At 40.6% G+C, this 57671-nt stretch carries 41 protein-coding genes (1 of these 41 cut by a window edge); 32 read left to right on the top strand and 9 right to left on the bottom strand.

Going from position 1 to position 57671, the window contains the following annotated elements:
• The first annotated feature begins 247 nt into the window (after positions 1-247).
• The 3 genes from ABMY35_RS11345 to ABMY35_RS11335 all read left to right on the top strand — a co-directional run bounded on the left by ABMY35_RS11345 (position 248) and on the right by ABMY35_RS11335 (position 5308).
• Positions 248-796, top strand: a complete 549-nt coding sequence (locus ABMY35_RS11345; RefSeq protein ID WP_349286301.1) for a hypothetical protein — start codon at positions 248-250, stop codon at positions 794-796.
• 389 nt (positions 797-1185) lie between these two features.
• Positions 1186-3630, top strand: coding sequence for a TonB-dependent receptor (locus ABMY35_RS11340; protein ID WP_349286300.1), 2445 nt, complete (start codon positions 1186-1188; stop codon positions 3628-3630).
• 403 nt (positions 3631-4033) lie between these two features.
• Positions 4034-5308: a carbohydrate porin gene (locus ABMY35_RS11335; protein ID WP_349286299.1), complete on the top strand. Its 1275-nt coding sequence runs from the start codon at positions 4034-4036 to the stop codon at positions 5306-5308.
• Between the two features lie 89 nt (positions 5309-5397).
• Here the strand turns inward: ABMY35_RS11335 and ABMY35_RS11330 are convergent, their stop codons facing one another.
• On the bottom strand, positions 5398-6063 hold the full coding sequence (locus ABMY35_RS11330) for a DUF1826 domain-containing protein (RefSeq protein ID WP_349286298.1): 666 nt from the start codon (positions 6061-6063) through the stop codon (positions 5398-5400).
• Between the two features lie 118 nt (positions 6064-6181).
• Positions 6182-6529 carry a helix-turn-helix domain-containing protein gene (locus ABMY35_RS11325; RefSeq protein ID WP_349286297.1) on the bottom strand — a complete coding sequence of 116 codons (348 nt, stop codon included), beginning with the start codon at positions 6527-6529 and terminating at the stop codon, positions 6182-6184.
• 104 nt (positions 6530-6633) lie between these two features.
• Between ABMY35_RS11325 and ABMY35_RS11320 the strand changes: the two genes are divergently transcribed.
• Both ABMY35_RS11320 and ABMY35_RS11315 read left to right on the top strand, forming a co-directional pair.
• Positions 6634-7401 (top strand): SDR family oxidoreductase, encoded by a 768-nt coding sequence (locus ABMY35_RS11320; protein ID WP_349286296.1) that lies wholly within the window; start codon positions 6634-6636, stop codon positions 7399-7401.
• A gap of 296 nt (positions 7402-7697) precedes the next feature.
• Positions 7698-9257, top strand: a complete 1560-nt coding sequence (locus tag ABMY35_RS11315) for a leukocidin family pore-forming toxin (protein ID WP_349286295.1) — start codon at positions 7698-7700, stop codon at positions 9255-9257.
• A gap of 83 nt (positions 9258-9340) precedes the next feature.
• On the opposite strand, the gene ABMY35_RS11310 is transcribed toward ABMY35_RS11315, so the two are convergent.
• Positions 9341-10288: a LysR family transcriptional regulator gene (locus ABMY35_RS11310; RefSeq protein ID WP_349286294.1), complete on the bottom strand. Its 948-nt coding sequence runs from the start codon at positions 10286-10288 to the stop codon at positions 9341-9343.
• 253 nt (positions 10289-10541) lie between these two features.
• On the opposite strand from ABMY35_RS11310, the gene ABMY35_RS11305 reads away from it, so the two are divergent.
• A complete protein-coding gene (locus ABMY35_RS11305; protein WP_349286293.1) occupies positions 10542-11543 on the top strand; it encodes a zinc-binding dehydrogenase in 1002 nt (333 codons plus the stop codon).
• Positions 11544-11819: 276 nt separating this feature from the next.
• Here the strand turns inward: ABMY35_RS11305 and ABMY35_RS11300 are convergent, their stop codons facing one another.
• On the bottom strand, positions 11820-12368 hold the full coding sequence (locus ABMY35_RS11300; RefSeq protein WP_349286292.1) for an acyloxyacyl hydrolase: 549 nt from the start codon (positions 12366-12368) through the stop codon (positions 11820-11822).
• Positions 12369-12602: 234 nt separating this feature from the next.
• Between ABMY35_RS11300 and ABMY35_RS11295 the strand changes: the two genes are divergently transcribed.
• The 10 genes from ABMY35_RS11295 (at position 12603) to ABMY35_RS11250 (ending at position 25370) form a co-directional block, all read left to right on the top strand.
• On the top strand, positions 12603-13223 hold the full coding sequence (locus ABMY35_RS11295) for an ABC transporter substrate-binding protein (RefSeq protein ID WP_349286291.1): 621 nt from the start codon (positions 12603-12605) through the stop codon (positions 13221-13223).
• A 318-nt stretch (positions 13224-13541) separates the two neighbouring features.
• A complete protein-coding gene (locus tag ABMY35_RS11290; RefSeq protein ID WP_349286290.1) occupies positions 13542-14354 on the top strand; it encodes a PhzF family phenazine biosynthesis protein in 813 nt (270 codons plus the stop codon).
• Positions 14355-14475: 121 nt separating this feature from the next.
• Positions 14476-16110: a methyl-accepting chemotaxis protein gene (locus tag ABMY35_RS11285; RefSeq protein WP_349286289.1), complete on the top strand. Its 1635-nt coding sequence runs from the start codon at positions 14476-14478 to the stop codon at positions 16108-16110.
• A gap of 130 nt (positions 16111-16240) precedes the next feature.
• Complete coding sequence (locus tag ABMY35_RS11280; RefSeq protein ID WP_349286288.1) at positions 16241-17587, top strand: MFS transporter; 1347 nt, start codon at positions 16241-16243, stop codon at positions 17585-17587.
• A gap of 74 nt (positions 17588-17661) precedes the next feature.
• Positions 17662-18192, top strand: coding sequence for a TIGR00645 family protein (locus ABMY35_RS11275; protein ID WP_349286287.1), 531 nt, complete (start codon positions 17662-17664; stop codon positions 18190-18192).
• A 252-nt stretch (positions 18193-18444) separates the two neighbouring features.
• Positions 18445-20445 (top strand): methyl-accepting chemotaxis protein, encoded by a 2001-nt coding sequence (locus ABMY35_RS11270; RefSeq protein WP_349286286.1) that lies wholly within the window; start codon positions 18445-18447, stop codon positions 20443-20445.
• Between the two features lie 126 nt (positions 20446-20571).
• Positions 20572-22593 (top strand): S9 family peptidase, encoded by a 2022-nt coding sequence (locus tag ABMY35_RS11265; protein WP_349286285.1) that lies wholly within the window; start codon positions 20572-20574, stop codon positions 22591-22593.
• Between the two features lie 839 nt (positions 22594-23432).
• Positions 23433-23720 carry a hypothetical protein gene (locus ABMY35_RS11260; protein ID WP_349286284.1) on the top strand — a complete coding sequence of 96 codons (288 nt, stop codon included), beginning with the start codon at positions 23433-23435 and terminating at the stop codon, positions 23718-23720.
• 385 nt (positions 23721-24105) lie between these two features.
• Positions 24106-24558, top strand: coding sequence for an Hsp20 family protein (locus ABMY35_RS11255; protein ID WP_349286283.1), 453 nt, complete (start codon positions 24106-24108; stop codon positions 24556-24558).
• A gap of 467 nt (positions 24559-25025) precedes the next feature.
• Positions 25026-25370: an HIT domain-containing protein gene (locus ABMY35_RS11250; RefSeq protein ID WP_349286282.1), complete on the top strand. Its 345-nt coding sequence runs from the start codon at positions 25026-25028 to the stop codon at positions 25368-25370.
• Here the strand turns inward: ABMY35_RS11250 and barA are convergent.
• Positions 25363-28125, bottom strand: coding sequence for a two-component sensor histidine kinase BarA (gene barA, locus ABMY35_RS11245; protein WP_349286281.1), 2763 nt, complete (start codon positions 28123-28125; stop codon positions 25363-25365). The two genes, ABMY35_RS11250 and barA, sit on opposite strands and share 8 nt — an antisense overlap.
• Before the next feature lie 81 nt (positions 28126-28206).
• Between barA and rlmD the strand changes: the two genes are divergently transcribed.
• From rlmD to ABMY35_RS11185, 12 genes are all read left to right on the top strand, one after another.
• The gene (gene rlmD / locus ABMY35_RS11240; RefSeq protein ID WP_349286280.1) at positions 28207-29520 is read left to right on the top strand and encodes a 23S rRNA (uracil(1939)-C(5))-methyltransferase RlmD; all 1314 of its coding nucleotides are present in this window, start codon (positions 28207-28209) and stop codon (positions 29518-29520) included.
• 5 nt (positions 29521-29525) lie between these two features.
• Positions 29526-31682 (top strand): GTP diphosphokinase, encoded by a 2157-nt coding sequence (gene relA, locus ABMY35_RS11235; protein WP_349286279.1) that lies wholly within the window; start codon positions 29526-29528, stop codon positions 31680-31682.
• Positions 31683-31768: 86 nt separating this feature from the next.
• Positions 31769-32569 carry a nucleoside triphosphate pyrophosphohydrolase gene (gene mazG / locus ABMY35_RS11230; RefSeq protein WP_349286278.1) on the top strand — a complete coding sequence of 267 codons (801 nt, stop codon included), beginning with the start codon at positions 31769-31771 and terminating at the stop codon, positions 32567-32569.
• 165 nt (positions 32570-32734) lie between these two features.
• Positions 32735-34369 (top strand): CTP synthase, encoded by a 1635-nt coding sequence (locus ABMY35_RS11225; protein ID WP_058030295.1) that lies wholly within the window; start codon positions 32735-32737, stop codon positions 34367-34369.
• Between the two features lie 229 nt (positions 34370-34598).
• Positions 34599-35891 carry a phosphopyruvate hydratase gene (eno, locus tag ABMY35_RS11220; RefSeq protein WP_349286277.1) on the top strand — a complete coding sequence of 431 codons (1293 nt, stop codon included), beginning with the start codon at positions 34599-34601 and terminating at the stop codon, positions 35889-35891.
• Positions 35892-36026: 135 nt separating this feature from the next.
• Complete coding sequence (locus tag ABMY35_RS11215) at positions 36027-37157, top strand: histidine kinase (RefSeq protein ID WP_349286276.1); 1131 nt, start codon at positions 36027-36029, stop codon at positions 37155-37157.
• Positions 37150-37983, top strand: a complete 834-nt coding sequence (locus ABMY35_RS11210) for a LytTR family DNA-binding domain-containing protein (RefSeq protein ID WP_349286275.1) — start codon at positions 37150-37152, stop codon at positions 37981-37983. Before ABMY35_RS11215 ends, ABMY35_RS11210 begins: the two co-directional genes overlap by 8 nt.
• A 392-nt stretch (positions 37984-38375) precedes the next feature.
• The gene (locus tag ABMY35_RS11205; protein ID WP_349286274.1) at positions 38376-41042 is read left to right on the top strand and encodes a family 16 glycosylhydrolase; all 2667 of its coding nucleotides are present in this window, start codon (positions 38376-38378) and stop codon (positions 41040-41042) included.
• Between the two features lie 67 nt (positions 41043-41109).
• Positions 41110-44067 carry a TonB-dependent receptor gene (locus ABMY35_RS11200; protein ID WP_349286273.1) on the top strand — a complete coding sequence of 986 codons (2958 nt, stop codon included), beginning with the start codon at positions 41110-41112 and terminating at the stop codon, positions 44065-44067.
• Between the two features lie 126 nt (positions 44068-44193).
• Entirely contained in the window at positions 44194-45441 is a 1248-nt protein-coding gene (locus ABMY35_RS11195) for a sugar MFS transporter (RefSeq protein ID WP_349286272.1), read from the top strand.
• 4 nt (positions 45442-45445) lie between these two features.
• On the top strand, positions 45446-47992 hold the full coding sequence (locus ABMY35_RS11190; RefSeq protein ID WP_349286271.1) for an exo 1,3/1,4-beta-D-glucan glucohydrolase: 2547 nt from the start codon (positions 45446-45448) through the stop codon (positions 47990-47992).
• 2 nt (positions 47993-47994) lie between these two features.
• The gene (locus ABMY35_RS11185) at positions 47995-49002 is read left to right on the top strand and encodes a glucokinase (protein ID WP_349286270.1); all 1008 of its coding nucleotides are present in this window, start codon (positions 47995-47997) and stop codon (positions 49000-49002) included.
• Positions 49003-49008: 6 nt separating this feature from the next.
• On the opposite strand, the gene mutH is transcribed toward ABMY35_RS11185, so the two are convergent.
• The 4 genes from mutH to ABMY35_RS11165 all read right to left on the bottom strand — a co-directional run bounded on the left by mutH (position 49009) and on the right by ABMY35_RS11165 (position 53258).
• On the bottom strand, positions 49009-49683 hold the full coding sequence (mutH, locus tag ABMY35_RS11180) for a DNA mismatch repair endonuclease MutH (protein WP_349286269.1): 675 nt from the start codon (positions 49681-49683) through the stop codon (positions 49009-49011).
• 217 nt (positions 49684-49900) lie between these two features.
• The gene (locus tag ABMY35_RS11175) at positions 49901-50260 is read right to left on the bottom strand and encodes a hypothetical protein (protein ID WP_349286268.1); all 360 of its coding nucleotides are present in this window, start codon (positions 50258-50260) and stop codon (positions 49901-49903) included.
• Between the two features lie 9 nt (positions 50261-50269).
• On the bottom strand, positions 50270-52273 hold the full coding sequence (locus tag ABMY35_RS11170) for a methyl-accepting chemotaxis protein (protein WP_349286267.1): 2004 nt from the start codon (positions 52271-52273) through the stop codon (positions 50270-50272).
• A gap of 178 nt (positions 52274-52451) precedes the next feature.
• Positions 52452-53258 (bottom strand): sulfite exporter TauE/SafE family protein, encoded by an 807-nt coding sequence (locus ABMY35_RS11165; protein WP_349286266.1) that lies wholly within the window; start codon positions 53256-53258, stop codon positions 52452-52454.
• 639 nt (positions 53259-53897) lie between these two features.
• On the opposite strand from ABMY35_RS11165, the gene ABMY35_RS11160 reads away from it, so the two are divergent.
• The 4 genes from ABMY35_RS11160 to rppH all read left to right on the top strand — a co-directional run.
• The gene (locus tag ABMY35_RS11160) at positions 53898-54872 is read left to right on the top strand and encodes a DUF1852 domain-containing protein (RefSeq protein WP_349286265.1); all 975 of its coding nucleotides are present in this window, start codon (positions 53898-53900) and stop codon (positions 54870-54872) included.
• 79 nt (positions 54873-54951) lie between these two features.
• Positions 54952-55980, top strand: coding sequence for a methionine synthase (locus ABMY35_RS11155; RefSeq protein ID WP_349286264.1), 1029 nt, complete (start codon positions 54952-54954; stop codon positions 55978-55980).
• Positions 55981-56161: 181 nt separating this feature from the next.
• Positions 56162-56599 (top strand): hypothetical protein, encoded by a 438-nt coding sequence (locus ABMY35_RS11150; RefSeq protein WP_349286263.1) that lies wholly within the window; start codon positions 56162-56164, stop codon positions 56597-56599.
• Between the two features lie 624 nt (positions 56600-57223).
• On the top strand, positions 57224-57671 hold the 5' portion of the coding sequence (gene rppH / locus ABMY35_RS11145) for an RNA pyrophosphohydrolase (protein ID WP_349286262.1). Its footprint extends 80 nt past the window's final position; only the first 448 of its 528 coding nucleotides appear in the window; it begins with the start codon at positions 57224-57226; its stop codon lies beyond the right edge, outside the window.

Genomic DNA, 57671 nt, shown 5'->3' with positions numbered 1-57671 from the left:
AAGTGATGACTTAATTATCGAGTATCATCATTTAACGATACTGGCATCTTTATTACTGCACGAACACCAATCGTCTGAGCCTGCTTTTGCATTTCTTTTTAGTCATGTAGATGAAAAAGCTTTCCAAGAAAGGCGTTTCAATATTTTTTATAACCTCGGGGTGTGGTTGAGACGAGGTGGTTTTTATTCCCAATCTGAAGGAGCGCTACTTTGTGCTTTGAGGAGTGCGAATAATGCTTCTGACAAAATGAAAACACTCAATAGCTTAGGAGGTATAGCTCGCAATTATGCGAAAAACAGCCAAGCACAAGATTATTTTCAACGTACGCTCGAATTAGCGGAACAGGTCAATAATAGAAAGGCTATTGCGATCTTAAATAATAATTTGGGTGTGATGGCACTTGAGTTTAATGAAGTTACAAAGGCGAATCGTTTTTTTAAAGCGGCGTATCGTAGTTTTCAGATCAGCCAATATGAAAGTGGAGAGTTAAATTCGGGTATAAATTTAATATTTACTTTTGCTCTTTTAGAAGATCATGACATGCATAAGCGCGCATTGCCTAGAGTGAAAGAATTAGTCGACAAATACAATAGTGATGCTAAAAATGCCTATTTTGCATGGGTAAATGCTTTCAGCGAAGTTCAACTCAGTGGGTATAAGCATACTAAAGTGCAAAAAGGTGTCTTAAAGCAAAAATTTGGCAGTATTGATGAGGCAGGACTGCAAAAGCTATTACAAAAGTATATTGTTAAGCCGCTCGAGATAGAAGTCGCGCTATCACCTGAAAAAGCTTAAGGAACACAATCATTGTCCATCGAAGCGCGACCTTGGCTAAAAAAAGCCATTGAATGTAATTTTTAGTCGTAAATTGAATTCAGCGAATTTATTCTGAAATGTAATTAACTCCCAAAATCAAGAGTAAGTGTTTGAAACTTGAAAGACAGTTGTTGAATCTTGATTTAATTTTCCCACTTAAATAACTCATATATTTATAAGTCTTATGGTTGTACCTTAAAGGTGTAAAAAAGTTAATTTATTCCTTCTAAAAATCACATCTATATACCTGAATCTTACAATGTCGGTTAAATTTTACTCGAATAAAAATATTCTATAAATGATCATTGCAATGATAATTGTTTTTATTTAGCCTGTGCGCGATTTGAAACTAGAGCACATATTCCAACATGAAAAAATTTAGCTTATCTCTCATCGCAGCCGCTTGTGCGGTCTCACCTTTCACTTCTGCGCAAGCAAAAGCAGATGCAAATAATAGCTCGGCAACCGATAACTCTGACATTGAAGTGATCAGTGTTTATGGACGCCAAAACCAAGTTGTCATGAACTCGGGTCTAGCCACTAAGTCAGACATGTCTCTGATGGAAACTCCTGCGGCAGTTGTGATTGTCGACAGCGAACTCATCAACGCACAAGGCGTTTCAAATCTGCAAGATCTTGTGCGCAATATCAGTGGTGTGACGCAAGCGGGTAACAACTATGGCATCGGTGATAACCTTGTGGTGCGAGGTTTAGGCGCCAACTATACCTATGATGGCATGTATGGTGGTGCAGGTTTAGGCAATACTTTTAACCCTACGCGCTCTTTGACCAACGTTGAGTCAATCGAAGTATTAAAAGGCCCAGCAACAGGTTTGTATGGTATGGGCAGTGCCGGCGGTGTGATCAACTTGATTGAGAAAAAGCCAGAATTTGAAGAGCAGCACGCCTTAACCGCAGAGCTTGGTCAGTGGAACACATACTCTGTAGAAATGGACTCAACTGCTGGTATTACTGACGATCTAGCTTACCGTGTGCTTGTTAAAACGGAGCGCAGTGATGGCTATCGTGATTTAAGCAATGACAGAGATGAAGCGTATGTCAGTTTCAAGTATGTGCTTAGTGATGCGCAAGACATCATGCTTTCAACGGCTTATATCAAAGATGCCATTGCGGTTGACTCAATTGGTCACCCAATTCGAATTTATAATGCTGAATCTGTTGATGGCAAAACCGCAGGTGAAGCTAGCTGGCAAGATTTAATTAATGATCCTGAAGGCAATGGTGTGCAATTATCGGATGCTCAGCGTCAACAACTTGCAAACTCATTGGCAGCCAATGATGGCTTAACGCCTTATACATTTGGTCATAACGGTATTATTTCGCCAATGGCAAAAGACAATGAAGGCGAAGAGTTACGTGTAAAACTGACGCATAACATTGCTTTCACTAATGACTTAACGTTAAACCACCAACTGCAATTCCGAAACTATGATTCTGGCTTTGCCCGACAAACTGGTGCGTATAACTATGTATACTGGAACCGTCGTGGCACCATCAATGCTGATCCGCGAGCGCCTTTAGTGGTTGATGATGTACTTTACCCTTATGCTGCGCGTCGTCAGGAATATCGTAAAGTAGAAGCCGAAGAGCAATCTTGGCAGTACTTTGCCGATATTCGCTATGACTTTACTTTAGGCAATGTTGATAATGAGTTTTTAGTCAACGCAAACTACGAAGATCGCGATATCCGCTTTAAGCAATACTCAATTTACGATGCTGATAAAGTCATTAAAAACAAAGAGGGTGACGTGATTTACCAAGGTAAATTACCTTACATTTTTGATATTCGAAACCCGAATTGGGCAACGGGCAGCTTTGAAGATCACGATCCGTTAAAAACCAGTGATTACAATAAAACAGTGAATGCGTGGGGCTTAGGCGCACAGCATGTTGCTTATTTTGAAAATGGCATTACAACGCGAGTAGGTGTGGCGTATAACCGTATTAAGCAAAGTTATGAGCACTTTGGTGTAGATGCAAGATACCGTGCAAGTGCTGCAGAGCCAACGCCAGAGCAAGATACCTCAGATAGCGGCTTAACGTTTAACTTAGGTGCGAGTTATAAGTTTACTGATGATGTATCTATGTTTGTTAACCATGCCAAAGGCCGCACGGCATATAGCGTACTGGGAACCATTTACGGTAATGAGAATGACCGTGAAGATTCAGAGTCAATCTCAAACGATATCGGCTTACGTGTTAAAGCATTTGATGATCAACTTGTCGCTTCATTCATCGTTTTTGATAGCAGCCGTACTAATTTAGAGTATGCAAACCCTGATTATGAAGAGGGAGTGTCGGCCGCGAGCGTACCAAAGAGCTACTTTGATGGAAAAGAGCAAACTAAGGGTGTAGAGCTAGACTTAAATGCAGTATTAACTGATGAGTGGAAGCTTAACTTTAATGCGGTTTATCAAGATGCACGTGATAAGAAAGATCCAAACCGCGATTCATTCGATACACGTCAAAAAGGTGTGCCTTATGTGACGGTAGGTAGTTGGGTTACTTATTCAAAAGAACTGTTTGATCTCGCTGAGCCAATTAACTTCAGTTTAGGTCACAAGTATGTTGATAACCGCAGCACACACTCGACTTCATTCGGCATTCCTGACGGATATGTACCAAGCTATAGCGTATTTGATGCCGGTGTTAGTTACAGCAACGACAACTGGAAAGTCCAAGCGAATATCTACAATTTATTCGATAAAGTGTATTACAACAAGGCTATGTTCTTAGGCGGTATGCCAGGGGACGAGCGCAATGTGAAATTAAAAGTAACGTATGCTTTCTAATTCATAAAACTGAGTACACTTAAGAGCGCTGCGGCGCTCTTTTTTGTTTTTGATTAAACCTTGAGCAAACAGTCAATTTGGATTTAAGTGGTTGAAAATCAAGCATTCAGAGCGGTGAAAGTTACAGAGAATTTACGGTTTATGATCGATTACGTAAAAGAAGATATCAAGCCCATGATTTTTAGTGTTTTTAATTGTATAACCTCGGTTTCTTACCTTCTTGTGTAGCGGTGCTAAATAACACTAATTTTCTTATCATTTACATTGTTTACGAGTTTAAACAGCCTTTAAATTCTTCGCTTACATCACTAGCAGTTTTGCAATTTTCCCTAATTTGAATACACAAAAAGAGTAGGCTAGGCTTGCGCGAATTTTATTACTCTCACCTCGGAAATTCGCTTTTATGTCTCTTTTTTCACCTCGTTTTTCGGCCTGTACGATGGCACTTTTTAGCACCACTATGGTGTCGTCATTTTTTGTATCAACTTATGTTGAGGCTGCAGGCAGTACAGCTAATACTGAGCTTGAAAAGTTAGAGCAACAAATCGCTGTGCTAGACCAGCAAGTAAAACAGATCAAAGCGAATAACAGCAAAGAGGTGTTGGTAAATGCTGCCCCAGATATTCATGTCGGTGGTGCTATTCGATTTAACTACAACATGGTGTCGTATGACGATGATAACGAAAAGCGTGGCGGCGACATCGACTTTGATTTAGTGCGCTTGAATTTCTCAGGTGACATTGCCGATATTGGTGTAAATGCAGAGATCCGCTTTTTAGATTATATGCGTGTGGTTAAATTTGCGTATCTAGATTACGACCTCAGTGATGACTGGCATGGCCAACTGGGTTTGGCACCTGTGCCATTTGGCAATGCACCACATAGTGGCTTTCATAGTTACTTTATGAGCCCTAATTACTTCATTGGCTTGCAAGAAGATTACGATTTAGGACTGGTACTCAAACACAAGGCAACCGAAAACAGCGTATTAGACATCGCATTTTTCAAAAACGACGAACATGGTGGCGTTGATGGCGGTGCTGAAGAGCGCAAAGATCGCTATTCAGTCGATGCGTTAGGGATTAGGTTAAATGGTGAAAACATCCATGATGCACCAACAACGACTTTAGCTGAATATAACACACTGGTGGGTCGTTATACTTATCAACTTAAACATAAGTTTGGCACAAGCTATCTGGGTTTTTCAGCGCTTGATGGCGGTTTGCATGATGGCGTGAGTCGTATAGGCGACCATACTGCTTGGGCGCTTCATGCTTCGACACATATTGGTCAATGGCGCGTGCATTTACAGCATACTCAGTATCAATATCATATAGATAATGTGGCACAAATCGTTGTAGGTGCTAACTCTATGTATGACACCATCGCCAGTGAGGCGACCAGCACTAACCTTGCAGTTTCTTATGATTTATCGGTAGATATTGGGCCTATTTCCCAACTGAGTTTCTACAACGATTTTGGCACCGTTTATAACAAGTCAGATGATACTGCCAATACGTGGATGAATATTACGGGTATGTCGATATCAGCTGGGGCGTTGTTTACGTATGTTGACTTGGTGCATGCGAAAAACCAGCCCTTTGTCGGTGGCTCGATTGCTGGCAACAGTGACGATTTTGAAAGAAGGCTGAATATTAACGTGGGTTATTACTTCTAAAAACGTCTAATCTAAGAGATTTATCGCTCTTAATTGTTTTATAAGAGCGATAAGTACCACGCCAAATTTGAGAAAATTAAGCAAAAAGCCTAATCAATCAAATCAAGCGTCAGCAATAAACGTTTTTTACCTTCGGCTAAACCTGGGGAGCGGTGAACTAAGCCTTTACCTTCATTACCTGCCCAACCTTCACCTTTTAGCAAGGCAACATCGCCGGCTTCAAGTGTTTGAATGGCGTTTTGCACAGTCATAATACCTGACTGTTCGTCACCAAGGCCTTGGCTGCCCGCACCGAGCTTTGAACGTTCAACATGTTCGTTAAGGAGCCATTCTGTGGCCACTCCTTCAAAAGTGGTGACTAAACGACAAGGAATTTTGTCGACATGAAATTTAGGGCACATTGCCTTGTCTAAAACCGACAAACGCACACCAGCACGCTTGGCTTCAAACAAAGTACAGAACATATCGACTAGAACTGCGATGTGATCACATAAAGCCGGGCTTGCTTTCAATGCACGATGGCTGCTGCTTAATTGCTCAAATGCATGTTCAGGTTCAGCGGCAATCACTTCTTGAAGGCTTGGCGCGTTCTCAATGATGTTTTGCGACTCTTTTAAAATGTCAGAAGATAAAGTGTGTTGCCAAATCGCAATATTGACGTGTTCGTTATAGATGTCAGTGAGTATTTGAAACTCGTCAGACACAGAGACGCTTGATGCTACTTCAAGCTGCTCGGCGGTATTTGAGTAAGCCATGTTTATTTACAATTTAAGTGACGGTAATTTTGATTGTAATGTTATAGAGTATCAATTTCTAGTTGCGATTTGTTAAACCCATTACATAAATGCTTTTATGCATCTAAAAAGTTTTACTCTACTCGTTTTTTAGTAAATCTATCTCAGATTGTAAGTTTTCTAACTGCTCAAGAATGGCTAAAAACTTTTCGCCAAACGGGGTCACTTGATATTCAACGCGAGGAGGGAGTTCGTTGAATATTTGCTTTTCTAAAATGCCAAATTCGACATTACGTTTAAGACATTGATTAAGCACTTTGGTGGTTAGCCCCTCAACTTGACGTACCATTTCACCGGGGCGATTTATGCCTTCATCTAATAATTGATACACAGTTAAAGACCATTTACAGCCATAAATGGTTTCGACCATACGTGCGCTAGATTGAGGCGCTAATTTTCTTGGAAATATTTTTTCGTTTGCTGTCATAAAGATGTACCAAAAAGTACCTACCTAACCAAATTGTGCTTACTATTCAGAGGCTTTTCGTAAAATTAATATTATCACGACTTTTACAAACAAGAGATGTGATTATGAAATTTTCAAATGCAGGCACAGTGATGATTATTGGCGGTTCAAGTGGCATGGGCTTCGCGACGGCAAAGACACTATTAGAACTTGGACTTAATGTTGAAATATTAGCGAATAATGCAGAAAAACTCGATAAAGCCGTTAGTGAGCTGAGCCGTTTAGGTCAGGTCACCGGCACACAAATCGATTTATATGACATGGATGCTGTACAGGCACTTGCAAGCAAAATTACAGCATCGTCTACACACTATGGTTACTTAGTGAATGCGGCTGGCTATTTTTCACCATTGGCTTTTGTTGAGCACACTTTAGCTGATTACAATCAATACCATGATTTAAATAAAGCAACATTTCTACTGACTCAAGCTGTTGTCAAGAATATGCAAAAAGCGGGTAGCGGTAGCATAGTGAACATAGGGTCTATGTGGGCAAAGCAAGCCATCAAAGCCACGCCTTCGTCGGCGTATTCAATGGCAAAAGCTGGCTTGCATGCTTTTACTCAGCATTTGGCCATGGAACTCGCTGACGATAAAATCCGCGTTAATGCGGTGTCTCCGGCTGTGGTTAAAACCCCGATTTATGGCTCTTTTATTGCGCCTGAAGACATAGACTCTACCCTAAACAGTTTTAATGCATTTCACCCAATAGGACGAGTGGGTGAGCCAAATGATATTGCTAACAGTATCGTCTTTTTGTTATCAGATGATGCAAGTTGGATCACAGGCAGCACTTTAGATGTGGACGGCGGTGTGATGGCGGGTAGGAATTAGCGCAATATTTTAAAGTTGAGCCTCAAAATGCTGCGTTTAGGCTCAATGTTGAATTTTTAAAATAGCTCGTATTTTGTTTGTCGGTTTGTTGAATTAAAAGGCAAGGTTAACAAGCATTTAAGAGTGAACTCAACCTGAGCTTAAACTTTACCGTTACTTTTCTATTAACATTTAATTAAATTTTTATTGATCTTTAGTATGGCTTTGGGTAATTTTTCCCAGCCTAAACTCATTCATTTGGATTGGTTTGGCGCTAATTTTTAAATAATTTAAATTTGAAGGATACGGGATTTAAAATGAAAAAATTAAATTTAATTATGATGGGTCTACTGTCTGTAGGTATGCATTATGCACCTCATTCGAAGGCAAATACTGATACGGTTATTTCTATTGGAGGTTCTGAAACTCCCCTAAGTGCAAACTTGATGGTGGGAGTAAAAAACGACATGCATTTTAGTGCAGAGGGTTTTGAAACTCACTCAAATATCGAAAAGCATGTAGCTTCGGCATCTATCATTCATGCTAATTTGGCTGACTTTTATGGTGAAGCTAAAAAGCTTAATGGCTACATTGCAGAGGCGATGAAGCAAAATAAATTGATTATTCTCGAAAACACTCAGTTTGCTAAAAATGTCTTTCTTGACGAGATGCCTTTTACTGCTGATGCTGAGGTGATGATCTATAAACCCGACTATAACCAAAACGGCGGTATGATCCACTTGTTTGGCAGTACAGTTAGCCATGTAAGAGCAGAGAAACAACGAATTGCTTCTGGAGGAGACAATAGAGGCTTTCAAGATATTTACGATGGCCAAGTTAATACGCTTGAAGAGTCTTCTATAGCTTCGCATGGCTTTTCGTTCCCTGAAGCATTCGATCGCGAACTAAAAAATAGTTTAGTGAAAATGGAGGGGGCTAAACTAGAAGAAGCATTGAGTTCAATTAAGCAGTCTATTTCTCTATTAGAGTCTGGAAAGCCTTTTAAATCTGGTAATCATGAGCTTTTTGGTCAGCAAACTAATAATTCTTTTATATCGACTTCTAGTACACCATCTGGAGGTGCTCTAGGCTATTCATGTCCAAAAGCAGCAAAAGATGAGAGATTATGCTGGGCTTCTATTGTCGTAAATCGTCCTTATCAACATAGTAATGGTCAAGCAGACATAAATATTTTAAATCATTACTCTTTTGGAGCATTCAGAACGGATCAATATACGGCGATTGCGGTGAGCCCTAATGGCAGTGTGAATCCTAACATGAAGGTAAATTCAGAGTATGAAAAAGCCTATTTTCTAAAAAACCATTCGGTGAAGATTAATATTAATGACGCTGACGGTCTTCAATTATATCGACGTATGCCTCAAAATGCGGTTAATAGTAGCAGTGTTGCTTCTACTTCAGGCTTCGATTTTAGTATTTCAGGCGGTGTAGACAAAGATGGTCCTTCATTGGGCGCAAGTATTGGGTATTCTGAATCAAAAACCATCACTGAGAATTTAATTGATTGGGAAACAAGCACCACATCCAATGGCAGTAATGCTGTTTGGAACATGAGCTTGAATAAATATAAAAGTATCAACGACTGGGTGTACCAGGATATTTTTCGTTGGGCTAGATTAAGAGGCACACCGAGCATTTCTAAAAATGGCTTACAGTATACAACTGAAGCTATTTGGTTAGGTGATAAGTACCGTGATGGTCAATTTAGAGTGACCATGAACACTACAACTGAGAATAGTAAGCTTTGGTTCACTGACAATAGCATTTGGGGGTGGAGCGCTAAGCAAACTGGGTGGATACATAGTCTATATGTAGGATCTCAATCGTTTAATAACGCTTGGTTGAAAAAGCTATAATTTTCTGGATAGATTACTTGTTGGTAAGCGCATTTTTGGATGCGCTTTTTTGTATAGTAGGCAATAAAAATTTTATAAACTTTTCATTTCGCTTGATATAGTTTATTTATATTTGGAATGTTTCTTTCCCAAATAGGTGTTTTGTCACCAATATAGTGTCTAGCTGCGTCTAAAAATAATCGCGTTCTTACTGGCAAATCACGATGCGGGTACACGGCATACATGGCGCTGTAATCAGGTAAATTCACGTCGGTCAAAATGGGTACTAAGTCACTTTCTTCCATGGGTTTTGCAAAAAAGAAAGCGGGAGCAGTCATAAAAGCATTATGTGAAAGCACTTTTTCAACTAATGCCTCACCGTCGTTTGATTTAAATACTGGATTTATGGGTTGCTCTTGAGGTTCGCCTTTTTCATCTATGTAACTGATAGATTCAAAGCGGATATGTGAACTCGAATAGGCCGCAGCAGGTAGTTCTTCTAGGTCAGCCATGGTTTTTGGCTCACCATAAATTTCTAAAAACTGCTTAGTGGCTAAGATAAGCATACGATTACGAGCAATTTTCCGTGCTATAAGCGAAGAGTCGCGAGGCTCACCAATTCGAAACGCTAAATCAAAGCCTTCAGACACCATATCTACGACTCTATCGTCGTGTCTCAAATCTATGGTGACTTGCGGAAAGCGCTTTTGAAAGTCATTGATCACAGGCATGAGATAAAACTTACCAATGTAACTCGACGCCGTAATGCGTAGCAAACCGCGAGGCTCTTGGTGGTAGTTTTCAGCCAGAAGAACTGTATCTTGAAGCAACAATCTAAGTTCTGCGGCTTTTTTTACCATTTCAGCACCGGCAGCAGTCAAAGAAAAAGAGCGAGTTGTTCGGTTGAGCAGACGGACCCCCAAATCTTCTTCTAATTTACTCACTTGCTTTGAAATAACAGAGCGATCAATATTTCTAAGCTCGGCAGCTTTTGAAAATGAACCTTGCTCAACAACTTCAAGTAACATGATCAAACGACTGGTTGTATCCACGGTGCGATCCCAAAAATCAATATTGATGATAGTTTGGCACCAATGAAGTTGTAAAACTAGATAAATAATCTACAAATAAAGCATAAATTATAAATTTAATGGTTTCATTACCTTATGTTGACAATTGTCGCAGTGAGGTTGTTGAACTTGAATTGACGTGTTTTAATAGCAAAAAGCGACAAATTAGCAATTATTTTGCAATAATTAGCGTGTTTTGATATCACAAACTGACTCTTTTAATGACAGGAAATGTATGTCTGCAGTTAACAAATCAATGAAAGTCATAGAACTTGTTCAGGCCGGAGAGGCTTTCGACTTGCAATGTGCTATACGTCAAGCACCTAAATTGGGTCCAAATGAATTGCTGGTGGCTATCGATTATGTTGCTTTGAACCATGTTGATGCGCGATTAGCTCAGACTGGCTTTTCACAATGGCAATACCCGCATGTGTTGGGACTCGATGCCGTGGGTACTGTGGTTGATGCGCCAAAGGGCGTTTTTCCAAATAAAGGCTCACGTGTGTTATTTAACGCCTGTCTATCGCAACAGGGCATGTTAAAAGAATATGCAGTGGTGCCTAGCCACAGTGTCTCTGTGATCCCTGATGAAGTACCTAGTGACGTTGCCGTATCTTTACCTAATGCTGGTATGGCGGCACTTATCGCCTTAAACAAACTGCAGTTGCAATCAGGTGAATCTTTACTAATCAATAGTGCACAGGGTGCGGTTGCCCACTTCGCGATTCAATATGCGAAACAGCAAGGCGCGCAAGTGTATGCATTTGCACAAAAACCTCATCAGAAACGGCTTGAAAAACTCGGTGCTGATTTAGCGTTTGATTGCGAGCAAGAAGGTGTTTGCGAGCAAATTAAAAGAGAAATTGGCAATGCGGGATTTGACTGCATTATTAACACCCAAGGCGGTGAAACTTTCTTAGAAGATTTACAACATCTGCGTTTTTGTGGTCGTATTGCGTGTCTAAATGGTTTTAGCACTATCCCTGAACAGTTACTTTTTGAGAAAGCGCCGAATATTGGGGTGGTCTCAGTATCAGGCGCTTGGCTTTCAAATAGTTTATGTGCACAACAACATTTGCGTTTTATGGGCGAGCAGCTGTTACAAGACGTGGCACAAAAACGCATTCAGGCGCCAGAATTAAACATAATCGATTTCGAGGTGGCCGCAGTGCGTGACGCCTTGTCTATGTTGTTAACTCAGACTTGTACAAAGCGACCGATTATCAAAATTAGATAAGTTTAGGTCTTTATAAAAAAAGGGTTGAGCGGCTAAGCCACACAACCCTTCAACAGCTTTTGGGAAACAATATACCAATCCTCAATAATCCCCAATCATTTTGAGAGACTAAAACTGGCGCTAACTTCGTTAAAAATCTCTCATTTAGAACAACTAAATAGCAAAATTTCGCCTTGCCTACATGGAAGTAGGTACCTCAGCGATAGCAGGACGCGTGAGCGGCGTTTTCGAAGAGTTTTCTTCGCCTCAAAATAGATCGCTTAATTAAGAGGATTGCTATGAACTAAAAAAACTGGAATACGAGAGTGAAATAAAGTCGAGTCCTGGATTTGGGCTTTTGAACCCCGCATTTGAGTAATGAATATACCTCACGGCCACTTTGGCATCCCCCAAGTCATAAACCAGTCCGAGTCTGTCTTCAAATTGATAATGGGTGCTGACGTTTTTACCAGCAAAATGTGTGTCGTCTAGCACTGCAAGTCCAATACCCAGTTCTAAATAAAGGGGTTTTTCATACCAAGTTTTAAGCGGGTATTTGAATACAGGCGTAAGAGCCAGAACAAAGTTAGTATCGTGGTTGCTTTTTGAACCTCTGCCAGTAGCAGAATAGTTCCAAAAGTTAACGCTGCTCTCAAAATGTAAGTCAAAGTTTTTCCAAGCATCAGGCAGTAAATTTTCAGGATGATACTGATAAGCCAGCTTGATCCCATCTACGTCTCCTTCGCCATGAATATAGTGAATAGCATAACCGTGTTTGTTATCTGCAAATGCTGTTGAAGTAAATGTTAGTAAGAAGGCGAGCGCCAATAAACGCAGTAAATTCATAGTTAATGTGAACCTCATCATTTCAATGAGCGTATTTTCACAAAGATATTTGTGTTCATATGCAAACAAATGTGCACGATATTGATGCTGAAAATGAAACAAAAGTAAAACTAATTGAAATATATAGACTTTTTATTAGTGTGCATTTTTGGCAACAAAAGAGTGCAAAAGTGTGTCTTTTTCATCATTAAACAAACTCGTATCATGCACTCACTAACTAAACGGGGACACATCATGAAAACTGCAATACAGTATTTATTTTTTTCAGTATTAATTTTATTCAGTGCATACAGTGCTGGCGCGGGTTCTAAACAAGCAAATGCCGAGACACCTTACACATTAATTAAATCAGTCGGTGATCAGTTGTTTATCGATATTGGTAAGTTGAAAGATTTAGACGAAGACACAAAACGTACTGAACTTAAAAAGCTGGTGAGTGCGCAGCTGATGCCGCATATCGACATTAAATTTGTTTCTTTTAAGTTGCTTGGCAAACACGTCAGAGAAGTAAAACGTGAGCAAGCGGTGAGTTTTATAGATGCGGTTGAACGATATCTGACGGGCACGTATGCCAATGTGTTAATGAGTTACAAAGGCCAAGAAGTGCGCTTTATTGAACCAGTTTTAGACAGCAAAAGTAAGTTTGCCTCAGTTAAGTCTGAGATTGTAGAGCCAGGCGCCCCGAGTATCGACATTGTATTTAAGTTCAGAAAAAACAAGAAAGGTGAATGGCAGGTTTACGACCTAGTTGCTGAAAGTATTTCACTGTTGAATGCAAAGCAAAAAGAAATTGTGTCTCGTATTAGTGAAGTGGGTATAGATAAAGTAACTAATGAATTGATTGCTAAGAGCTAATTCAGTTTGCAGTCAGAAATAAGTGAGTATATTGAAGTTGATTTTACAGAGTCAGTTACCGCTCATTAAGCCAGTTACTTATAACCTTAGTAACTAAATGAATATTAACGTACTTAGTTCCATAGTTGTTATTCAACAACGCTCTTCAAGCGGGCAGTCCCCTTTAATTGCATCCCTTCGCAGTTTTGCCCGCTTATTTTTCTTTTAAACCTGCATTAGACTTATTTGCTAGAAATTGTATGCATAACACTTAATCACTTCTCTTGTTTTTTAATCTCAGTTAGTTTCTAGATAATTAAAGATAAAGTGAATGGAATTATGAAGTTAAATATCGACATTGTGGATGCTTTTACATCCACTCAGTTTGGTGGCAATTCAGCGGCAGTGATCATCACAGACACTTGGTTTACCGAAAAATTAATGCAGGCCATCGCTGCAGAAAATAACTTATCTGAAACTGCATTTTTAGTGCCTGTTGAGACGGACGTTTATGATATTCGTTGGTTTTCCCCACTGACCGAAATTGCATTTTGTGGTCATGCAACTTTAGCATCCGCGTTTGTTCTGTTTACTAAAAACCCAGCTTTTCAGCAAGTAACACTGAGCGCGCCTGCGGTAGGCGCTATGCAGATCAACAAGTTGGATAATGGTTATATTGAAATGGACTTTCCGAGTTTCGCACCAGAAGCTATTCAAGATATACCAGAAGCGCTCATTGCTGGTTTATCGATAAAGCCTCAAAAAGTACTAAAAAATCAGCAGGCCTATTTTGCTGTTTATAACACTGAGCACGAAGTTAGAGCGCTAGAACAAAGTTCTGAGCAGCTTAAACAATTGGCACCGTTGGATGTGGTTGTGACTGCACCAGGCGAAAAACATGATTTTGTGTCACGTTATTTTTGGCCGGCGAATGGCGGCGATGAAGACCCGGTAACGGGCTCTATTCACACGGGTTTAGCACCTTACTGGTCTCAAAGGCTGAATAAAACTGAGTTAAAAGCCTATCAGGCATCGAAACGAGGCGGTGAGTTATTGTGTGTGATTGAAGGCGACAGAGTGAAGCTACGAGGGCAGGCAGTGCATTACTTATCGGGTTCAATTAAAGTCAACAACAGGCAAAATTTGTCATAAGTCAAAAGATGGGTTGATCTCCCTTGTCGGAACAATCCAAGAGCTGTTAGTTTAGTTTTCGTGTCGAAAAACATGCCTCTAGAGCCATATTGGGTCCAGGGATTAATGCTTAAGGAAAATCATGGAAACAACACTGCGACAGCTCTCTGTTAAAACGCGACTGTGGGCGCAAGTTAGCGCTTGTTTTACCGTTATTCTTGTCATTACTTTCTTAATGCTTAATTCGTTGTACAGTGAATTAAAGCAGTCTAAACAGCTTGAAACACAACACATTGTTGAAACTGCTCATGGCATAGTGAGCTTGTATGCAGAGCAAGTGGCAAGTTCAAAGATGACGCTGGAAGAGGCGCAAACTGAAGCCAAGCAAGTTATTGAAGCAATGCGTTACGCTGATGACGAGTACTTGTTTATTTTAGATGCGCAGCACACCATGCTGATGCACCCGATAAAACCTAGTTTAAATGGTACTAACTCTGCGAGCTTGAAAGATCCCAATGGTGTGTACTTTATTCGAGAAATTGTGAGTGCAGCGACGCGCTTTGGGGAAGGCTCTGTGCAATACATGTGGCCAAAAACACCGAATTCGACGCCGATTGATAAAATCTCTTATGCAAAACAGTTTTCTCCATGGGGCTGGGTGATTGCAACAGGCATTTATATTGATGACGTACAAGCGACATTCTGGCAAGAAGTGTCGACCATGGTGGCGCTCATTATCATCATAGCCATCATATCAATCATTATCACCGTCAATGTATTACGCAGTATTATCAACCCATTAGACAGAGTAGGTAGCACCATTAAGCGTCTTGAAGAGACCGGTGACCTAACGCTCGCGGTGGATACCCAAGGTAAAGATGAACTCACTAAAATAGCCGTGGGGTTGAACAACATGGTGTCTAGCTTTAGGGATATTGCGTTTAGTAGTAATGCCTCTGTTGAGCAATTGAATGTTTCTACTCATAGCCTAGAAAGCGTGGCCAACGACACAAAGCAAGCGATGGCCAATCAGCAAATTGAAATAGAACAAGCCGCCACAGCCATGAACGAGATGACGGCGACCGTCTCTGAAGTGGCGCATAATGTTGTAAATACAGCCAATGCCGCCCATAAAGCACATAAAGAAGCGGGAGAGGGCATGGCGCTTTTGAATATTGCCATTGAGGCAATCAGCGGTTTGGCTAATGAAGTAGAGAAAGCAGCTGCAGTGATTCATAAACTGGGTTCTGTGAGTGAAGAAATTGGCAATGTCACCACGGTCATTAATGCCATTGCAGAGCAAACGAATTTGCTCGCACTTAATGCCGCAATTGAAGCTGCAAGAGCTGGTGAGCAAGGTCGAGGCTTTGCGGTCGTTGCTGATGAAGTTAGGGCACTTGCACAAAGAACCAAAGAATCAACAGAAAGTATTCAAGGCATGATTGAAGAGCTGCAAAAGTATTCTCACGATGCGGTTGTGGTGATGAAAGAAGGTCAGGTTTATGCAGAGCGCACTGTTGAACAAGCACAAAATGCGGATCATGCATTAAAAGAAATTGTAGAAGACATTGCGGTTATTAATGAAATGAGTACGCAAATAGCAACAGCTTCGGAAGAGCAGTCTTCAGTCGCTGAAGAAATTAATCGCAGCATAATCACAGTAAGTGACCATACCTCTTCCACTGTTGATGCAACAAAAGACATTGTTTTGGCGGGCTCAGAGCTTAAAGCCTTGGCTGTTGATTTAAAAGCGCATGTATCAAAATTTAAAGTTTAACTTCCCCTTTTCAGCCGAACTTAATAAGAAGTAGTTCGGCTACTTTCTCTTCAATAGATAATTTCATGTCAGCGCTTGGCAAAGCCTTTTTCTTGCTCTAGTATCACAAAAAAGCCTGTAAACTTTTTTAATGAAATCATTTATCTCTTTATATTTCACTAATCTATTTTTAATTAGTGGCACTGGCTTACTCACCACTTATTTAGCACTCTATTTAGGTCAAAAAGACGTTTCGACCTTTTGGATTGGTTTACTTACCTCATGTTATTACTTGGGTCTATTATTAGGCTCAAAGCTTGGTTATCACTTTATTAAATCGGTTGGTCATATTCGTACTTTCGCAGCGAGCACTGCCGCAGTTGTTGCCTGTGTTGCCGCGCATGGCGTCAGTGATAACGTTTATTTATGGCTATTTCTTCGCTTGTGTGTTGGTTTGGGCATGATGGCCAATTATATGGTGTTAGAGAGCTGGCTTAATGAACAAGCAGAACCTGAGTCACGGGGGAAAGTGTTTTCATTTTATATGATCACCTCATATATGGGCATGGTGCTTGGTCAGTTTGCATTATCAAGTTTTCCTGAATTGGGATATGCACCTTTATTCTTGGTTTGTATGGCGGTTGCAGTGGGTATTATTCCCATTGCAATTACGCGACGTATTCACCCTAAACCCATCAAACCTATTCAGGTAAGTTTGTTTGATTTCTTTAAGAAAGTGCCTCAGGCACTTACCGCTGTGCTTTTTGCTGGCATTATTAACGGAAGCTTTTATGGACTAGCCCCCACTTTTGGCAGTGGTATAGGCTTTAGCTCTGCAGACATCGCAAAATTTATGTCTTTTACCATATTTGCAGGCTTGTTAGCGCAGTGGCCAATGGGTGTGATTTCCGACAAAGTACCAAGAAGTATTTTATTAAGAAGTAATGCGATTGCTTTATGCCTCATTAGTTTGGCAATTTGCCTCTTACCATCTGAGCCGACAGTTTTGATGGCCTATAGTTTTGCTTTTGGTTTGTTTGCGTTTACGCTTTATCCGCTTTCATCAGCTCTGGCAAACTCACGAGTCATTGATGAAGACCGAGTTGGCGTATCATCTGCACTCCTTATGGTTTTTGGTACAGGCGCCGCTTTTGGTTCAGCGATCATTTCAAAATCTATGACCTTTTTCGGCCCTAAGGCTTTATATGCATCAATTGCAGTACTCACCGTATTGATGTTTGGTGTACTAACTTTCATAAATGCGCGTCAAAAAGCTGAACAGCCAGAAGCCTGTGATTATGTGGTGGGTAATTCAGATGTCACTAGCTCGCCGCTTGCAGCAGCGATGGACCCGCGGATCGAAGAAGAAATTGCCCACGAGCAATTGTTAGTTGTAGAAAGTGATGAAGAAGAAAAGGTTGATGATAGTTTAGATGACGGTTTGAAAGAGGCTGAAACTGGTCTTAGTGAACAAAGCAGTAAACAGTTAAATAAATAAGTTATTTGTCTAACTATTTGAAACAGGTGTTGTGGTTAGACTAGAATGCCGAAAATTCTTTGATAGGTAACACAATGAACGAACCGAAGTCGTTTGGTAACAAACTGGAGCATGTTTTAGAGTCAACCCTTTTTAAAGGTCGCTGGCTATTGGCGCCTTTCTTTTTAGGTTTATTGTTTGCTGTGATTTTGCTGCTTATCAAATTCTTTAAACAACTTTATACAATGACACTCACTGCATTCAATACAGCTAATAATGACTTGCTTGTTGGTATTTTAACTTTAGTCGATACCGCTCTATTGGCAGGACTGTTATTGATCATCATTTTTAGCGGTTACGAGAATTTTGTGTCTAAACTCGATATTGATAACCATAGAGATAGACCTGCTTGGATGGGTAAAGTTGGCTTCTCAGGTCTAAAAATCAAGTTGATCAGTGCCATTGTCGCCATCTCAGCCGTAGAGCTATTAAAAGTCTTTATTAGTTCAGAGTCTCTAAGTAATGAGGCGCTTGCTTGGAAAGTGGGTATTCACTTAACGTTTGTGATATCAGGCGTATTGTTTTCAATTACCGATTACATCAATAGCAAAACACACAATCACTAGTCATTAACTTAATCAGCCACTGAATGTTAAAAAGATTGAGTGGCCTTTTTAATTTTTGCCTCTCTTTTTTGTTTATAAATCATTTATACATAGCCAGTTTTTCTGGCCTTTTTAAGTTTTTGAAGTAAAAGGCTTTACTCTTTACTCGACTAAATACTAATATTATTTCATTAGGAATAATTGCTTCTGAATTGTGTTGTTATCCTCTATATTTTAAAGCAGTTAACTTTTTATAAAAAATAAGTTGTCTCTATGTTTGTAGCTGTAGCCAAAAAGATATCCAGTCATCTCACGTTAGTTGTTCTTTTACCTTGTATTTTACTTGGTGCGATAATTACTTATGACATGAGTATGGCGTTCAAAAAAATGAATAATGCTTATGATGCTGAATATAACGCTTTTCTCAGCCATGCAGTGTTGAGTATTGTACATGAGACGCAAAAAGAGCGTGAGCTATCAGGCTTTTATCTGCAAGATATGCAATCAAGACAGAGCGCTCAATTTAATAGTCAACAACGCTCAACGGATAATTTAATTCAAGAATTAGTTAAAAATAAAGAGACATGGGCCTTGAGCAGTGCCATGCAGCAAGAGTTAAATGAGTTCTTACAGTTATTAAACCGAAAAAACTCGATTAGAAATAGCGTTAATTCATCTTCAATTTCACCGTCAGATGCTGCTCAATATTACACGGATATTAGCTTGAAAGGTCTACATATTGTTATAAAGGCATCGCGACTCAGCAATGACCATCTTATTGCAAAAGAACTTGTATCAATTTATAACTTTTCTAATGCCAAAGAGTCGGCCATGCTTGAAAGAGCGGCCCTTTATGATGTGTTTCAGAAAGATAAAATGGCATACATTGATAAAGCGCTCTATATAAAGCTACTCACTAAGCAAAGCGTTTATCTTGAAGAAGCTCTGGAGGCTGCGCCTAAAGAGATGAAATCTCTGTTTGATGAAGTTCTGTCATCATCATCTTTTTCGAGTGTTAACCGCTTTAGACAGATGATTAAGAATAAAGATTCGGGCTATGAAATAAATCCACAAACTTGGTTTAATGCAGCAACAATGCGTATTGAAGCGTTGAAACAGGCTGAAGAAAATGCACTGACTTTAGTTGATAAAACCGCCATCAAGATTCAACAAGATGCAGTTACGGTGTTAGTAGTCGAAGCAATCATATTTGTTGTTGGTTTTCTGATAACTGCTGCATTATTTTTATCGATTCGATTAAGGCACCAACAGTCAGAATTAATAGCTAAAGGCATTGAGATAGCGATTAAAGAGCGTGACATGGCTGATGAAATTGAAGTCGTCAGCTCTGATGAACTTGGTGGCTCTGCAGATAAAATCAATGCACTAACTAAGCAGTTTGAAGAGGATTTAATTGAGCTTGGCTTAGTTTCTAAAAAAATCACAGTATCGATTCATGAAACAGCTGTGGCCATTAGTCAAAGCCAAGAAAATTTGGTTGAGCAACAAATGGGGATCCAAACTATTGCCTCAGCATCAGAGCAAATGAGCGCGAATATTCAAGTTATCGCAAGCTCCATGTCTGATAATTCACACGCTGCTAAAACCGTTGCCAATGAATCTTTAAATGGTCAAAAGGTTGTTAGTGAAGCTGTAGAAGTCATTCAAAGTGCATCTGATGATATGGCCCGTTCAGCGCAATCGGTTGATACCTTAAACGAGCGTGTAGGCAGTATCTCTAGCATGGTAGATATGATCCGAGAAATTGCAGAGCAAACAAATTTATTGGCGCTTAATGCGGCCATTGAGGCAGCTAGAGCGGGTGAGCAAGGGAGAGGCTTTGCGGTTGTGGCTGATGAAGTTAGAAGTCTAGCTAGTCGAACGCAAAAATCGACCGAAGAAATATCCTCTTTGGTGGCAGAGCTTCAAACAAGCTCAAAAGAAGCGTCAAGTATTATTACCCAAGGTAAAGACAATGCATTAGAAGCTGCTAATCGAGCAGAAGAGATTAAACTGGCTTTAGCGACGATCGTTGAACAGGCAAAACAAGTTGAAGCGGTGACAGAAGCGGTTTCTTCAAACACTCAGCAGCAAAGCAATGCGATTGAAGAGGTAAGTAAGAATATCGTTGATATTTATCAAAAGGCCACTGAAAACGTTGCTGGGGCAGAAGAAATAGCCAAAGCGGCAACCAATATAGCGGGCTCAGCAATCGATATGGATGAAATGATTGAACGCTATAAGGTCAGTAAAGAATGTAATTACGAGTATTAAATAAAACTTAAGCTTTTCATGATGCCCTGTTAGTGGGCATCACTTTTACTCACTTCATCGCTAAATTCATGACATTTCTTGCTGACTTTAGTATTCATAACCTAAATTTATTGATTAGGGATCACTATGGATATTGGGATCAGAAAAACACTTTCAGCACTGGCATTGTTGCCTATTTTTGCTCAAGCAACTACCACATTTAATGCCAATGATATATTTGCATTAGAGTATGCCAATGACCCGCAAATCTCGCCAAACGGCAAGCAGGTTGTTTATGTCAGAAATTCAAATGACATAATGAAAGACAGTACACGCCGTAATTTGTGGTTAGTAGATGTAAAAAGTGGCGAACAAACGCCGTTATTTTCAGATGAAAACCAATATCTTCACCCTAGATGGTCACCAGATGGAAAGAAAATCGCCTTCATCAGTAATGTTTCTGGTAGCTACCAAGTGCATGTGCATTACCTAGAGAAAAATCGCACAGCTCTATTGAGCCAGCTTCAATCAAGTGTGAGTAATTTAACCTGGTCTCCCGATGGCAAGTGGCTTGCCTTTAGTCAGCAAATTAACGAAAAGCCGTCAGTGATTGCGAAAATGCCAGCCAAGCCAAAAGGTGCGACATGGTCAGAGCCTGCAATTGTGATTGATAAAGCCTATTACCAAGCCGATGGCAGAGGGTTAGTTAAACCAGGCTATCGTCAAATATTTATCTTGCCTAGTGAAGGTGGCACGCCGCGTCAACTGACGTCAGGCAACTTTCACCATGGTGGACAGCTTACTTGGCATAGTAACTCAGAAGAAATTGTATTCTCAGCGAATAGAATTAAAGATTGGGAATATAAGCGCTTAGAAGGTGACTTATTCAGTGTTGATTTAAAAGGCAAGTTAACTCAACTTACCACTCAACCAGGCCGAGAGCATTCTCCTAGTTTTTCAAGAGACGGTAAAAAACTCGCTTTCTTAAGCGCATCTAGTGAGTTGAATCCTTATCGTAATCATAAACTGAATATCATGGATTGGTCAGATAAAGAGTTTGAAATGGTGGGCAAAGATTTTGACCGCTCTATTCAAAATCCAACTTGGATAAGCAATTCAAGATTGGCAATTGCCTACGATGACTTCGGTAAAAGAAAACTTGCAGCGATTTCTTTAAGTGGCAATATCAAAGACCTAGCCGACAGCTTATCGGGCACAACACTGGGTAGGCCTTATATTAGCGGTCAATTTAGTGCTAACTACTCTGGTAAAGTCGCCTTTACCCATGGCACAGCGCAAAGGCCCGCTGATGTAGCAATTGCATCGACTAAAGGCAATACCAAACAGCTAACTACGTTAAACGAAGATTTACTTGCTCATAAAACACTGGGTGAGGTGCATGAAGTTAACTACAAGTCTTCATTTGATGGTGAAAAAATCCAAGGTTGGTACATCACGCCACCTAATTTTGACCCTAAGAAAAAGTATCCGCTATTGATTGAAATTCATGGCGGCCCTCACTTAGCTTATGGCCCACATTTTTCGGCTGAGTTACAGCGCTATGCCGCACAAGGGTATGTGGTGTTTTACGATAACCACCGAGGCAGCAGCTCTTATGGCGAGCGTTTCGCTATGTTGTTAAAGTATAAGTACAGCTCGAAAGAAGATTTTGCTGATCACAATTCAGGCGTTGACGCCATGATAGCTAAAGGTTTTATCGATAAAGACAATCTATTTATTGCTGGTGGGTCGGCAGGGGGGATTGCTACGGCTTATGCGATTGGCCTAACAGACAGATTTAATGCAGCAGTTGTCGTAAAACCAGTAATTAACTGGCTCAGTAAAGTGCTGACTGCGGATAGTGGGTTAGTACAAATACCAACGCAATTTCCGGGTATGCCTTGGGAGCATGTTGAACATTATTGGCAACGCTCTCCGCTATCGTTAGTCGGCAATGTAACAACCCCAACCATGTTAATGACTGGCGAAGAAGACTTACGCACGCCAATAGCTGAAACAGAGCAATATTATCAAGCACTTAAACTTCGTAAAATCGATACAGTTCTGGTGAAAATTCCTGGTGCGCCTCATGGTATCGCAGGTAAGCCATCGCGAATGGTGAGTAAAATCGAGCATACTCTTGCTTGGTTTGAGAAATATAAAAAGTAAGACAATTCGATATGGTGTGGTTAGGTTGGTTTCAATTTAACCACACACAACAATGTTTCGGCCAGAACCCATTGCCTTGTAAACGGTTTGTTCGGTTCGAGCGAGTATGGTTGTGAGGTTATCGCCTATTTTAAATTGTGTTATGTAAAACCTGCCGAAAGAGGTTTTTGGCTTGTAAAAATAGTGGTGTTTAATGCTCTCTGATGCATTTAGCTAAATTGCAAGTGTCAATCAATGAATCGTTATTGAACACAAAAAGAAATTCTTCACCTCCCCAGCGACCATAGTGAGCGTAATTTGGTAAAAAATTTATCATGACGCCTGACGTTGCTATAAGTATTTCACTACCATAGTTCACTCCACAGCTTAAAGCCTCAAAGTTTTCATTATTTGGCCTGTTTCTGCTGCAGTGATATCACATTATGCACTATAACTAAGCTCGCTATCTCTAAAGACTTACTAGTATGAATAAGCTCAACATTTCTTGGTATTGAGCCTATTGTTCTTTGAAACAAACCTTTTTCCATCATGACCCCAAGAAAATAAGTAATCAAAAGTGGGCATGTATTAATGCGTGTTTAAATACCAACATTGTTAACCTGAATCTAAAGTAGTGCTTAAAAGTCTCTAATTTTCAGACGAGTTTTATATCTAGTGGTTTTTGTTGCGCTTAACACAATAATAGGAGGTGGCGATTTTTCATATGAGTTTTTTCATAATATTCAAAAATAGAGTGCGTTTTTATTAATATTTAAACATTTTCTTAACCTTGAGCTTGATTTGTAAATATTTTGCAATTAACTTTAACAAATAGATTGTTTAGTTTAAGGGATTAAAAAATGTTACATGGATTTAGAGTGATATTGTTAATTGGTGTGTTTTTAGCGATAGCGGGTTCTGTTCAATCAGGTGATTGGCAATATTCTGTCTGGATCGTTGTTGCTCTGTCCGCTGTACTCTTGATGAGCTTTAAATTACCAAAAAGCGAAAATGAAGAGTTAGGTGAGCGATCAGACACAAAAACAGACTCGTTCGTTTTATTGCTATCTCCAGCCTCATATTTTTCAGATAAATACGATTCTAAAGCAACAAATTCCTCTCTAAGTAGTAAACGCTTTAAATATTAAAATAGATTCCAACCAACAGTAAGTAAACAAAGCCTGGGTAAACGCTCAGGCTTTTTCTATTTTGCTCAACTCTATAGAGCTCAATTAGAGTTTCTTTCAATTTCGCCATTTGCATTATGATTCAGGCATCGATTTAATAAAATAGCTTTCGATAAAAATAGTATAAAGTACTAAATATCAGTAATTTGATTACCTATTTTTATTACTCCTAAAAATTAAATTTAAATATTTTTAATTTTTTCTCTTGAAAACTGTTTAGCAGACCTTATCTCTTATTGTGAAGACGCCTTACAGGGTTTTCTATAACTTAACACTATGAATTATTTAGGTATTCTTGCTCATGAGAGGAGATGCCGAGAACTTATCGCTCTAAGAGGATATTATTATGCGTACAGTAGATTTATCACCATTATATCGTTCATTCATTGGTTTTGATCATTTAGCTCAACTTATGGATAACGCTAGCCGTAATGCAAAGCAATCAAGCTTTCCTCCATACAACATAGAACTCTTAGGTGAAGATAAATATCAAATCACCATGGCTGTGGCAGGGTTTGTAGAGTCAGAGCTTCAAATTGAAACCGAGAAAAATACCTTAACAGTGAAGGGGTTAAAAGAAGCCAAATCGGTTGATGGAGAGCGTACCTTTATTCATCAGGGTATCGCTGAGAGAAATTTCGAACACAAATTCCAATTGGGCGACCATGTAAAAGTACGTGGTGCATCTTTAGAGAATGGTTTATTAAATATCGCCTTGGAGCGTGAGATCCCAGAAGCAGATAAGCCACGCACCATTGCAATAAATGGCGCTAAGCAAGAGCTGCTTAAAAGCGCATAAATCATTCAATTCATTTTAACGTCTCCCAATCAGCGGCTTATATAGGTAAGCCGCTTTTTTGTTTCTTTTGTAAAGAGGGGTGATCTGTGTGTCGCAGGTGATATCGCTTATTGAAAGTCTTTGAATTGAAAAAATCATACCTTAAGAATAAACACGGGCTAAAAGTTTTTTATAAATTGCTACACTTTGAATATAAAAGCTAAGAATCTTTTTTATACCAACCCTCTTAATTAAGCGAGCTATTTTGAGGCAAGAAAAAATTGTCGATAGCACCGCTCACGCGTCCTGCTATCGCTGAGGTACCTACATCCATGTAGGCAAGGCGAAAATTTTGCTATTTAGTTGTTCTAAATGAGAAATTTTCAACGAAACTAGCGCAAGTTATAGTCCCTCAAAATGATTGAGTATTATTGAGGGTTGGTATTAGAAAGCCTTTGACGCAACTAAAGACTTATTTTGGAGGTAGCATGGCAAGTTATGAAGGTAATGATTTTTACTGTGATTTAGCATTAAGCGGCCAAGTAGAGCTTGATGTCGTATATGAAGATCAGCATGTACTCGCTTTTCATCATACTCAGCCACATTGGCCAGTGCACATAGTGGCTATTCCTAAGCAACATATTCCGTCGTTTACTGACTTAGGTGGACATGACTCTGAACAACTTTTTCACCTTATCATGGTTGTACAACAACTGGCCGGAAAAGTTGAAAAAGAATATGGTTCAGCTAGAGTGCTTACCAATCTAGGTGGTTACCAAGATAGTAAGCACTTGCACTTCCATGTTAACTTTGGCGAGCCGAAACTTAACTGACTTGCTTGGAGACTTGTTTGAAGTTTTCTAGTTCATCAAGTAACTCGAGCACTTCGGGCTCAACATCGGTAATGTTTTGATGGCGTTTCAGACCGGTTTCAATGGTTTCTGATAACTGTTTTAGCTTTGGCACACCTGTGTAGCAACAAGCGCCATGAAACTTATGAATGACAGAAAGCAGGAGTGCGAAATCTTCATTTTCAAGTGCTTGATTTATCTGTTGGTGCGTGTCATTTAAGCTATCTAATAGCATATTCAACATTTCAATGGCCAAATCGGGTTTGCCGCCTGCATGACGAAGTGCTAAAGGCCAGTCTAGTAAATGGCTTTCAAAAGGGGCAGGGCTTGGCTCAACTTCTTCTGATTTGACCTTTGTTGTCGAGCTCACCGATGAACTGCTGTAATCACAAATAGTTTGTTTCAGCATGTCTTCATCGATAGGCTTAGTTAAGTAACCACTAAAGCCATCTTTTAGTAACTGATCTTTTTCGCCACTTAATGCGTGTGCGGTCACAGCGATAATAGGGGTATCTTCATTGAGTGATGAATCCAATATGGTTTTACATGCAGTGATGCCATCCATAATGGGCATTTGAATGTCCATGAAGATCAAATCATATTTATGTGTTTTACACAGAGCCACAGCTTGTGCACCATTATGCGCAGTATCTATGCCTTCGATTTGCTCTGATAAAAGTGTAGAAAGTAGTTTTAAGTTGGCATCATTATCATCAGCGATGAGTGCTTTCAAAGGCAATATTGTTTGGTCATGTTCATCGGTTGAGACATCTGGATGATCTAAGCGGTATGGAGCCGCTAACATTTCGCAAAGTTTACGGTAATGCAACGGTTTACTCGCACACGCATCTGCGCCACTCCCTACTAATGATTCTCGCATATTATGCGAAATGGTACTGACCATGAGGTATAAATAATCAGCCAGTGGACGCGCTTGGGAGATGTAATTCTTCAACACAGGCATCTGTTCAACATCAGCGGTATTACCAATTAAACAAATGTCATAGCTGAAATCTTTTTCAAGGGCTTGGTAAAAAGTCTCTTCAGTCAAACAAGGTGTTACTTGCATATTCCACTCATGCAATTGGGCTAATATTGCATAGTGAGTGTGCTCTTGAGGCTCAAAGAATAAAATACGCTTATTCTCAAGGCTATAAGTCGGTAAGTCGTTGTTAAATGCTCGCCGAGGTAGCTCAAAGATGGCATTAAAGGTAAAACAAGTACCTTGGCCAGGTGCAGAGTTTAAACTAATGCTACCACGCATGGCCTCAACTATATGCTTAGTAATAATGAGGCCAAGACCGGTGCCACCAAATTTACGGGTAATGCTTGAGTCAGCTTGGCCAAAAGGTGTGAAAAGCGCATCTTGCTTTTCTGCTGCAATGCCCACACCAGTATCACTTACAGACACTAGCAAAGAGGCATTAGTTTGTTTGATTACACGGTGAGTGATATCAATTTTAACCGCGCCTTTTTCTGTGAATTTAATGGCATTACTTATCAAGTTAATGAGTACTTGCTTTAATCGGGTTGGGTCTCCGACTAAATTCTCAGGTACATGCGGGTGAATAGAAATAGACAGTTCAAGTTTTTTCTCATAAGCGCTTGGTGCTAGTAATGTCATGACTTCACTTATAACTTCTCGTAACTGAAAGTGGATACTTTCTAATTCCATCGCTCCAGCTTCTAGTTTAGAGAAATCCAAGATGTCGCTGATAATGGTCATGAGGCTATTGGCTGAAAGCTCAATAGTGTCTAAGTATTCTTTTTGGTGTTTATTTAGCGGGGTTTTATAAAGCTGTCTTGTGAAACCAATCACACCGTTTAAAGGTGTTCGTAATTCATGACTCATTTTCGCTAAGAAGTCAGATTTAACTCGGTTGGCATCTTGGGCTTCTTTTTTGGCAATATTAAGCTGGATATTCTGTGTTTCGTACTGCTCTAGTGTTTCTCTATAGTCACTGGTGGCTTGGTCAATATGCTTTTGCATTTCATCACGTTGGTTAGCCATTGCGCCATTGATGGTGTGCAACCCTTGACGAAGCAGTTCAAACTCACCTTGCATCGGTGCTTGAAGACCAATGTCTTGTTTACCTTCGACAAGTTTGTCTGTTGCTAACAGTAACTTTGACAGTGGAGAAACTAATACTTTACTGATCCGCAACGACAAAATACCACTCAAAATTAATGCAATTACAATGATACTAATACTCATAATAAGCGTTTGTTGCTGCGCAATAATCGCTTTATCTTTGCTCACTTCAATAACTAATAACGCTAGCGGCGCGGCATGGGCATCTTGCCATTGCTCTGAAGGTTGAGAATTAAATTTAACTGGGGTGAAAAATATAAATGTATCGTCTTTTTTCACCATATCAGTATGGTGAAGCGCTTTAATGTCGCTAGTGAAGTTTAAATTACCAAAATGCTCATGATAATTGCTCGTCAGTAGTAGTTCTTTTTCAACATCAAAAACAGCAATAGTTTTAATAAGCGGAGAATGTTTGTTGTGTGCAGTACTGACTATGCGCTTAAGTTGTGCTCTATCTTCACGCAAAACGGGTTGCTCTAAAGCGATTGCCAATGGCTCTGAAATGCTACTTCCACGTTGGAAGAGAATTTCTTCAAGCTCAACATAACGATTTACTGTAAAATACCCCCCAAGAATTAAACCAATCAGCATGGTAGGGATTAAAGTTAGAACGAGAATGCTATCGCGCAGGCCTAATCTGGTCATGAATGAACTATTTCTTATTAATATTCTAGCTTTAAGAGTATCGACTTAGACACGGGTTGGCAAACATTAAGGGGCATTCGTATGGCACAGATATTTCGTGCTAAAAAAACGTCAAATAAAGGTAAAGTACTGACTTTGGATGTAAAGTCACTTGATCATCAAGGTCGAGGTGTTGCAAATCACAATGGCAAGGTGTGCTTTATCGATGGTGCATTATCAAACGAACAAGTAAAAGCACAAATTCTTGATGAAAAATCAAAGCTCATTGAGGCAAAACAAGTCAAAGTACTAACGCCGAGTGAAGAGCGTGTTACACCTTTTTGCCAACATTATGGCGTATGTGGCGGGTGTCAGTTGCAGCATTTAAAAGTAGACAGTCAAATCACATATAAACAACAAGCCGTCAGTAAACTATTTGAAAAGTTTGCTAAAGAAACGCACTTAGCATGGCAACCAGCTATTACCAGTGATGATAAGCACTACCGTCGCTCAGCCCGAATAGCTTGTATTGCAGATAAAAAAACGAAGCAATTTAAATTAGGCTTCAGAGCTCAAAAGAGTAAGCAAATAGTAGAAGTCGAAAGTTGCCCAGTTTTAAATGTTGCTTTTAAAGAACTATTTACGCAACTAAGACTTGCTATCACAGATAATGTAAAACTTCATTCAATTAGTCATGCCCAGCTTTGTGAAGCGGATAACGGTGTGTTTGTACTGATAAGACATACTAAAGCCATTGATGACAATACCAAACAGACATTAATAACAGCGTTAAGCGACTCAGGTGTGCAGGTTTTATGGGATGATGGTAAAGAGCCTGTTACATACGAGCAACTCCCTAACTATCGAGTTGATGGGATTGAATTTGGTTTTCAGCTCAATAACTTTATTCAAGTTAACGGCGAAGTAAATGAAAAGATGCTGATGCAATCATTAGACTGGTTAGCACTCAGTGAAAAAGACACCTTATTAGACTTGTTTTGTGGTATTGGTAACTTTTCTTTGCTTGCAGCCAAATATGCTAAACGTGTTGTTGGTGTTGAAGGCGTTGATAGTTCGGTACAAAGAGCTAAGGCTAATGCAGCACAAAATCAGCTTGAAAATGTCTCTTTTGAATGTTTTGACCTGACGGATGATATCTCAAGTGCCACGTGGTTCGATAAACAAGCGAATGTATTGATTTTAGACCCATCACGTACCGGTGCGTATGATGTATTGAAACAATTACCACTTAATCAATTTGAAAAAATTCTCTATGTATCGTGCGATCCGGTTACTTTAGCGAGAGATAGTGCTTTATTACTTGAAGCTGGCTTCACAATCAGTAAAGTGGGACTTATGAATATGTTTCCTCACACGGGGCATATAGAGACAATGGCGTTGTTCCAAAGGAGGTAATGCAGATGGTTGCAACCCGCCAATCACATCAAACTCATTTACCAGCCGATTTTTCGGCTCGGCTAGATCTTCTGAACCTGTCAGACGATAAACTCTCATATTTAGACCGAGCCCATGCTTTATGTCCTTCTGATGTGAATGCGACGACCTTGAACAAAGCCGTTGAGATGGTGGAAATCCTTGCCGAGCTCAATTTTGATCCTGAATCTTTGGCATCTGCTTATTTAACGCCTTATTTTCTTGAAGGGTTAATCAGTTTTGATGATGTAAAAGACGAGCTTGGCGATAACGTTGCTCTACTGTTGCAGGGTGTTGAGCAAATGGCGACGATCAGCACCTTAGCACATCAGGGTAAAGGCAATGTACAGATTGATAACATTCGCCGTATGTTATTGGCTATGGTTGAAGATGTACGAGCGGTAGTAATTAAATTAGCTGAACAAATTTGTCATTTACGTGAAGTAAAAAATGCCGATGAAGAAGAGCGTGTGGTGACAGCAAAAGCCACTGCGAATATCTTTGCACCATTGGCTAACCGTTTAGGTATAGGTCAGCTTAAGTGGGAGCTTGAGGACTTATCGTTCCGTTACCTTCACCCAGACACCTATAAGCGTATTGCAAAGCAGCTGTCTGATAAGCGTTTAGACCGTGAATCCTATATGGAAAACATGGTGAATCTAGTGTCTAGTAAGCTTGCCGAAGCAGGCGTTAAAGCACAGGTTTATGGGCGTCCAAAGCACATTTACAGCATTTATAAAAAGATGTCGCAAAAGAATTATGAATTTGATCAGCTTTTCGATATTCGTGCTATGCGAATTGTGGTTGATGAAATTCAAGACTGTTATGCCGCGCTAGGTATTGTGCATACCAGTTGGCGTCATCTGCCAAAAGAGTTCGACGACTACGTTGCTACACCAAAACAAAACGGTTACCAGTCTATCCATACTGTGGTGTTTGGTCCTGAAGGTAAAACAGTCGAGATCCAAATTCGTACTGAAGAAATGCACCAAGATGCTGAGCTTGGCGTTGCAGCCCACTGGATGTATAAAGAAGGCGCTTTACCTGGGCGTGGTTCAGGTTATGAACAGAAAATAAGCTGGTTGCGTAAACTACTGCAATGGCAAGAAGAAGTTGTTGATGGCAGTGACTTAGCTGATGAGCTGAAAAACCAAGTGGTTGAAGACAGAGTGTATGTCTTTACACCTAAGGGAGATATCTTTGACTTACCACTTGGTGCGACGCCACTGGACTTTGCCTATTATATTCATTCTAATGTCGGTCACCGCTGCGTGGGTGCTAAAGTGTTCGGCAAAATAGTCCCGTTTACTTATAAGCTAAAAACCGGCGATCAGGTTGAAATTTTAACCCAGAAAAATCCAGCGCCAAGTCGTGATTGGTTAAGTCCAAGCCTAGGTTATATTTTCTCATCGCGTGCTCGTAGTAAAATTCATCACTGGTTTAAGCAGCAAGACAGAGATAAAAACCTTCAAGCGGGTAAAGAGATGCTAGATTCGCATTTGTCGAAACTAGATCTTACCTATAAAGACTTAGAGCCTGCAGTTGAACGTTTTAACTTTAGAGAGCTTGACGACTTGATGGTGGCATTGGGGGCGGGCGATGTACGCATCAACCAATTCCTAAACTTTATCCAAGCGAAACCTGAGCCTGAAGATACGTTAAAAATTACTTCTCGCAAAAAGGTAAAAGGCGATAAAAATGGCATTGTGGTCGATGGGGTGGGTAGCCTATTGAGTCATGTAGCCAAATGTTGTCAGCCAGTGCCGGGCGATGAAATTGTTGGTTATATCACCCAAGGCCGTGGTATTGCAGTGCATCGTAGTGATTGTGAGTCGTTTGCGCACATTTGTGAGCAACATCCAGAGCGCGAAATTGCAGTAAGTTGGTCTGATGATATTAATTCATCTTATGCGCTGAATTTACGCATTGAGGCGCAGGACAGGCAAGGGCTTATTCGCGATATTAGCTCAGTATTGGCCAATGAAAAAGTGAATGTATTAAACATGAACTTGCAAACTAACTATGAGCAAAATATTGCAGTGTTCCTGATGCAAATAGAGGTTTCTAATCTGTCTTCAATGAATCGCTTGATCACTAAGTTGGTTCAAATTGATGGCGTATTTGAAGCAAAGCGACAGCATTAACCGCAAAAAATATCAATTTAATAAAGTCGGCATTTGCCGACTTTATTGTTTTAAAAATAAGTGTTTTAAAAATAAGTGTTTAAAAAATGAATCAAACTGAAATCGATAAATTGCTCAATATCATGCAAACACTTCGTGATCCTAAAAAAGGATGCGATTGGGATAAAGCCCAAACATTTAAAACCATTGTGCCGCATACTTTAGAAGAAGCCTATGAAGTGGCTGATGCCATAGAGCGCGATAATATGATGGACCTCAAAGATGAGTTGGGTGATTTATTGTTCCAAGTTATTTTTTATGCGCAAATGGCCAAAGAGCAAGAGCTGTTTGATTTTAACGAAGTGGTTGAAGGGTTAAACAATAAGCTAGTTCGCAGGCATCCTCATGTATTTTCAGAGCAAAAAACATTAACTGATGAAGAGCTCGAGCAACAATGGCAGGCGATTAAAGATCAAGAAAAAGCCGCAAAGCCGAATTCATCTGAGCAACCTCTATGGCATGACATTCCAAAAGTACTCCCTGCATTAACGCGCGCCAAAAAAGTACAAAAGCGCGCTGCAAACCTTGGTTTTGATTGGCCAGATTACCATGGGGCACTTGAAAAAGTATCTGAAGAAGTGGCTGAAGTGAGCGAAGCACTTGCAGAAAACCCTCAGTCCGATCACTCAGCTGAAGAAATAGGTGATCTACTGTTTGCGACAGTTAATGTGGCCCGCCATGCTAAACACGACCCCGAACAAATACTGAGAAACGCGACTGATAAATTTGTAGGCAGATTTGCCCAAGTTGAAGCCGTACTTAAACAACAAGGGAAAAGGCTAGAGTCGTCAAGCCTTGAAGAAATGGATGAGGCTTGGGAGCTTGTGAAGAAAAGCGCAAAAGAATAAGAGGGCATTAGGTAAATAATGAAGACGATTTTTTGAGGTCTTACTTGTCATTATTTAAAGCGCTAACACTAAATTTTTGTGGATTGATGTTAAGTGCTTTGCTATACTATCGCCCCGTCTTGATTCTTATTTAAAATTCCATTTTCCTGATATTCTAGGGTTCGCATGAGTACAAAATTTATCTTCGTAACGGGCGGGGTTGTTTCGTCTTTGGGTAAAGGTATTGCCGCAGCATCGTTGGCAGCAATATTAGAAGCCCGTGGCTTAAACGTAACTATTCTTAAGCTGGATCCTTATATCAACGTGGATCCGGGTACAATGAGCCCAATTCAGCACGGTGAAGTTTATGTAACTGAAGACGGTGCTGAAACTGACCTAGACTTAGGCCACTACGAGCGTTTCATTCGCACCAAAATGACAAAGCGCAACAACTTCACGCAAGGCCGTGTTTTTGAAGACGTGCTTCGTCGTGAGCGTAAAGGTGAATACCTAGGCGCGACAATTCAGGTAATTCCACATATCACTAACGACATTAAGCGCCGCGTAATTGAAGGTGCAGAAGGTTATGACATTGCGATCGTTGAGATCGGCGGTACCGTTGGTGATATCGAGTCACAACCGTTCTTAGAAGCGATTCGTCAGCTTGGTACAGAACTTGGTCGTGAACACGCATTATTCATGCACTTAACGTTAGTACCATTCCTTGGCGCTGCTGGTGAAGTTAAAACTAAGCCAACTCAGCATTCAGTAAAAGAGCTTCGTTCTATTGGTATTCAACCAGATATTCTAGTTTGTCGTTCTAACTGTAAATTGCCAGCTAACGAACGTGCAAAGATCGCACTTTTCACTAACGTTGAAGAAAAAGCGGTTATTTCACTGCAAGACGTAGACAGCATCTATAAGATCCCTGCGTTATTAAAATCACAAGATCTTGATAACTTAGTGTGCCGTCGTTTCTACATTGAAGCACCTGAAGCTGATTTAGCAGAGTGGGAACAGGTTCTTTATCAAGAGTCTAACCCAACTGGTGAAGTGACAATTGGTATGGTTGGTAAGTACATTGAACTACCAGATGCATACAAGTCAGTAAATGAAGCGTTGAAGCATGCGGGTCTTAAAAACCGTGTAACAGTAAACATTCAATACGTTGATTCACAAGATATTGAAAGCAAAGGTGTTGAGTTATTACAAGACCTAGACGCTATCTTAGTACCAGGTGGTTTCGGCGGCCGTGGTGTTGAAGGTAAAATCCTAGCAGCTAAATATGCGCGTGAGAACAAAGTACCTTACCTTGGTATCTGTTTAGGTATGCAGGTTGCGCTAATTGAATATGCGCGTAACGTTGCAGGTCTTGAAGGTGCAAACTCAACAGAATTCGACGCAGAATCTGCTCATCCAGTTGTTGGTCTAATCACTGAGTGGTTAGATTCTGAAGGTAACGTAGAAGTACGTGATGAAGCATCTGATTTAGGCGGCACAATGCGTCTAGGTGCGCAACTTTGTCACTTAAAAGAAGGTTCAAAAGTACGTGAAGTGTACGGCAATGCTGAAATCACTGAACGTCACCGTCACCGTTATGAAGTGAACAACAATTACATCGAGCGTCTTGAAAAAGCGGGCCTACACTTCACAGGCTTGTCTGAGGATAAGAAGCTAGTTGAAATCATCGAAAATAAAGATCACCCTTGGTTCATTGCTGCTCAGTTCCACCCTGAGTTCACATCGACACCTCGTGATGGTCACCCGTTATTTGAAGGTTTTGTGGGTGCAGCGTTTGCTCACCAGAAAGCTGAAAAATAATCTGAAGAAGCCGTGCGTTTGCACGGCTTTTTTGTCTCTAAACCAGCTACGTATTTTTTAATAATAGCAGGTGAGTAATAAACATTGCTGTGCAGCGTTATTTTTATTCAATTTAAACAATGCAGACCAATGGTTATTATGGGGTTAGGTAACAAGGTTATTTAATCCTATACAGGAAAATAGCTATCAATAAAACATTATCACCACTATGGGAATAAGAGGAATCAAGATGTCAAAAATCGTTAAAGTGATTGGTCGTGAGGTTATGGACTCTCGCGGTAACCCAACCGTTGAAGCTGATGTACATTTAGAGTCAGGCGCTTGGGGCCGTGCGTGTGCACCATCAGGTGCGTCTACTGGTACTCGCGAAGCACTTGAGTTACGTGATGGTGATAAGTCACGCTACCTAGGTAAAGGCGTACTTACTGCTGTTAACTACATCAATAACGACATCGCATCAGCACTAGCTGGTAAAGACGCGACAGAGCAGCGCGTTATCGATCAAATCATGATCGACTTAGACGGTACTGAAAACAAAGAAAAATTAGGTGCAAACGCGATCCTAGCTGTATCTCTAGCCGTAGCTAAAGCAGCAGCAGAAGATAAAGGCGTTGCGTTATACGAGCACATCGCTGACATCAACGGTACTTCAGGTAAGTACTCAATGCCAGTACCTATGATGAACATCATCAACGGTGGTGAGCACGCTGATAACAACGTTGATATTCAAGAGTTCATGATCCAGCCTGTTGGCGCGTCAAGCTTCCGTGAAGCACTTCGCATGGGTGCAGAAATCTTCCACAGCCTTAAGAAAGTTCTAAATGCACGTGGTCTTAACACGGCAGTAGGTGACGAAGGTGGTTTTGCACCTGACCTTAAGTCAAACGAAGAAGCACTAGAAGTAATCGCTGAAGCTGTTGCTGCTGCAGGTTACGAGCTAAACAAAGACATCACACTTGCACTAGACTGTGCGGCGTCTGAGTTCTATGTTGACGGCAAATATGACCTGAAAGGTGAAGGTAAAGCATTCGACTCTGCAGGTTTTGCTGACTTCTTAGCAGACCTTGCTGCTCGTTACCCAATCGTTTCAATCGAAGACGGTCTTGACGAAAGTGACTGGGCTGGTTGGAAAGTATTAACTGACAAGATTGGTGACAAGGTTCAGCTAGTTGGTGACGATTTATTCGTAACGAACACTAAGATCCTTAAGCGTGGTATCGATGAGAACATCGGTAACTCAATCCTAATCAAGTTTAACCAAATCGGTTCACTTACAGAAACTCTTGAAGCAATTGCAATGGCACACGAAGCTGGCTTCACTGCAGTTATCTCTCACCGTTCAGGTGAAACTGAAGATGCGACTATCGCTGATTTAGCAGTTGCAACTTCTGCCGGTCAGATCAAAACTGGTTCACTATGCCGTTCAGACCGTGTAGCTAAGTACAACCAACTTCTTCGTATTGAAGAAGCACTAGGTGACAAAGCTGTTTACAACGGTCGTAGCGAAATCAAAGGTCAGTAATTTTTAACTGATTTAAAAAAGCCGCCTAAAAAGGCGGCTTTTTTGTGCCTGTGTTTTATACATTTCGCTTTTCTGCTTGCCTATTTATTTCTATTGAATAAAGTAATTAAAGAATAACGATAAATAGAGCCTGTTTTGAACGTTTTCAATAAAGCCCATCTCACAGAAAACAGCCCATTGGAACTAGAATCTTCGGCTTTTAAAAGGTTGTCTAAGCAATTTTGGAGCTTACAGATAGGCGGCTGGCTTGGTTACATGCTTGTGGTATTTATTGCCATTATTCGCCCGCAATTTGATTCTCCCGACTTTAACTTAGTTGGTCAGATAATTAACTTAATTGTCGAAACACTCAGTGGTTTTTGCCTCTCTTTATTGCAGTGGTTGTTTATTCAAAGAGTCATTCATAATACTTTGAAGCAAACTTTAATAATGAGCTTTTCATCGGCTGCAGTGCTTGGTTTAATGTATAACATTATTAAACTAGGTAGTTACAAAGTAATAGTACATAGCCAGCAATGGAATGAAGCATGGAACATGCTTGAATTCGGTGGTTGGTTATTGTTCTCTTTAGCCACCATGTTTGTGTGGACGTCAATTTTTTTCATTATGCTTTATAACAGCAAGTTACAAAGAGAGCATGAGCAATTATTAAGAGCGCAGACTTTGGCTAAAGACGCGCAACTTGAAATGCTAAGATATCAGCTTAATCCGCATTTTATGTTTAATACAATGAATGCGATATCGACGCTGATTTTAAAAGAAGAAAATGACACAGCATCTGAGATGCTAGACAAGTTATGCGACTTTTTTCGTCATTCGTTAGAAGCGACTAAGCAAAGTAAGAGCACGCTAAAGGATGAGCTTGATTTGCTAGAACTCTATTTATCAATAGAAAAAGTCCGTTTTGGTAAACGCCTTAAAGTAAACTTTGACGTTGATAAAGACGTAATGCACTGTGTTATGCCCAATATGCTTTGTCAGCCAATTATCGAAAATGCGGTTAAGTATGCGGTAGAGCCAAGCAAAGAGGGCGCCGAGATCACTTTTAAGGCATATAAAAACGACGAGAGTTTAATAATTAAAATAATGGATACGGGTCAAGCTGTAAAAGAATTACACAGTAAAGGGTTTGGTATCGGTTTACAAAATACACGCTCAAGACTAGATGTGATGTTCAATGGCGAGTGTGAGGTGACTTTGATACCTAATCAAGAAAGAGGAAATACAGTGACCATGACGATGCCTTATGAGGTGAATAATGACTAAACAATTAACCGCTGTAATTGTTGATGATGAACCATTAGCCCTCGAGGGACTGAGCCTTCGTCTGGCGAAAATTCCTGAGATAAAAGTAATTGGGCAGGCTGAAAATGGCGATGAAGCTATCAAGCTTTGTCAAACTTTATCACCTGATGTGCTATTCCTAGATTTACAGCTTCCAGGGCTAAATGGCATTGAAGTCGTGCAGGCGATGCAAGCCGATACATTGCCTATGATCGTCTTTGTCAGTGCCTACAGTGAGTATGCCATTGAAGCATTTGAGCTTAATGCCATTGATTATGTGCTTAAGCCGGCAAATTTGGGTCGCTTGCAAAAAACGGTATCGAGAATACTTGAACGACAAAATCCCCATCAAGCCGAAAAAGAAAAATTTAAACTGCTTAATGCGCTAGGAGAGACGTCAGGTATAGAAGTGAGTGAATTAGAGGAATGGCTTGAAACCGATGAACCGCTTCCCACCGCTATCAATCAAGAGATAGTGATAAAGAACAGTGATAATGAAAAAGTGCTCGTCCCAGTTAAAGAAATCAAATGGGTAGATGCGGCAGGTGATTATATGTGTGTGCATACCGAAAAAGACACTCATGTGCTACGTATCACTATGAAGAAATTACAGTCATTATTAGATGAAAAACAGTTCGCACGAATTCATAAATCTACCATAGTTAATTTAAACCACGTCATAAGCATAAAGCCGCTTCGAAATAACGAGAGTATAGTTACTTTGAATGATGATATTGAGCTAAAAGTCAGCCGTAATTACAGCCCTGTGTTGCAAAATTTTATTGCTGAAAAACCAGTTATAAATTAAACCTGAAACAATATTGACCCTACATTTATTTCTCAGTTGTATCAGTTCAAAGCAATTCATCAAAAAAGTGCGCCAACATGGCGCACGGCCCCAATATAAAAACACCTCGTTAACTCAAGCAACAAAAGGCTTACACATTTCATCGTAAGTTTGTTTCGCTTTGTCGCGCACTATTTTGAAGCATGGCACGGGCGTCTCAGCTCTATTTCATGATACCGAATCTGCATTGTAACAATAAGGTTAATGGAAGAGGATAAAGTCAGGCGCAGTTTACATGCTTGTCTGTTTACTGCTCACCATGCGCAATTTATGAGAGATCATCAATAATAAGATATTAAAACTTATCTCATGAATTGTTATGACAACAAAGTCGCATATTTGGAACACACATTATGATAAAAGTTGCAAAGCATTTTTCACATGTTGGTGCCTTAATCGCAGTATCTACCTTAGTGGGATGCGGCGGTGGTGCTGAGACGAAAACAGATCCGACACCAATTAATCCTCAAGCTCCAGTGAGTGACTGGCAGTTGGTTTGGAGTGATGAGTTTGATGGCACATCAATCGATGGTCAAAAATGGACTCATGAGGTTAATTGTTTAGGCGGTGGTAACGCCGAGAAACAGTGCTACACAGAAGATGAAGCAAACTCTTATGTAAGTGATGGCACACTGAAAATCGTAGCATTGCCTGCCGCTGAAGGTGCACAACAGCCTTATACTTCAGCAAGAATGATTACCAAGAACAAAGCTGATTTTAAATATGGGCGCTTTGAAATGCGCGCTAAGTTACCAAGTGGCCAAGGTAGTTGGCCGGCATTTTGGTTACTACCTACTGATGAAGTGTATGGTGGTTGGCCTAAATCTGGCGAAATCGACATTGTTGAAGCGGTAAATTTAAAAGCTAAAGACGCTGAAGGTAACCCTGAGAGCCACGTATATGGGACGCTGCATTACGGTAAAGATTGGCCTGATAATGTGAATTCTGGCAAAGCGTACAAATTACCTGATGGTGCTAACCCAGCTGATGACTTCCATACGTATGCAATTGAGTGGCAAGAAGGTGAGATCCGTTGGTATGTGGATGATTATCTCTATGCAACGCAGCGACGCTCTGAAATTCGCACAAATTCAAAAGGTGAAACAGTTGGTTTAAAACATCGCGGCTGGTTTGCAGAATATTTTGACCAAGTAAGCGGTGAGTTAACGACTCACTATAGTAATGCGCCATATGACCAAGAATTCCATATGTTATTGAACTTTGCAGTAGGTGGAAATTGGCCTGAAAACGTCAACGAGACAGGTGTTGACGCAAGCGCGTTTGAGAACGGTCAAACATTCGAAATCGACTTTGTACGTGTTTATCAATGTCAGCAGAACGTTGATACTGGTAAAGGGTGTGAAACGGTTCGTGCAGGCTATGATTCAATAGACGATGCGCTAGTAGAGGGTAAAGCACCCATTCCATCTCCACCTTCAACTGGCGTAGCTCAAAACTTAACTATTTTTGATGGTTCGTTTAATCCTAACTGGCCAGCATGGGATTGTTGTGGCGGCTCAACACCACTGGTTGTTGAAGATGAAATGAAAGGCAACGTGGTCGAGTTTGTTGTCGGTGCGGAGCCAACAGTAAATGGCTTTATCACTCGTGAGGCTTTCATCACTGATGAAGCTGGTAAGCCATCGCCATTTGATGCATCGCCAATGATTGAAACAGGCAAGCTTAGTTTCGACATGAAGATAGTAACTGCACCGAATAATGCAGACTCGACTTGGATGCTTAAGTTAGAAAGCTCAGAAGGCACAACAGCGATTGAAATCCCTCTTTCACAAAATATATCAGGTACTGAGCCTGTAGTTGGACAGTGGCAAACCTTTGAGTTTTCTCTTCAAGCACTAGCAGATGGTGGCCTTGATCTAAGTGCCATTGATGTTGTTATGATTTTTCCTGCTTGGGGCACCGGCGAAGGGGCACAGTATCGTATAGCTAATTTAAAGATTGAGGATTCAGGCACTGCTGCTTCACCTAAGCTAACAATTTTTGAAAATGATCAAAATCCAAGCTGGCCGTTATGGGACTGTTGTGGTGGTTCAACACCTACAGTTGAGCTGGATGATGATTCGCATGGCAATGTAGCTGAATTTAAAATTGGTGATTCACCGACGGTAATGGGCTTTATTTCTCGTGCTGACAATATACTTGATGGTGGCTCAGTGAGCCCGTTCGATGCGACATCAATTCTGTCTAATGGTGTGATTGAATTTGAAATGAAAATCACTAATGCACCTGATAATGCCGAGGCTCCTTGGTTATTTAAAGTTGAGTCAGTGGATGCTGCATCATTTGCTGAAGTCGATTTATCAACCAGTGTGGAGCAAGCCGCACCTGTTGTGGGTGAGTGGCAAAAGTACACATTTAAACTGTCTGACTTAGCGAATGCAGGTTTAGATGTAAGCGCAATTGATGTGTTAATGATTTTCCCTGCATGGGGTCAAGGTGCTGGTGCTATTTACCGTGTTGATAATGTGAAAATCTACGATCCAAATGCGTCTGATGCATTCATGGGCCATGTATTATTTGCTGATGATGTGAAAGAAAAATGGTCGTTATGGGACTGTTGTGGTGGTTCAACACCAACAATCGAAAACGACGATACAGCACATGGTATGACAGCTGAGTTTAAAGTGGGGGCAGAGCCTACCGTTCTTGGCTTATTTGCTGAAGATGAACACTTTATTGATGCATCAGCGTTGTTTGAAACTGGCGTTGTACAATTTGAGCTAAAAGTAGTAACAGCACCAAATAATGCTGATGCAGAGTGGCTATTTAAAATTGAATCACTCGGTGCGAGCTCGTTTGCGCAACTAGCTTTAAGTGCAAGCCAAGAGGGCAAAGCACCTGTGGTCGGTGAATGGCAGACTTACACTTATTCATTAAAAGATTTATCAGATGCCGGTTTAGATATCAGTGCCATCGATATCTTAATGTTCTTCCCTGCTTGGGGAGCGGGAGAGGGTGCGGTCTATCGCGTAGATAACGTGATGATCAAAGCACTTTAACACGAACCGATAAGGTCGAGCGTGATTTTTCATGCTCCTCACTGAGCAAGATTTTAGTAGGGCAATTATGAACACATTTGAATTCCAACAATCAAAAATCGCACTTTATGTATGTGCGGCATTAAGCACAGGCTTTACAGCCAACGTGTTTGCGAACGAAGCAGATAAAGAAAAAGACGTAGAAGTCATTGAAGTACGAGGCATCAAAGGCAGTTTGATCCGCTCGATGAATGTAAAGCGTGATATGTCGGGTGTTGTTGATGCTATTTCAGCTGAAGAAATGGGTAAGTTTCCAGATACTAACTTGGCTGAGTCACTACAACGTATTACGGGTGTTGCAGTTAGCCGAAGTAATGGTGAAGGTAGCCAAATCACGGTACGTGGTTTCGGTCCTGACTTTAACCTGGTGACTTTGAATGGTCGTCAAATGCCTGGTACGGGTAATACTCGCTCTTATAGCTTTGAAAATTTATCTTCAAGCGGTGTGTCTGCATTAGAAGTCTATAAAACAGCGCGAGCTGACAACCCAACAGGTGGCTTGGGTGCAACGGTCAACATTGTGACTGCAAAACCTCTTAACAGCGCAACAGAGAAGTTTTCGGTTTCGGCTAAGGCTATTCATGATTCTTCAAATGAAGCGGGTGAGGATGTCACCCCTGAGTTCTCAGCACTTTATTCAAACACATATCTAGATGATACAGTGGGCTTTGCCATTTCTTTTAACCATCAACATCGTGATTTTCAACAGCAAGGTGCCAACATTCAAGGTTGGCAAGCGAATGTCGATTTACCTAGCAATTTAGATAAAGATAAAGTGGTCGATCCTCGTCCACTAGATGATGAAGGCAATAGAATCGGTGACCACTTTTTTCCTCGAGATATGAACTACGGTATTGCTGATTTTCAACGAGAGCGCACCAATGGTCATGTAGTCTTCCAATATGCGCCAGCCGATAATATGGTCTTCACATTAGACTATGTGGGCACGAAAGCGGTCACTGGTATGAACTCTATCGGTTGGGGTATGTGGAACGATTATGGTGGCAATATCAATGCGTATGAGTTAGATGAAAATGGCACCGTTATTTATGCAGATATCGGCGGTAATGATGGTTCTTTTACAGCCTCTCGTGCGACAACAGAAGTAGAAGAGCGTTCTTTAGGCTTTAACTTTGATTGGCAAGTGACAGACTCTTTAAAGCTGACCTTGGACTACCACGATTCTCAAAGCGAGACAGATAATGGTGCAGACAAAGGCTTAGGCAGCCATGGTTCATTAGTTTTAGGGTCAGACCAGCTTATTACAAAAATGTACGACTATCGTACAGGTGAAGTACCTCACGCGAATATCCTTTGGAAAAATGGTACTAACGAATTGCTTGCCAGTGAAATGGATTCACACTTTAGTCAATTTATTCACTCTCCTGGTAAAGCAACTGTTGATCAGATTCAATTAGATGGTGTCTGGGATGTTTACTATGACGATATTGGCTTAGTAAATATTCAATTTGGTGCTGCACGTACCGAACAGGAAATGAGTGGTTCTAATGCTTGGAGTGGTTTAATTGGTGGCTTTTTGTTTAACCCATCATGGCCTGAAATGTTCCCAGATGGCATGTTTACCAAGCACGATACTAGCGATTTCTTAGATGCCTTTTCAGGTGGTGGCAGTGATTTAAATCCGCACTATTATTATACCTTCGACTTTGATGAAGTTGTAGCACGCTCTGAAGCGTTTTTAACCAATGAATTATTAGGTGGTGACGATTACTTCGCAACAACTGCATATCACGATTTGGGTACTTTCTCGAAGGGCTCGGTTACAGAAGAAACAACCAGTATTTATTTATCAAGCTTCTGGGAGTTTGAAGTTGCAGATTTTCCTGTGCAGTTAAATGCAGGTGTACGTTACGAAGAAACAGACGTAACCAGTGATGTATTCCAACCAGTTCCAACTTCAGTTTGGTGGAAAGGTGGCAGTGAATGGCATACTCAATACCTTCCTGGTGAAAACAACACGCTAACACTAACAGGTGAACATGATGTGTTTTTACCTATGCTTGATATTAAAGTGGAGTTAACCGACGACTTAGTGTCACGTGTTTCTTGGGGTAAAACCATTTCGCGTGCGCCTTTAGGCGATTTAGCAGGCGGTCGTAGCCTATCAGGTAGTCCAAAAATTGGCTCGCGCAACGCGAGTGAAGGAAACACTAACTTGTTACCATTTGAGTCTACAAATTTTGACTTAAGCTTAGAGTACTATTACGCAGAAGGCAGCTACGCGGCGATTGGTTATTTTGATAAATCAGTTAAAAACTTCATTGGTAGCCAAATTGTGTCCACTACGATTGAAGGTTTTAATGACATTTACAAAGGCCCTCGTTGGAACCAAGCAGTTGCTGATATTGAAGGTCGAGGAGAGCAAGCTACCAATGATGCTATTTTTGCTCAAATGCAAGGGAATGGTTCAACATTAAACGAGCAAGGCTATATCACACCAAACGCGGATGATCCTTTGATGGTATGGGACATCACTCGTCCATTTAATGCACCAGATACTAAGTCAGTAGATGGTATTGAAGTTGCTGTTCAGCACCTAATAGGTGAGACAGGTTTTGGCGTAGGCGTGAATGCGACTTTCGTAAACGGTGATGTTGAATTCGATGTAAACAGTTTAGACCAGCAAACCCCATTAACGGGTTTGAGTGATTCAGCAAACTTCCAAGCTTTCTATGAAAAAGACGGGCTATCAATCAAGTTAACTTACGCATGGCGTGATGAATACTTGATTGGTGTTGGTCAAGATCAGGGCTCTTCAGATAACCCACCACAATTTGCTAAGGCATTTGGACAGTGGGATATGAGTGTGAACTATGATCTGAACGACCAAGTAACTGTGTTCTTCGAAGGCATTAACTTGAATAACGAAACAGAGCAAGGCTATGGCCGTTACGAGCGTCAATTCTTATTCGCAAGAGAATATGGCCCTCGTTATGCGGTGGGTGTTCGTTACTCGTTCAATTAATTCAATATAACTCATAACAAGTGCTTGCCTCTGCGTCGGAGGTGAGCCATTCAAGATTAATTAAACCCCAAGTGCTAGTAAACATGCTAGGTAAGCGCTTTGGGTTCGGCATGCTGGAATATGACTATGGCAAGCTCTATAGGTACTTTTGATACAAACAATCAGGTTGAACAACCGCAAAATAATACCTTTGCGTTGATCACCTTAACCACTTTGTTTTTTATGTGGGGGTTCATCACCTGTCTTAACGACATTCTAATTCCTTATTTAAAAAACGCTTTCTCCCTCACTTACACTCAAGCCATGCTAGTGCAATTTTGCTTCTTTGGCGCTTATTTTATCGTGTCGATCCCTGCTGGCACTTTAGTGAGTAAAATTGGCTTTAAAAAGGGCATAATCACGGGCCTTGTAATAGCTAGTCTTGGGTGCTTTTTATTTTATCCTGCGGCGGCTTTGGGCGTGTATGCCTTATTCCTAGGGGCGCTATTTGTACTGGCTGCAGGTATCACGGTCTTGCAAGTGTCTGCTAATCCTTTTGTCAGTGCACTTGGGCCTGCAAAAACAGCTTCTTCGCGTTTGACTATGACGCAAGCGTTTAACTCTTTAGGTACAACTGTTGCGCCATTTTTTGGTGCTTGGCTGATTTTCTCAGAGACAAATGCAGCTGCGCAAACTGATGCAACGGCAGTACAAGTGCCTTATTTATTTTTAGCGCTGACGCTATTGGCTTTAGCTGTAGTATTCGCCTTTATTAAGCTGCCAGAGTTGGGTAAAAGTGAACAATCAACTCCGTCAATTCAAACCGCACTGAAATATACGCACCTTAAACTCGGTGCGATTGGCATCTTTTTATATGTGGGTGCGGAAGTCGCTATCGGTAGTTTTTTAGTGAACTTTTTACACGACCCAAATATTGCTGGTTTGAATGAAGCACAAGCCGCTAAGTTAATCGCCTATTACTGGGGCGGTGCCATGATCGGTCGCTTTATCGGTGCTGTTGTGATGCAAAAAATCGCAGCGGGCAAAGTACTGGCATTCAATGCTGTGATGGCCATTGTCTTGCTTGTGGTTGCAGTGATGTCAGACGGCGCTGTGGCGAAGTGGTCAATTTTGGCTGTCGGTTTATTCAATTCAATCATGTTCCCAACCATCTTCAGTCTAGCAATCAATAAATTAGGCGATGCAGCAAGTCATGGCGCAGGCTTACTTTGTCTTGCCATTGTTGGTGGTGCAATCGTGCCATTATTCCAGGGCATGCTTGCCGATGTCGTCGGTGTTCAACTGTCTTTCTTATTGCCAGCACTGTGTTATGTGTTCATTGGCTACTTCGGCTTAAAAGGCCATAAACCTGTAAATAGCTCTTCTGAGAGGTAATAAAATGAAGCGTTTAAAGAAATCATTCGTTGCAGTGATGGTCACAGGTTTGTTGGCATCATGTGCAAAACAAAACGACACTGTTGAGGTAGAAAAGTCTGGTTTAGATATATGGCCGACAATTAACTCTGAAGTTAAAAAAGACCCGGAGATTGAGCGACAAGTCGCTGAATTACTGGAAAAAATGACGTTAGAGCAAAAAATAGCGCAAATGATCCAACCTGAGATCCGCGACATCACAGTAGAAGATATGCGTCGCTACGGCTTTGGCTCATACCTCAATGGCGGTGGTGCATTTCCAAATAACAATAAACATTCCAGTGTGAAAGATTGGGTTGATTTAGCTGAGGCCATGTATCAAGCATCGGTTGATGATTCACTAGATGGCATCAATATTCCAACCATGTGGGGCACCGATGCGGTACATGGTCACAACAATGTGATTGGGGCGACGTTATTCCCGCATAATATCGGCTTAGGTGCAGCAAATAATCCAGACTTGATTGTAAAAATTGCCGAAGTAACCGCAAAAGAAGTGATGGCAACCGGTATCGATTGGGTATTCGCGCCAACCGTCGCTACGGTTCGTGATGATAGATGGGGTCGAACTTACGAAGGTTACTCTGAAGATCCTGAAATAGTGAAAGAATATGCTGCTGCGATTGTTCATGGGTTGCAGGGTACACAAGGCGATAACTTCTTAGGTGACGATCGTGTTATTAGTACGGTTAAGCACTTTGTGGGTGACGGCGGCACGGTAAAAGGCGATGACCAAGGTAATAACATCGACTCAGAGTTGGATTTATTCAACATTCACTCGCAAGGTTATGTGGGCGGTTTAACTGCGGGCGCTCAGTCTGTGATGGCGTCTTTCAATAGCTGGAATGGTGAGAAAATTCACGGCAATAAATACCTGCTTAACGACGTTTTAAAAGATAAAATGGGCTTTGATGGCTTTGTGGTAGGTGACTGGAACGGCCATGGTCAGATCAAAGGGTGTAGCAACCATGACTGTCCGCAAGCGTTGAATGCAGGTCTTGATGTATACATGGTACCAACGGATGCATGGAAACCCTTGATGGAAAACACCATCAAGCAAGTGCGTGCTGGAGTTATTCCTATGTCACGTATTGACGATGCGGTAACGCGTATTTTACGCGTGAAATTCCGTGCAGGTTTATTCGATAAAGCAAGCCCTGCAAATCGTCCATATGCTAATAAAACAGAATTGATCGGTCATGCTGAGCACCGTGAGGTTGCAAAGCAGGCAGTGCGTGAATCTCTAGTATTGCTTAAAAATAACGATAACTTACTGCCACTTTCACCTAAGCAGAATATTCTGATTGCGGGCGATGCGGCGAACAATATTGGTAAGCAATCAGGTGGCTGGACAATTACTTGGCAAGGCACCAACAATGAAAACGCCGACTTTCCTGGTGGCTCTTCAATCTACGACGGTCTTGCCGAACAAATCAAAGCTTCTGGTGGCAAGGTTACGCTTAGCGAAGACGGTAGTTTTGAAAACAAACCTGATGTTGCCATTGTGGTGTTTGGTGAAGAGCCATACGCGGAAGGCCATGGTGACAAAGAAAACCTCGTGTATCAACAAGGTGATAAACGTGATTTAGCCTTACTGAAAAAGCTAAAAGCGCAAGGTATACCGGTGATTTCAGTGTTTATCAGTGGCCGCCCACTTTGGGTTAATCCAGAGCTAAATGCCAGTGATGCTTTTGTCGCTGCTTGGTTACCAGGTTCTGAAGGCGATGCGGTTGCAGATGTGCTGCTCAAAGATAAAGCGGGTATGGTACAAAATGACTTTAAAGGTAAGCTGTCATTCTCTTGGCCTAGTCACCCAAGTAAGCCGGTAAATCGATTTGACACCGATTATGAACCATTACTGCCTTATGGCTTTGGTTTGCAGTACGGTGATAAGTCTGTGTTATCAAATAGCTTGAGTGAAAAAGTTGAGCTTGATAACGGTGCAGATGCAAACAGCTATGTATTCAAAGGGAAGACTTTCGCGCCTTGGCAAATGCGTTTGTTCTCAGGACCAAACAATCAAGCTGTGATGTCGAGCAGTATCGCTCTAAAAGGCCTTGAGTACCGCACAATAGATAAACATATCCAAGAAGACGCTTTCAAACTGCTTTGGACTAGTCAAGAGAATGCGGGTATGGAATTTGTCAGCAAAAGTTGGTTTAGAGAAGACTTATCTATGATGCAAGCCAGTAATGCCGCACTAGTGATTGAGCTCATGCGCGATGGCCTTGCAGAGCAGCCTGTGATTATTTCAAGCCATTGTGAAAGTGAAGGCGATAAACCAGGTAGCTGTCGAGCACAGGTAGACATCACTGAGCAGTTGAATAGATTACCAGACACGCAATGGCAGAATTTATCAATTGACTTAAATTGCTTTGCTAAACAAGGTTTGAAATATAGCCAAGTGATCATGCCATTTGCAATTTCTACAAGCGGTAAGGCAAATCTATCTATCAGTGACATTCACTTTGCGCCTGAGCAAGGTAAGTCTGCCAGCATTCAGTGTGAGTGATTATGGATAATGTAACTGAAATTAGACTTGTTGCGGATATTGGTGGTACCAATATCCGCATTGCGCAAGCAACGAAAAACAATCAGTTAACGCATGTCAGCACATATAAATGTGCTGACTTTGCTGAACTGTCTGATGTGCTTAAGTTGTATATTGCTGAACAAGAAATCGCAGGTAAGGCTTTACATGCTTGTCTTGCGATTGCCTGTCCGACTGATGAAGATTGGATCTCAATGACAAACTTGCCATGGGCGTTTTCGCAAACTGCGCTTAAGGCAGAATTGGGCTTACAAAGCTTGTATTTAATTAATGACTACAAAGCCATCGCGATGTCAGTACCTTTTTTAAATGATGAGCAAAAGTGTTATATTCGAGGGCCACAGCAGGGCAGAGCTAATAGCACCATTTCGATTTGTGGGCCAGGAACTGGGCTTGGGGTTGCGACCCTCACACCGGTTACAATGCAAGGTAATCATTGCTGGCATTGTATTAACTCAGAAGGCGGGCATATTGATTTTGCACCGGTAGATGAGCTGGACTTGATCATTTTCAACTACCTCGATAGCAGAAAACCACGGATCTCTTATGAGCAATTATTATCAGGCTATGGGTTAGAGCAGATCTATAGTGCGATTGTAGATTACCAAAACACTATAGAGGGGAGTCATGCCGCGGTAAACAAAACCAGTTTGAGCGCGGCTGAGATTTCGCATAATGCTATTACAGTAAATTGTGGTTTATGTCGTTTGGCACTTCAACAATTTTGTAAAGTGTTAGGCAGCTTTGCAGGTAATCTTGCATTACTTAATAGCAGCTTTGGTGGGATCTATATCGCTGGAGGTATTGTGCCTAGGTTCATCGAATTTCTAAAACAAGGTGACTTTGGCGAACGTTTTATTGCAAAAGGGCGCCTTTCTCATATTGCGGAGCAGACACCTGTGTTTGTGATCACAGAGCCACAACCGGGCTTGTTAGGCGCGGCTGTATTCTTGAACCAGGAAATAACCTAGCTGAGCTTAAAGCCCAAACTGTTCTGCTAGGATCTGGGCGGTGAATGGAATTTTCAAGTAATAACCGCGCGGCAAAGTTTGTGTCATTGTACCGTTTGGCCCAATGACATCAGTTAACACTTTGCTGTTCGCGGCTTTTGGTCTAATTTGCATCACCTCACCTAAATGGCCAGATATTTCATTTATTCGGCCAAGTGAGATCAGCTCCATTTGCTCTTCCCAGTCTCTTTGCAATTGATGCTCTTGTGCTAAGCTTGGTTGCCACAAAAATCCAGATCCGATAGTTCTATCTATCGGTTGAATGGTTTTTTCAGCAAGAATCGGCAGCCATAAAACATGGGTTAGCTTTTTCTTAACGGTACTCGATTGCCAAGTCATACCAGTTAGGTTAGTTAGCGGAACAACCGATACATAAGTCGTTTCAAGTGGTTTGCCGTTAAAGCCAATGGGTATGGTTTTAAGCTCGATGCCCAAGTGCTCAAAGTCAGGAACTGGTTTTGAGCCTGCGGTGGCACCCAGTACATATTCTAATAATTGACCTTGCCAGCCTTTTTCACGTAATAAATGTTCTGGGGTTTTAAAGTTAAAGTCAGCCGCAATCTCGCCTAAGGTTAGCCCTGCAATTTGCTCAACGCGTTGCATGAGTTCATTAACGGTGAGTGGCGGAGAAGGTTTTAGCATTGAAATATCTCTGAGTTATAACAAAGCTATTGTAACTAATGCTAATACAAGCAGCTAATTTAAATTTTATTGAAAAAAATAATACTAAGGCGTGTTTGTCTTTGAATTGTGTTCAAACTTCAAAGACAAACACGGGCCAGATTGACTAGATTCATTCAAGCATCATGGCAACTCGAAAAGTCGTTTTAAAAAGCGAACAAAAGTTTTAGGTATCTTATTACCCATCACATTTATTAAATTCCTCGTTGGCTTTTTCATAAACCGTACAAAAGTCATCACTGCCATTACTTGCTTTAATTTGCTGTCCATCAAACAGTGCATTGATGACTTTAGATTTAGTCACCGTTAGGCGTTTATTTCGACATGATTTAACAGCCATTGTGCCACACTCAGCTGCAGTTGCGGCTTCTTTGAATTTTGAACATTTTTGTTTCCCTTTACATTTCTTGTAACTAATTTTCTCTTTCCCAGGGCAAGCCGTTCGAGTGTACTTTATTTCGCAAGTACCAGCCTGTGTTGCACCACTGAAGGTAAAAGAAGGGACGACAATTATTAAGCATAATAAAAATAATCGCATGGGTTGCTCCTAGGTTTTGAATTTACTCAAAAGTTCTCTTTGGGTTTCTGCCATAGAAGCTAGCTGCTGACTTGCTTGATTATTTTCTTCAGCATGAGAAGCAGAAAGCTCCGTGATGTGTTGCATTTCTTTCATATTTTCATTTTGCGTGACAGCGGCAATACTCTGTTGCTCAGCGGCGGTCGCGATTTGTTGACTCATATCTTTAATGTTCGTGATGCCACTTAAAATTGAACCAAGCATCTCGTCTACATTTTGAATGCCATCGACGCATTGCTGAGTTTCTTGCTGTGATTTAGACATGGTTGCAACAGCTTGTTTGGCACCTTGTTGCAGGTTCTCTATCGCTTGTTGAATCTCTTGTGTGGCATCATGGGCTTTACTCGCCAAGGTTCTCACCTCATCGGCAACAACTGCAAAGCCTCGACCTTGTTCTCCAGCCCTAGCTGCCTCAATGGCTGCATTTAAAGCCAGTAAGTTAGTTTGCTCAGCAACGCCCCGAATAATGTCTAACACAGAGCTGATGTTATTCGTGTCATCGTTCAGGGTTTCTATCACTGTCGCTGATTGCTTAATGGCATCGGCAAGCAAGTGAATGTTGTCTATGTTTTGACTGAGTAATATTTGTCCTTGTTCAGCATCATTATTCGACTTTTCAACTTGTTCCAAAGTGTGATGAATACTATTAGACACTGACTGCACAGTGTCAGTCATTTCTGCAATTGAGTGAGTCATTACCTGCATTTTGTTGTTTTGAGAAGAGGCACTGTCAAAGCTCTGCTTGGCGATGGTATTTGTTTCTTCTGCTGTGGTCGCTAGGCTATTAGAATTATGGGCTATTTCTTTTAAGGTATTTCTTAAGGTATTAACCAAGCTTTGCATATTATCAGCGAGTTCACCTAACTCATCATCACGCATTTTAGTGAAGTGAACGGTCATGTCTCCAGTCGCGGCTTGTTTTATTTGTGTTACTGCATGATGCAGAGGCTTTTTGATGGAGTTAGTTACAAAGTAGGCGACAGATGCAGACAAGCATAGGGTGATCAGCGTTAAGATTGTGGTAATTAACTGATTTTGATTCACCGACTCAAGTGCATCATTCTTAATTTCGTTGGAGGTTACTTTAATCTTGTCGTTTAACCTAATCAGTATTTCTCTGGCATTATTACCCTGATGCTTAGCTTGTTTAAGCTGCTCTGATACTTCTTTTTGGCGATTTAGGCTATCCAATCTTGCTTTGATAGCACTTTTGTCACCGACAAGTGCAGCTAAAAATCGCTCTAAATTGTCAGCCATCAAAGAAACAGACTCATCGTCTTTGAGTTCTGACGATTGTGAAAATTTATTAAATAATCCTTTTAACTCCTCCTTAGAGTCTTTTAAAGCAGATTCGATACTGAGTATTTCAAAAGTGATATTTGAAGTTAAAGCAGCGTTCGCTTCATCTACACTGCTTTCTATAAGGGTGACAAACTCAGTGATAGAATCATTGGTGCTTTCATTTTCACTTAACCCCTCTAAATCATATGCAAGGCTTAAGCTTTCATCACCCATATCTCCAAACTCTCGAGCGCGTTCTTGAGTAATAGAGAGTAACGTAAGTAATTTAAAGTAATCAGTAATAACCTGATCACTCGCTTTAAGAAAGGTAGTGTTTAATGTTTTAGTTTCTTCTAATAAGGCGTATGAGTCACTATTAGGTTCAATAAATTGACTGAGTGATTGAATTGCTAAGTCATTATTTACATTTGCTTGCTTTATTAAATCACGTAATCGAGTGGCTTCTTGCTCATTTTCAGTCGTGGAAAGCTCTATCAGAGATAACTCAGTGATTAGTATGTTTTGTGCCAGATCTGCGCCTGCAATAAGTGTAGGTACGCTTTTTTCACTCATTTGTTCAACCCCGGAACCGATAGAGCGTATTCCCATTAAGGCAACTAGATAAATAACTATGGAGAGCAAAAGTAATATTGCAAAACCACCAAATATTCGAAGTGATACTGTTAGTTTCATATCAACTCTACACTTTTCAGAGATTGTTTAACGTATAGCAGTAATTTGTTTGTTTTTCGAACAACTTTTAATTGGTGATAAATTTGAGCTCGATTTATAGCCAGAAGAACTCTAGCTTTCGCAATGACTGGTTTTGTGATGTTGCTGTAAAAAGGGGCTTTTAAGCCCCTAAAAATGATTAAACGACCATGTTTACAGCCATTATGACTAACAGGCCTGAGAACGCTTTTTTAATGGTAGATACCGGTAAGCTCTGTGTAGCCTTGGCACCAAGGGGAGCGGTAAACCAAGATGTGCAAACAATACCAAGTAGCGCAGGTAAATATACAAACCCGGCAAAGCCATCAGTCATTGCAAAATGGCTACTGCCTGAGCTGATATAACCAATTGAGCCAAATAGAGCGATAACGATGCCGCAAGCTGATGCGCAGCCAATGGCCTTTTTCATATCGACCGAAAAAAAGCTCAAAAGTGGTACTAAAAGGGCACCGCCGCCAATACCTATCATGGCTGAAAAGCCCCCAGTAATGGTAGTTAATATAGTTAATACACCTTTGTTTGGTAAAGTACGCTCGCTTGGGGTGTCGGTTTTACTGCTTAAAAACATTTTTAGTGCAATAAGTACAACACTCACTGCAAATACAATTCTTACAATGTGCTCAGGTAAAAGTGCAGCCAAAAAGCCGCTTATTAGTGCGCCAAGGGCCACACCTGTCAAGATCCAAGGAGCTAATTCCCATGGCACGTTACCATTTTTATGATGTGCAATAGCCGAAGAAGACGAGGTGAACAAGATTGAAGCCAAAGAAGTCGCAATGGCTGTAACAACCACTTGTTCAGCAGGCAACACCTCAAAATGCAGTAAGATAATACTCAATATTGGCACGATAACTAAACCGCCACCAATACCTAATAATCCCGCTAAAAAGCCCACAACACTACCAAGTAATGCGCAGTACAACACCAATAGTATTAATTCACTCATTCCATTTTCTCTTCATTAAGATATATACCATTTTTATTAACTAACTAATAATTCTAGCGAGCTAAAAAACCCAATAACGTCGTCTGAAATTTCTTATATAGAACAGAGGTCTACCAAATTACATCCAAGTTATTGGTCTTTTTTTCTGTCGCAATAATGAGTCAGAAGTTTAATGCAATTGGTATAACGCCTTGCTCAGATGTTGCTAACGAATAGACATCCAGACTTCTCAGGAGTATATCAACATCTCAATGGCTTGTTTTTCTTAAATGAGAGATAAGCTTTGAAAAATCCTCATGTTTTGTATGAAGGAAATAGATACAAGAGAATATTATTTTTAGACGTCTAGATTTCTGTTGTGGTTTTCTAAATAATTTGGCTTTTCATTGTTCAACATGGGTAAGTATTACCCCAGCAACGTGAATCTAACTCATGTTTTAGGTGAAATTAAACCGTTTTTATTCAAGTTATAGAATCCGTATAACTAATAGTGCTCCGAACGCAAGACCAAACGAATTTAAGTATTCCTTAGTAAGTCTGTAAAAGATAAACATGATTTACTTAGATATTCAGTAAAGGCTAGGTAAGTGAAGGGAGCAGCAATTTACTATTTATCTCATTAAAAAGGGTACAAAGCACATGAGTCACGATTTTAATTTCAGCATTAAAACGCAGCGCCTTGACGAACATTACGAGCCGTCAACCAGCACACGTATCACCACTAACTTTGCAAATTTAGCCCGTGGCGAAAGTCGTCAGTCAAACTTACGTAATGCCTTAACCATGATCGACAGCCGCTTTAATGCATTAGCCCATTGGGATAACCCCAATGCCGACCGTTATGCTGTTGAGTTAGAAATTGTGTCAGTAGATATGGATATTACGGGGAGTGACGAAGCATTCCCGTCGATTGAGGTACTGAAAACTTACATTTTAGATAAGCAAACGAATGAGCGAATTGAAGGCATAGTGGGCAACAACTTCTCGTCTTATGTTCGTGACTACGATTTTAGCGTTCTGCTTTTAGACCACAATAAAGACAAGTCAAAATTTAGCATTCCTGAAGACTTTGGCGATCTGCACGGTAAGTTATTCCAGTATTTTGTAAATTCACAGACTTATAAAAACAACTTTAAAAAGCCACCAGTGATCTGTTTATCAGTATCAGATAACAAAACCTATCGTCGAACAGAAAACCAGCATCCAGTTCTAGGTTTTGAATATTTACCGAATGAGTCGTCACTGACAGAGCAATATTTCCAAAAGATGGGCTTGCAAGTGCGTTATTTTATGCCGCCAAACAGTGTTGCGCCTTTTGCATTTTACTTCTTTGGTGACTTATTAAACGACTATAGTAACCTAGAGCTTATAAGCACCATTAGCACGATGGAGACGTTCCAAAAGATCTATCGCCCAGAGATTTATAACGCCAACGCGGTTGCAGGCAAGGTTTATAAACCAAACCTGAAAAACCTTGATCATTCGCTTACACAAATCATCTATGACCGTGAAGAGCGCAGTCGTTTAGCCAAAGAGCAAGGTAAGTTTGCTGAAGAGTATTTTATAAAGCCTTACCAAAATATTCTGGCTCAGTGGTCGTCAAACTTCGCTTAATTATCTATTTGCATATAAATAAAGACCTTACACATAGGTAAGGTCGAGTGCTTAATCACCCTAGAAAAGAATTAGTAAAATGAAAACATTATTACCGACATCAACAGCAGGCAGTTTGCCAAAACCATCTTGGTTAGCACAACCAGAAGTGCTTTGGTCACCATGGAAGTTATCAGGACAAGAATTAATTGATGGCAAACACGATGCATTACGTGTGTCATTACAAGAGCAGTATCAAACTGGTTTAGACATTGTCAGCGATGGTGAACAAACCAGACAACACTTTGTCACGACCTTTATTGAGCATCTTGATGGAGTTGATTTTGAAAACCGCCGCACAGTTAAAATCCGTGACCGTTATGATGCCAGTGTGCCGACGGTTTATGGGCCTGTTTCCCGTCAAAAACCTGTATTTGTAGAAGACGCAAAGTTCTTACGAGCGCAAACAGATAAGCCGATTAAATGGGCATTGCCAGGTCCAATGACCATGGTTGATACTTTATTTGATGACCATTATAAAAGTCGAGAAAAATTGGCTTGGGAATTTGCTGTGATCCTTAACCAAGAGGCCAAAGAACTAGAAGCGGCTGGTGTCGATATTATCCAGTTTGATGAGCCTGCGTTTAATGTTTTCTTTGAAGAAGTAAATGAATGGGGCATTAAATGTCTTGAACGTGCCATTGAAGGCTTAAGCTGTGAAACGGCAGTACATATTTGTTATGGCTATGGCATTAAAGCCAACACTGATTGGAAGAAAACTCTGGGTTCAGAGTGGCGTCAATATGAAGAGGTATTTCCAAAGCTTCAGCAATCAAACATAGATATTATCTCTCTTGAATGTCATAACTCTCGTGTACCAATAGAACTGCTTTCTTTGATCCGTGGTAAAAAAGTCATGGTTGGCGCTATTGATGTGGCAACCAATACCATTGAGACACCAGAAGAAGTGGCCAACACATTACGTGAAGCGTTGCGTTATGTAGATGCCGACAAACTTTACCCCAGTACAAACTGTGGTTTAGCGCCACTTGCTAGAGAAGTAGCACGAGGTAAGCTAACAGCGCTAGCGAAAGGTGCTGAAATTGTTCGCAAAGAATTAGAAGCTTAACTGAGTATCAATATAAAAAACCTTTCTCATTTATTGAGAAAGGTTTTGCCTTTTTGTTGCTCTGTGGCGGTTGGTTTAATAATTTCTAAGATGCTTTAATAAAATTTAATATTTTTAGTCTATTAAACTCATGGTGTTGTATGTGACATTTGGTTTGTAAAAAATAAACAAGGAAAACAACATGACATTACGACTCATCTCAATTCTTTTTATGGCACTCATGTCTACGAACTTATCTGCTCACCAGTTCGAAGGTGATTGGCAATTTATAAAAGGTGAATATAAAACAGCGAGTGGTGAGGTACTTTATGCTGATAACTCAACGCTGGTGGCGATCAAAACAATAAAAGGCAGTAAATTTGCTTTCAACAATATGCAGCAAGGAGAATTTCTAGGCTATTTATCGGGTACGTTCACAGTTGAAGGTGATAGCTATAAAGAGCATATAAAAAAGCATGTAAAGCAAAGTGGACCGGGAGAGCACGCTGGTAAAGTATTTACTTTCCAAGGTTGGCTTGAGGAAAAGCAAGAGCACGGGCAAAAAGTAATTTATTGGCATCACAAAGGAATGGTAGCTGGTACTGAAGAAACGGAAGTTTGGAGAAAGCTAAATAAATAGCAATACTGAGAGAGTTTAATAGATTCTTTAGTCCCCCAGATTTGTTGACTACTCAATAGGCCTGTTTGGTAAAAACAGGCTTATATTTTCTTGCCCATTGCTTTAATCACGCTTCCAGCCTCCTAATTCAATAAAGTCCATGCATCGAAAGCAAACGTTTAAATAAACCGCGTACTTTTCACGTTTATTATGGCTACCAAGCGACCACAACTGACTGAAAGCCTTAATTTTTATGTCCCATTATATTTTTGTCTAAAAAGCGAGCAGGACTTTAAAAGCACTATTTTTTTGATTTTTGCTCAATAAAAACCCGCTTATTTATACAGTGGTTTATTCTACTTATATGAAATATAACACTTTTTTTAAAGTTGTTTTTTTCTTGCTGAGTTGCTTCAGCTCGTACCTTTGGATAAATACAGTAATATAAACACAGTTATCCACAGAATCTGTGGAGAAAGTGAGTTTTATACAGTATTTTTGTGGATTTAATTTATTAAAAATAAAAGTTGTTCAATTTTAAGGTTAACCTGTGGATAAGGTGGTAGAAAGCTGGAATTATATTTGCTGTAGGCATTAAGTTATGGAACAATCAAAAAATATCGACTTAAGAAATGAGGCACTAAGGTGATTGATGCCGAAGGATTTCGTGCCAATGTCGGAATTGTGATCTGTAATAATCAAGGTCAGGTTTTTTGGGCACGACGCTATGGACAACATTCATGGCAGTTTCCACAAGGTGGAGTAGACGATGGTGAAACCCCAGAACAAACCATGTACCGAGAGTTACATGAAGAAGTTGGGTTAAAACCAGAAGATGTTGAGATTGTTGCGAGTTCTAAACATTGGTTAAGGTACAAGCTGCCTAAGCGCTTGATCCGTAAAGATTCAAGCCCAGTTTGTATCGGTCAAAAACAAAAATGGTTTTTATTGAAACTACGTTGTAAAGATGAAGATGTAGACTTACTACATACGCACCATCCCGAGTTTGATGATTGGCGTTGGGTGAGTTATTGGTATCCGGTTCGTCAAGTGGTGTCTTTTAAGCGTGATGTATATCGCCGAGTGATGAAAG

This window comes from Pseudoalteromonas sp. BZB3 (genome assembly GCF_040104455.1).
Lineage (GTDB): Bacteria > Pseudomonadota > Gammaproteobacteria > Enterobacterales > Alteromonadaceae > Pseudoalteromonas.
This window is presented reverse-complemented; position numbering and strand designations above follow the sequence as displayed.

Coding starts and splice junctions, on each gene's coding strand:
- ABMY35_RS11340 (WP_349286300.1), top strand. CDS start 1,186: ATGAAAAAATTTAGCTTATCTCTCATCGCAGCCGCTTGTGCGGTCTCA.
- ABMY35_RS11345 (WP_349286301.1), top strand. CDS start 248: ATGAAAACACTCAATAGCTTAGGAGGTATAGCTCGCAATTATGCGAAA.
- ABMY35_RS11255 (WP_349286283.1), top strand. CDS start 24,106: ATGCGTACAGTAGATTTATCACCATTATATCGTTCATTCATTGGTTTT.
- eno (WP_349286277.1), top strand. CDS start 34,599: ATGTCAAAAATCGTTAAAGTGATTGGTCGTGAGGTTATGGACTCTCGC.
- ABMY35_RS11265 (WP_349286285.1), top strand. CDS start 20,572: ATGGATATTGGGATCAGAAAAACACTTTCAGCACTGGCATTGTTGCCT.
- mutH (WP_349286269.1), bottom strand. CDS start 49,683: ATGCTAAAACCTTCTCCGCCACTCACCGTTAATGAACTCATGCAACGC.
- ABMY35_RS11280 (WP_349286288.1), top strand. CDS start 16,241: ATGAAATCATTTATCTCTTTATATTTCACTAATCTATTTTTAATTAGT.
- ABMY35_RS11250 (WP_349286282.1), top strand. CDS start 25,026: ATGGCAAGTTATGAAGGTAATGATTTTTACTGTGATTTAGCATTAAGC.
- ABMY35_RS11285 (WP_349286289.1), top strand. CDS start 14,476: ATGGAAACAACACTGCGACAGCTCTCTGTTAAAACGCGACTGTGGGCG.
- ABMY35_RS11275 (WP_349286287.1), top strand. CDS start 17,662: ATGAACGAACCGAAGTCGTTTGGTAACAAACTGGAGCATGTTTTAGAG.
- ABMY35_RS11185 (WP_349286270.1), top strand. CDS start 47,995: ATGGATAATGTAACTGAAATTAGACTTGTTGCGGATATTGGTGGTACC.
- ABMY35_RS11315 (WP_349286295.1), top strand. CDS start 7,698: ATGAAAAAATTAAATTTAATTATGATGGGTCTACTGTCTGTAGGTATG.
- ABMY35_RS11210 (WP_349286275.1), top strand. CDS start 37,150: ATGACTAAACAATTAACCGCTGTAATTGTTGATGATGAACCATTAGCC.
- ABMY35_RS11150 (WP_349286263.1), top strand. CDS start 56,162: ATGACATTACGACTCATCTCAATTCTTTTTATGGCACTCATGTCTACG.
- ABMY35_RS11155 (WP_349286264.1), top strand. CDS start 54,952: ATGAAAACATTATTACCGACATCAACAGCAGGCAGTTTGCCAAAACCA.
- barA (WP_349286281.1), bottom strand. CDS start 28,125: ATGACCAGATTAGGCCTGCGCGATAGCATTCTCGTTCTAACTTTAATC.
- ABMY35_RS11165 (WP_349286266.1), bottom strand. CDS start 53,258: ATGAGTGAATTAATACTATTGGTGTTGTACTGCGCATTACTTGGTAGT.
- ABMY35_RS11260 (WP_349286284.1), top strand. CDS start 23,433: ATGTTACATGGATTTAGAGTGATATTGTTAATTGGTGTGTTTTTAGCG.
- ABMY35_RS11325 (WP_349286297.1), bottom strand. CDS start 6,529: ATGACAGCAAACGAAAAAATATTTCCAAGAAAATTAGCGCCTCAATCT.
- relA (WP_349286279.1), top strand. CDS start 29,526: ATGGTTGCAACCCGCCAATCACATCAAACTCATTTACCAGCCGATTTT.
- ABMY35_RS11205 (WP_349286274.1), top strand. CDS start 38,376: ATGATAAAAGTTGCAAAGCATTTTTCACATGTTGGTGCCTTAATCGCA.
- ABMY35_RS11335 (WP_349286299.1), top strand. CDS start 4,034: ATGTCTCTTTTTTCACCTCGTTTTTCGGCCTGTACGATGGCACTTTTT.
- ABMY35_RS11170 (WP_349286267.1), bottom strand. CDS start 52,273: ATGAAACTAACAGTATCACTTCGAATATTTGGTGGTTTTGCAATATTA.
- ABMY35_RS11330 (WP_349286298.1), bottom strand. CDS start 6,063: ATGGCTTACTCAAATACCGCCGAGCAGCTTGAAGTAGCATCAAGCGTC.
- ABMY35_RS11290 (WP_349286290.1), top strand. CDS start 13,542: ATGAAGTTAAATATCGACATTGTGGATGCTTTTACATCCACTCAGTTT.
- ABMY35_RS11225 (WP_058030295.1), top strand. CDS start 32,735: ATGAGTACAAAATTTATCTTCGTAACGGGCGGGGTTGTTTCGTCTTTG.
- ABMY35_RS11270 (WP_349286286.1), top strand. CDS start 18,445: ATGTTTGTAGCTGTAGCCAAAAAGATATCCAGTCATCTCACGTTAGTT.
- ABMY35_RS11160 (WP_349286265.1), top strand. CDS start 53,898: ATGAGTCACGATTTTAATTTCAGCATTAAAACGCAGCGCCTTGACGAA.
- rlmD (WP_349286280.1), top strand. CDS start 28,207: ATGGCACAGATATTTCGTGCTAAAAAAACGTCAAATAAAGGTAAAGTA.
- ABMY35_RS11175 (WP_349286268.1), bottom strand. CDS start 50,260: ATGCGATTATTTTTATTATGCTTAATAATTGTCGTCCCTTCTTTTACC.
- ABMY35_RS11190 (WP_349286271.1), top strand. CDS start 45,446: ATGAAGCGTTTAAAGAAATCATTCGTTGCAGTGATGGTCACAGGTTTG.
- ABMY35_RS11305 (WP_349286293.1), top strand. CDS start 10,542: ATGTCTGCAGTTAACAAATCAATGAAAGTCATAGAACTTGTTCAGGCC.
- ABMY35_RS11320 (WP_349286296.1), top strand. CDS start 6,634: ATGAAATTTTCAAATGCAGGCACAGTGATGATTATTGGCGGTTCAAGT.
- ABMY35_RS11295 (WP_349286291.1), top strand. CDS start 12,603: ATGAAAACTGCAATACAGTATTTATTTTTTTCAGTATTAATTTTATTC.
- mazG (WP_349286278.1), top strand. CDS start 31,769: ATGAATCAAACTGAAATCGATAAATTGCTCAATATCATGCAAACACTT.
- ABMY35_RS11300 (WP_349286292.1), bottom strand. CDS start 12,368: ATGAATTTACTGCGTTTATTGGCGCTCGCCTTCTTACTAACATTTACT.
- ABMY35_RS11200 (WP_349286273.1), top strand. CDS start 41,110: ATGAACACATTTGAATTCCAACAATCAAAAATCGCACTTTATGTATGT.
- ABMY35_RS11195 (WP_349286272.1), top strand. CDS start 44,194: ATGGCAAGCTCTATAGGTACTTTTGATACAAACAATCAGGTTGAACAA.